Origin of the sequence: Hallerella succinigenes (assembly GCF_002797675.1) — a bacterium.
GTDB lineage: Bacteria > Fibrobacterota > Fibrobacteria > Fibrobacterales > Fibrobacteraceae > Hallerella > Hallerella succinigenes.
Genome location: NZ_PGEX01000001.1, coordinates 1,266,904 through 1,324,574 on the forward strand (window position 1 = coordinate 1,266,904; position 57,671 = coordinate 1,324,574).

A 57,671-nucleotide genomic window follows, 5' to 3' on the forward strand; every position below is an offset into this window, starting at 1 on the left:
AAGAACCATGTTCACCCCGAGCTTTTTCAATTCTTCTGCGCGATCCGAAAGCGGAATCAGAGGTTCATCTTTTTCGCCGACGAGAGAGCGCATGCGCGCATCGCGAATGAGGAAGTTTACCGCCGATGCGTCTTCGTCGACGTAAAGAGTTTTCGATCCAAACTCAAGCGCTTCCATCACATTCGCCGCTTCACTTGTAGAACCGGAAGCGGAACGCGTTTCGAACTTTTCCGTAGAAACGCCAAAAGGGAGTTGTCGCACAAACGGCGCAATACGCGTTCCTTTCACAATGCGGCCCGGTTCCGCAGCAATGCGCATCGCCGACGGATCCGTTACAATCCATTCTCGGCCATCACCAAGAACATGCGGAACGGCAGAACTTTCCAGCGCCGAAAGAAGCGTCGATTTTCCGTGGTAAGCTCCGCCCGCGATAATCGTAATGCCTTTGGGAATCGCCATGCCCGAAATCTTTTTTCCACAGACTTCAAAGGTTTGGAGCAGTTCCTTCGGAGCTTCAAACGGGACCGCATCTTTTTTCGGAAGGTCGCTCGTTCCGGATTCACGCGGTAAAATCGCCCCGTTCGGAACGAAGGCGACAAAGCCTTTTTCTTGCACAGCGGCAAGGAGCGCTTCACGAACTTCCAAAGATTCAATATACTTCAGAGCTTCGGCGCGTTCCGCTTCGGAATTCAAATAGAGCGTCATCAAAAGGTCGGGAATCGTCGCCGTCAAAAGATCCACCGCCGCAGGCACATCGATAATGCGCTTGTCGCCCGGAAGCCCCACCGAGAGCATCACTTCGACGACCGCCTTGCCACCGTTTTCCGAAGGGCCGCCCACCCAAAGCGCGTTCCGCACAAGCACTTCTTCGCCCGGAACCAGAGCGTGAATCGGGAGCTTTTCTTCTTCCGAGCGGATTTCCACTTCCGCACTGAGCCTACGCAGCAAGTAGTCGGCAAGGGCCAAGCGTTTTACAGGAGAATTTCCCCATTCCGCCGGAATGCCGAGGATTTCAATCGGAGCGTTGAATTTAAGGCGCGAAGCCGGAGCATACGGATCTCCCTGCACATGGATAAATTCCATGTCGAAGTCGCCAAAGTTCCATGTTTTTCCGGTCAAGCTTTTGTACAGGCCATAGCTTTTGCCGGTAAAAGTGCGCAATTTTTGATAAAGTTCTTTCATTTACAAGCAAAAGTACAATTTATAAGGGCATTTTTACATTCCGAGCTCCGCCAAGGGCCATTTTTCTTTATATCTTAGAAGACGATTTAGAAGGAGTTACAAATGAAATTTCTCTCGAAACTTTTTGCATTCAGCGCTGTAACGCTCTCGTTCTGCGCAGTCGTCGCCATGGCCGAAGAACCTCCTCCTCGTGGAGAGCCGGCTAAGGTCACCATCCTCACCGAACCGTCCAACAGCGAAGTCTATCTCGGCGGCGAACTTCTCGGCAAGAGCCCGATTGAAAATCGCGACGTCAAGTCTGGTCGTTACACCTTGATCGTTGTGGACCAGGGTTACGAACTCGTCAACAAGCGCGTGAACATTTGGCCGAACAAGAAGAACGAATTCAACTTCGGCACCGTGATTCCGAAGGGCAACGTCGAAGTGACGACGAAGCCGGGCAAATGCTACATCTACGTCGACGGCGATAACGCCGACCGTACCGATGGCGCAGCTCTCACCGTGAACAACCTTGACGCAGGCGACCACATGATCCGTGCAGAATGCAACAACGGTCGTGCCGCGGAACAGCTTGTAAAGATCGAAGGCGAAAAGACGGTGAAGGTCTTCCTCGACGCCACCAAGGGCAAGAGATATTAATCGAAGCCTTTCTCAAGCGAAATGAGATTAAAAATCCCGTTGCAATGCAGCGGGATTTCTTGTTCATCTTCAACAACTGTACTTTACGCAGAACTCCTCAATCGGTACCGGACGCGAGTAGTAAAAGCCCTGGAAACTCGTCACGTTAAATTTGCGGAGCATGTCTCGCATTTCTGCGGTTTCCACGCCTTCCACACAAAGCTCCGCATTAAAAGCTTCCGCCAGCTGAGAAATGAACTTCACCGTGTTCCGATCTTCTTTATTCGACTGAATGTTCAGCACGTAATCGCGGTCAATTTTCACACAGTCGATCGGGAGCTTGCGCAAAACGCCGAGCGAAGAAAATCCTGTGCCGAAATCGTCCAAAGCGATTCTCACTCCTTCCTCACGAAGGCGCACAAAAATATTTTGCAGCAGTTTCACATCGAGCAAGCGACAACGTTCTGTGAGTTCAAGACAAAGATTCTTTGCTGGGAAATGCGTCGCTTTCAAAAGATCCAAAACCACATCGACAAAGTCCGTCCTTTCAAGTTGCGCATAAGAAAGGTTTACGTTCATCACAAAATTCGGATACTTGGCTCGAATCCGATTTCCGCAAATCATCGCTTCGCGCAAAATCCATTTTCCGAGTTCCGGGAAAAGACTATCCTGCTCCAGAATCGGCACAAACAGGAACGGCGGAACAAGACCGTAATCGTTGTTTCTCCAGCGGATCAATGCTTCCGCTCCACACATCTCTTCGGTTTTTGCGTCCACGACAGGCTGGTAATAAAGCTCGAAGCCCACACATTCGTCCACAATGCTGTTGCGGATCTCGTTCAAACGCGTGAGGCTGTTACGGCTTTCATCGATCACCACTTCCTGGAATTCAAATAGTTCCCCATGATGGTTCCCCTTGGATTCGTGAAGTGCAAACCTGAGGCACGAATACACCGTATCCGGGCTCACCGAAAAACGCTCCAAGTGCAACGCTCCCGCGCAAAGCGAAAGCGTCAAACGGTCCGAGCCCACATAGAATTCCTTGGCACAGGTTTCCTGCAAATCCGCATAGATTTCACTCAAGCGCTGAATCGAAGACTTTTGCGCAATCACAGCGAACTTGGTTCCATCCATGCGGTACACCTGGCCTTCGCAACGGAATTCCGAAAGCAACAGCGAGCCTAGCTTTCGCAAAGCGCGGTTTCCAAAGGTATAACCAAAAATATCGTTCGTGCGAGAAAATTCCTCGACGCCGATCATTAAAATATCGAGTTCCTGTTTTTTCCAGAACGCCGACTTCAAATCATCCAAAAAACCGTAAAGACTGCGCAAGTTCGTTACATCATCAATGTAATTGACGCTGTCATGATTCTTAATAGAACCGCAAAAATATTCAGGCTTTCCATCATCGTCATGGATGACAACACCCTGACAAACGCAGACCACATATTCGCCGTCTAAACGACGGGCGCGATATTCCAAGGTATGATTATTGTCAGAGCCAGCAAAAATCGCATTGATACTTTCGTTAAAATATTCGCGATCCGTCGGATGCAAATGTTCATTCCAAATGCTCTGCGCATTTTCCATATATTCCGACGGAAGGCCAAAATAATCCACAGCAGACTTGGACCATCGCGAAAGATCTTGCTTCATGTCGCACACATAGACATAATTTCCACCACTTACAATGGAGAAAGCGTTAAACATGGAATCCAATTTTTCTTTTCTAACCATAAACACGCCCCTCCGCTATCTCATCACCACAATCTGGTTTCGACCTTGTTTCTTCGCTTTGTAAAGCGCATTATCCACACGCATCAAAATCTTATCCGATGAATCATTTTCACAGACTTCAGTCACGCCGAGACTAATCGTCTTATGATGTGCAACCGTAAAGTCCACTGCGGCAAAAGAGGTGCGAATGACTTCTGCCAAAAGCTTTGCGCGTTCCGCCTGAATTCCCGGCAAAAGAATCATAAATTCTTCTCCGCCCCAACGGCCGATACTTGCCTCCGGAGCGTGATCCTTGATCGCACGCCTAGATACATCCGCGAGTTTCAGAATGACAGCATCCCCTTCCTTATGGCCACAGGCATCGTTCACCTGCTTAAAAAAGTCGATATCGTACATCAGCAAAGAGAACTTTTCGCCTGTTTCCTCGAAAACTTTTACGCTTTCCTTGATACGGCGCTGGATTTCTCCACGGTTCAAAAGCTTTGTCATGCTGTCCGTGATCGCCATTTCGGTGAGCTTCCTGTTCGCTTTTTCGAGTTCTACCGTCGCAGCGTCAATAAAGGTCGCGAGGCGGTTGATCATCGAGACCTTTCCGGCGAACTGTTCGTTCTGCATTTCAAAATGCACGTTCAAATCCTTAGGACCTTCACGCAAAGCGGCGACGACAAGAGTCACGTTGTGCTGATTCAAGTACCCGTCGGTTTTCAAGAATTCGCTCGAGGTATAAAAGCCCGAAGTCGAAGCAATACTCTGAAACGGGAACGTTTCCTTACTGATTTCGTCGTCACCCCAGTACGTGCGACGTGCGGCGCAAGAGAAAATCTTGATCTGTTCCGGCTGGAATTCCGCAATCTTTTTTCCGTCCTTCTGAATACTTTCAAGAATCGTCCACGGATCACCGTAAGCAATTCGCGCGCTCACATCCTTTTCAATATCCGAAGTCATCGTCAAAGAACCGTCTTCGTTGCTCGCGATCGGCGCTCGCAAAATATCGATTCCATGATGTCTATAGAAGAACGGAAATTCAAGAGTATTGCTAAAGAAGTGTTCGTTGTTCGGTATATTCAAATATTTGTAGTAAGCGTCATAAGCGGGGCGATCGTCGAGTTCTTGCAGAATGCAGCCATCCGCCTTGGTCACCTTGAATTCACGGCCAAGAGGTTTCCAACCCGTGATGAATGTCGACATCACATTCAGATCTTCACCGCCGAGCAATAAGAAGACGACACCCTTTTCCGTATAGCCGCGCACTTTACTGAACACGCAAGCTTCATCGTTATTCAAGTCCGGGTTAAAGGCTCCGCCACCAAAAATCTCGATGTCCGGATCCACATCGGTAAACGCATCACAGAACGGCGTCATCGACATACCGCGAATCGTGACAAGCATCGAAACCGCTTTCACCCACGGATACTTGACGAGCTGTTTCTTAAAGTCCGCCACGACATCGAGAGCGCAATCTTCTGTCAGCACATAGTGCATCAGTTTTACACGCGTCGACGGGAATTCGAAAATGGTACACACCACACCGATTGGCGACGAAGAAAGTCCGCCTTCAATGATGTTACCGTTCGTGGAGCAGCCCATGTACAGTGCGTCCGGCACTTCTTGATCGATAATCTCACAAGCAAGTTCAATTTGCGAACGTTCAATGTCTTCTGCATAAAATTCGAACAGGACACAAGAAGTCACCTTCGATCGACGCCATTGGTTGATCTTATCCAATTCTCTTTTCAGCTTCCCGATGCTGGTATATTCAAATTGAAATTGCTTCATAGTCTCAATGTATATCCATTTTTAGAAAAGAGATTCCTCGCATTCCTGAGCGACCCTCAAATTCAACAACCCTATACATTCAATATATGCACAAACGAAAAAAGACGGATAAAAAACATCCGTCTTTTTTCAGAGGCAACGCCCGGACTCGAACCGGGGAATAAGAGTTTTGCAGACTCGCCCCTTACCAACTTGGGTACGTCGCCATGTGACTGCAATTATAGGAAATATTTTGTTATTTTCCAAGGTGATGATGCGCAGACTCCCTCTAAAAAAACGCCTTTTTTGCACATTTATCGAGCTTTGGCTCCGCTCGTTGAGGATTAATTGGGGAAATTCTGTGGATATGTCAAATCCAGGAATTCTAGCGCTGTGGCACCAGGACCTGTTTGCGGCGACAGCCGCCTTTCGAAAATCCGGACTCGTCGCCTTCATTTCACCGAGTTCCGATGGAGAAATTCTTGCAAAAATCGCATTTGACCTCGGGTACAAGGTCGTTCGCGGCTCCAGTTCCGAGAAAACGCTCGAAATTCGCGAGGTTCTGCGGCAGCTGAAAGAGGGAAATTCCTGCGCAATGGCGCTCGACGGTCCCAAAGGCCCCGCTCTTCAGGAAAAGCCCGGTACGCGTTGGCTTGCGGAGCGGGCAAACGCTCCGGTTTACAAACTGGAAGTCCGCTATGGGGCGCATTTTTCGCTCCGCAGCTGGGACAAGGCAAAGATTCCCCTCCCATTGTCAAAATTGACAATTTCATTAAGCTATCTTTGAAATGTGTTTGATTCTGATTGGGAGTATTGAATGATTTATTCTACCTTCGTCGCTTTCGACTTGGAAACAACGGGTCTTTTCTCTAACAAAGATGAAATCGTGGAAATCGGTGCCGTCAAATTCACCGTTTACGACGACAACGGCATCATCCGTCCCAAAAAAATTTCGGAATTCCAGACCTTGGTAAAACCACCCATGATGATTCCGGACGAAGCGACACGAGTGAACCACATTACAAACGAAATGGTGGAAAACGCTCCAGACATCAATACAGCCCTGAAAAAGTTCACCGTTTTCTGCGGCCAGTCCGCGATTCTCGTAGCCCATAACGCAGACTTCGATGCGGGATTTTTGCACGTCGCCTACACCAAGCATCCACAGCTTTTGCCGGGCAATCCGATTGTCGATAGCCTGCGCGTCGCCCGTTCGATTTTGCCGGAACTCAAGAGCCATAAGCTTGGCGATCTCGCCCACATGTTCCAACGCATCAAGGGCCAGATCAAGCTCGCGATCAACAACGACGAAATGCACCGCGCCGTTTACGACTGCGAAATGCTCATGGAAGTTTTCGTCGCCCTTCTCCGTCGCCGCATTCGCAAAGAGGATTGGGATATATCCCGCATTCTGAATTGCATCATCAAGCACGGTTCGACGCCCGCGTACCTGACAAAGATGAATTAAAATTTTCCGCATTGAAAATTCCTACGGAAACCTGTGCATGCGTACGTGCCATTTTTGACTTTTTTCAGTTTTTTCGTACATTTAAAGCATGCTACTTCTTTTTGCGTTGCTCATTATCGCGTCGCTTTTTGCGACTCGTATTTCCGATAAAATAGGGTTCCCCGTTCTTGTGGTATTCCTCGCGGTCGGCTTGATTGTCGGCAGCGACATTTTAGGACTTATCGAATTCAGCGATGCGAAATTCACCAAACAGGTTGCCGACATCCTACTCATTTTCATTCTGTTCGATGGCGGATTCCGCACCATGCGCTCCGATTTGAAGGTTGCCGCCAAGCCGGCAATCACGCTCGCCACCTTTGGCGTCGCCGTCACCGCAATGGTTCTCGGAATTTGCATTCATTGGATTATGGATTACGATTGGATGCTTTCGATGCTCATCGGCTCGATTATTTCATCGACCGATGCCGCCGCCGTCTTCTTGATTACGCGGCAAAACCCGTTGAAGAAAAAGCTCGCCGCCACCCTGAATGTAGAAAGCGCGGCAAACGACCCGATGGCCATTCTTTTAACGCTCGCCTTTCTCGGAAGCATCGCTGGGGAAGACACAAGCCTCTGGGAATTCTTCAGCCGACTCGCTTGGCAATTTTCCGGCGGAATCCTTATCGGATTTTTAGCAAGCAAAATAGCCCACTTTCTTTTTAACCATCTCCACTCCGAAAACCGCGGATACTATTATGTGTTGCTCATCGGCGTGATTCTTTTCGGTTACGGTTTTGCCGATCAAATTCAGGCAAACGGCATCATTGCCGTATTCTTTATGGGCTATTGGCTCGGCAACTCGGAATTTGTGGCCAAGCGCGGTGTTAGCCTTTTTCTGGAAGGGATTTCCACCTTCTGCAACATGGCGCTGTTCCTGATGCTCGGACTGCTCGCGTTTCCGAGGAACTTTGCACTCGTCTGGAAAGAAGGCCTTTTAATTGCCGCATTGATGATCTTTGTCGCAAGGCCTGTCGCTGTTTGGCTTTCGACTCTCCCCTTCCGCTATTCCACAAAAGAAAAACTTTTTGTGAGCTGGGGCGGCATCAAGGGCGCGGTTCCCATCGTGCTTGCGACGTACCCCGCCGCCTATGGTTTAAAGGATGCGGAATCCGTCTTCAACATCATCTTCTTTGCCGTCCTGGTTTCTTGCCTTTTGCAGGGGAGCACTCTCGGAAGAATCGCGAAACGCGCCAAGCTGACCATCCCCAAGTCCCCGGTCTCCCCCTTTTCCGTGGAACTGCATGCAATCAAGCAATCCGACATCGACATGTTCGAATTTTTGATCCACGACGATTATCACTGCGCCAAAAAACGCATCCAGGATCTCAAGTTCAGCACGGATGTCGTTATCACGTCCATCACTCGCAACGGGAAGATTCTACCGCCACGTGGAGCCATCGAACTGCAACCTGGAGACATCCTGTTCATCCTCGCCCCGCTTTCGCGTCAACACGCACTGAAGACATTCTTAAGGGAAGGCTCCGATCCTATCGAAGAACCATAAACAGAATCTTCCCGAGCAAAGACTCTTCCTTTAACAGAAAAGCCCGCTGCATCGCGGGCTTTTTCCATTCGGAATTTTTGAAATTTGCATTTAAAACACGAAATGTCGCTTTAACGAGAAAGCGACTTTTCGTGTTACAAAATCCGGAAAAGGATTAGAGACCGAGTTCTTTCACGACGGCATAAATGCCGCGCTTTTCGATCGTACGAAGGCCAGCGGCACTCACGCGAAGAGAAACCCAGCGATCTTCTTCCGGAACGTAGAAACGCTTCGTCTGAAGGTTCGGAAGCTGACGAATCAACTTCTTACGGTTCGAGTGAGAAACCATGTGGCCAACGAGGGCGCCTTTTCCAGAAACTTCGCAAATACGGCTCATTGTATAACTCCGTGTTTTAGTGGGCACAACATTAGTTAATTTAACGGATTTCGTCAAGATGCTAATTCTGCAGGTAAAGGGAACTTTAACTTTTCCTGCATAGTCACCCAGTTTTCGACCTCAATTCCGGGATATTTTTCACGCATCCAGGCCACAACGTCTTGAACGAGGTCCTCCGGGGCGCTTGCGCCACTCGAAAGGCCCACCGTATCGATTCCGTCGAACCAGGATGGATCCACATCCTTCACACTGTCGATCAAATGTGAAGGAATCCCATGTTCTTTGCCCAATTCCGCCAAACGGCTCGAGTTGGACGAATTTTTAGACCCGACTACCAGCAGGGACTGCACCTGATCGCACAGGGAAGCGACTGCTACCTGACGATTTCCCGTCGCATAGCAGAGATCGCCGCGGACTGGGCCCTGGATATTCGGGAATTGTTCCCGAAGGGTATCGATAATGTCCTTGGATTCAGAAACAGAAAGCGTCGTCTGCGTAATGTAGGCGAGTTCCGTCCCTTCGGGGAAGGACAATTTCTTAACGTCATCCGCCTTGCGGACCAAAGTCATGCAGCCTTCGGACACCTGGCCCAAATGGCCTTCCACTTCCGCGTGGCCCGCATGGCCTATCAAAATCACGTGACGTCCAGCCGCATGGTGACGTTTGGCGCTCATGTGAACGCGCTGCACCAGAGGACACGTCGCATCCAGCACGTGCAGATGGCGCTTCTTCGCTTCTTCGTAAACCGAATCCGGTACGCCGTGCGCCGAGAAAACGACAGTCGCCCCTTCCGGGACTTCCTGCAGGTCTTCGACAAAGATCGCACCCTGAGCCTTAAAGCGGCTCACGACAAAAGCATTATGCACAATTTCATGGCGCACATAAATCGGGGCACCGAATTTTTCGAGTGCCTTGGCGACAATATGCAAAGCGCGATCGACTCCCGCGCAAAATCCACGAGGGCTAGCTAGAACAAGTTTTTTCATACAGAGGCATCCATATTGTTCTTGGATTCCGAGTCGTTCTTGGATTCCGAATTATCCGTCTCAAGCGTCGTCTGAATAAAATTGACGAACGCGTTATAAGAAGACACCACCTTTTCCCGTTCATGGGCAAGGAAGCAGTAAACCCGTTTCACGTCGGGAACCGAGCGAGAAGAATATTCCGCAGCGGTCTTGATCTGCGCAATCGCACCTTCCCGAAGAAGCGCTTCCACCGAAGCCTGTTGCCCGCGGGAAAACGGACCGATGCAAGTAGCGACACCCAGCTTCAAAGATTCCCAAAAATCATGCACGCCCAGAGAGCGCGAAAAAGATCCGCCGATGACCGACGATTTCGAAGTCTGCAAAACTTCTGTCAGCTTGCCGTAAACGGTCACAAGCGAAACAGCTCCCGGTTTGACTTCCGGCCATTCCACAGTCGAAATGCCCGCCTGTTCCAAGCCTTCGCGGAACTTCGGCAACTCTTCTTCAAAGCGCGGCGCAAGCACGATCGATTCATTCGCCTTTACCGCAAGTTCAAGCATTTCCAGAAGAGGTTTCCATTCTTCTTTGTGAAAAGAAAGGAAAGCCGTATCGACGCAGAAATCCTTGGGAGATTCCACTTCGGAACCGGACTTTGCCCACGAGAGAAGTTTCCAGTCACCACCGATAATCGTTTTCGCCGCAACGGAATAATCCCCTGCCGCCACAAAACGCGTCAGGTCCGCACCCGTCTGCATGCTCACAAAACCGATCGAACGGAATTCATGCGTATCGATGCAACGGTAAAAACGTCCCGAAACCAAAGCGACCGACGGACGGATCGAACGCTCCCGCATCGCCGCGAGATATCCCGGCCAAAGTTCATTTTCGGCAAGGACAAGCATCACCGGCTTTACCGCATCCATAAAATTCTGAATCGCGCTCTGCGTATCGAGCGGCGCTATAGAAACGAGAACGCCTTCTTTAGAGGCAAGAGGCTCCAAATAAGCGCAGACTTCTGCCTTTTGCGTTGTAATCAGAATGGGCGGGAGATCCGGAAGCTCTGCCCTTAAGATTTTGGCGAGCGAAAGGAGCATTTTGCATTCGCCAAGGCTTGCCCCGTGCATCCAAAAGCAAGGGCCTTTCGGGAACGGACCGCGAATACGATCTTGGATTTTGAATTTTTCATTGAATGACGGAACCTTGCCCGCAGCAAGAGCTACAATACCCAAAGTTCTACGAATCGCATTCAAGCCGAACATTTCAAATCCTTCTTACAGCAACACCGGCAATTCCACAAATCGCCGAACAAACAGCAACAATGTATAAAAGATCAGCCACACCCACGTCCAACGATCCGCTAAAACCGAAGCCAAAACGGAGCGTTTTACGCCGGACGACGTACATTCGCCTTGCGCAGCCGAAAAAGATGTCGGAAAGAACATCGGAGTGCGATTAGCCCAATTCACAAACCGTTCTCCGAACTTTTTTTTAAGAAAGACATCTTCCGTTTTCGCAAGCGGGAATACAAATAAAGTAACTCCCATCGCAAACGCAAACGAAAGGGTTTGCCAGCCTAAATGAAAGAGCACAAACGCATAGCAAAAGCACAAATTAGAAAGGTACAGCGGATGGCGAAGTTTTGCGTAAATTCCCCACATCACAAGTTCCGGCGCAGCCTTTTCGTTTCCACGCGTATGTTCACCTATCACCCGGCGCGCCTCCACACGGAGCACAATACCGAGCAAGGCAAGAATCCCCGCCGAAGCTGGAATCCATTCCGAAGAATGTGGAAAAGCCCAAAGGGCTACGGCAAAGATTCCAAGGATGACGCCTCGGAAACGGTACAGAACATTCATGCTCGCCCTTCCAGTCTTGTAAAGTCTAAGATTTCAAAGCGCTCCGTCAAATCGTTCGACATCGGTTCGTGCGTCGCAAGCAGCACCCATTTTCCGCGGGCCTTTGCCGCAGCGAGAAGCGCAACCAAAATCGGAGCGCGTTCTTCTTGAACCACAAAAGCAAAAGGTTCGTCGAGCAGTAAAATTTTGGCAGGCGAAGCGATCGCCCACAAGAGAGCGACTTTGGCGCGTTCTCCGCCCGAAAGCCCTTTTTTTTGCAAAAGCTTTTCTCCGCGGACGAGTTTCCATAGTTCCGCAAAGGCCGCGTTCCCTTGCAACGCCTGAATCTTTTGCAACACAAATTCCCGTGGCGGTAAAATCAAATCCTGGGAAACCGAAAAGACGCCGTTTCCGGCAAAATTTTCTGGCAGCAAAATGCTTCCCTTCTTCGATTCTTCAAGGCCCGCAACGAGCTTAAAGAACGTTGATTTTCCGCAGCCATTCGCTCCTTGCAAAAGGACAGGCTTTTCCGTTTGCAGTAAAATGTCCAAGCCTTGGAACACAGGCGTCTTTTCCATGTCATCGGTATAAGAGAAGTCGATCTGCGAAAGTTCGAGCGTCCTTTTTGCATGCGACTGCAAACGTTTTTTGCGCGGAGCCTTTTCCAGTTCAAAGAGAACGTTCTCTGCGCTTTTGGCAAGGCGCATCTGCGGCAAAAGGCGCGAACATTCCTTCACCGGTTTATAGCAAAGAAAGAGCGCGGAGCAGTAAAGGACCAGGCCTTCCGCATCGAGCTTGCCGTTCAAAATCATCCAACCGCAAAACCCGAGAATCAGTATCACAGAAATCACCGAAAGCGATTCCATTCCCTGCGCAAGCACCACCTTGCGACGTCCCACCGAAACGCTGGAATTCAACACGGAACGCACCTTGGCAAAAAGGCTCTGCACAATCCGCGAAAGATCTTCTGCCGAACTCCACAGCCGAAAGAAACGCTTCGCCGATTCCACTTCGGAACGGAGCTCTCCGCGCTTCACCATTTCTTCATCGACCGAAGGTTTCATCGCGTGCAATTTTTTTTGGATGTAAGAAATCACCGGCAGCACCACGAGCAGTACCACTAAGGTGAGCCACGGAGACATCACAAACAGCACCGGCAAAAAAATCACCAGCTGTAAAATCGCCTGCAAGGTAAACATCAACGTTTCTGCACTTGCGCTTACCGTGTGTATGGAATCGTAAGCGACCATCAAACGTTCTTCGCTCTGTACCTTATGGTAATATTGGGGAGAAAGGGTTCGCAGGCGCCGCGCAAACCACAGCAAAAGCCCCGCTTCCACATGACGGATCGTCTTCTCGACTGAAATTCCGCGCATGTAAGAAAACACCCAGCGCAGCGCAACCAGTCCAAGTGTGACTCCGAGCCATTCCGCAATCGTCGTCCCGGCCGTTTTTTCTAGAATCTGAATGAAGTGTCGAATCGCGACCAAAAGCGCTGCATCCGCAAGACTCGCCAATAAAACGAGCGGAAATAAACGCAAAAGCGCAGCCATTGCACTGTTTTTTAGCCATTTCGACAGATTCATACGATAAAAAATAGAATTTTCACAAAACCCCCTTGACAAGCGAGGAAGAATATCTATATTTGGCACATCTAAACAATGCCCCTATCGTCTAGTGGCCTAGGACTCGGGATTTTCATTCCCGCAACAGCGGTTCAAACCCGCTTGGGGGTACGAAAAAGAACTCGTCAAATTGACGAGTTCTTTTTTTATGCCCTGAAATCGTCAAAGCCCAAAACCCTTTTAGCCAATCCCTTCCATAATGTTTAGCTTTTCAGCGCATTCCAAAAGGATGGCATTATGCTGTTAACAAAATTCTCTCAATTTCTTTCCAAATACACCACGCCAGTTGTTTTGATTTTCGCGGTCGTGGCTTTCATTTACGCTCCTTCCTTCGCCTGGGTCAAAGGCGACACCCAGACTATCATTTTAGGCATTATTATGTTCGCCATGGGGCTTACCCTTTCCCCGCAAGACTTCGCCATTTTGGCCAAGCGTCCGGGCGATATTCTCATCGGCACTTTGGCGCAGTTTACGATTATGCCGCTCATCGCGTTTACGCTTGTGCATTTAGGGCTTCCCAAAGGCATCGCAATTGGCCTTCTGCTCGTCGGCACATGCCCGGGCGGCGTTTCTTCAAACATAATGTCGTTCCTCTGCAAGGGCGACGTCGCGTTTTCCGTGGGCATGACGGCGGTGAACACGCTCCTCGCTCCGGTTCTTACACCGGTCCTTATGAAGATTCTCGCCGGTGAAATTGTGGAAGTCAACGCATGGGGACTTTTCAAGACAATTCTCTGCGTCACGATTTTCCCGGTCGTCGGCGGCTTTGTTCTGAATTACCTATTGAATAAAAAACAGGGCTTTCTGATGGTGCGCTCCTGGATGCCGGGCATTGCCGTGCTCGGCCTTGGCGCCATCGTCGGCGGCGTGATTTCGCTTCTCGGCAGCAAGTTCTTCAGCTCGGGCATCATGATTTTCCTCTGCGTTTTCCTGCACAATTCCTTAGGCTATGCCACTGGATATATAATCGGAAAAATCGCCCACATGAGCAAGGCAAAGAATCGCACGATTTCGATCGAAGTCGGCATGCAGAATGCGGGCCTTGCCACAGGCCTTGCAACGCAACACTTCCCCGCTTACCCGGAAGCCGCCGTTGCCGCTGCGATTTCCTGCGTGTGGCATTCGATTTCGGGAACGATCCTCGCCGGCATCTTCATTTTGATGGATCAGCACGCCGAAAGGAAAATGCAAAAAGACAAAGACCGCGTCTTGAATGCGGCCCAGTCGTAACTCTTCCATCATTTTGAATAGATCTAGCCCTGTTCGAATTCCAAAATCGCGCAGGGCAATTCTTTTTTCAAAAGCTTCACGTAAATGAAGTTTCCCTCCGTCAAAACCTGCGGCACGATTTCTTCGCCGAGCTTCACCGGAACCTTGTATTCCACGCGAACACCTTTCACGTTAAAATCTTCCGGCAAATATTCCGAGGCGATCCGAACGTAATGCGCATTGTTCAAATGCTGATTGTAATCGATGTCGTTTCTTGAAACGACAACCGGCTCAAAGGTTTTCACTTCTGCGTTCGGGACGACAATGCGACGGTCCTTGTAATGCATTTCAAGTTTCGGCTCATAAGTGTAGGCATCTATGACTTCTTGCGGAAGCTTCTTCATGCGACCGGTCTTCAAATCGCAAAAGACGCCTAGACTCCACGTTTTGTAGCAAGGATTTCCCGCTTCGTCGTAGATGAACGTGTTGCGGAATCCGAAGAGCGGTTCGCAACCGTAAACGCCTGTTTGAATCGTGAGCTTTTCCTTATAATTCGGAACGCGGACGACTTCGACCTGGCGCGAAGCGATCAACTGCGCAAGTCCATGTGCCCGCAAAAAGTCCCTGTATTCCGTAGCGGTATCGAGCCAGAGTTCGGAACAGTCCTGCATCATCTGGAATGCAGAAAAGAGTTTCAGTTTTCCATTGCAGTCCGTGCAACTGGTGGTTACCTGATCTTGAATCTTAAGCACAAAAGCCTCCTGTCAGCCATGTAAAAACTAGACCGAGCAAAGCGCACACCCCAATCATCTTCATGGGCCCTACCTTGAAAAATTTTATGCAGACAAAAGTCAGCACACAAAGCCCTGCAGAAAAGATAAATCCAACGGAATCTTCCGAGTAAGAGCCAAAGTTCTCTTTGGTCATCAAAAGGAGCGTCGCCGCCGCCAAAAGTCCCACCACTGCGGGCCGCAAACTGTCAAGCACCAGGCGCACCGAGGCATTATCCTTGTACTTCATAAAATAGCGGCTAATCAAGAGCATTAAAATCGTCGTCGGAAATACGAGCGCAAAAGTCGCCGTCATACTGCCGAGAATGCAAAGGAACTGATTTGCGCCCTCATTCTGTAACGCGGTATAGCCCGCATAAGTCGCCGTGTTGATTCCCACAGGTCCTGGCGTCATCTGGCTAATCGCCACAATATCCGTAAAGTCACCCGCCGTCATCCAATGATGATTCATCACGACTTCATGCTGGATCAGCGAAAGCATGCCGTAGCCTCCGCCAAAGCCAAAAAGCCCTATCTGGAAGAACGTAATGAAGAGCGAAAGGAAAATCATGCTTCACCCTCCTCTTCTTCACGGTCCGCTTTTTTGCGCTTCGCCTTCCCCACAAAGAATCCGGCAAAACCTGCCGCCAAAATAATGAGAATCGGAGAAACCCCGCAAAGCCAAATCAAAAGGGCGCTCACCACCGGAATCCAAATCGTGAACTTGTTCAACTTCGCCTTTTTCGCCATGTTAAAGGTCGGCACCGCAATCAGCGCCACAACCGCCGGGCGAACGCCGCGGAAGAGAGCAGCCACGTAAGGATTTTCCTTGAACTGATGGAAGAAAAGAGCAATCAAAAGAATAATCAAAAACGAAGGCAAAGCCGTACCGACTGCGCACGAAATTCCGCCCTTCACACCGCGCAAGCGGTAACCGATAAAGATGCTGATGTTGATTGCAAAAACGCCCGGGCAGCTCTGTGCAATCGCAAGCAAATCCATCAATTCATCTTTTGAAATCCAGTGCTTTTTATCGACAATTTCCGTTTCGATCATCGGGATCATCGCATAGCCGCCACCAAAAGTGAACAATCCTATCTTAAAAAATGTTCGAAAACTTTCTAAGTAAAGATTGTTCATTTTGCGCCTTCTTTTAGATTAATTGAACCTCAACATCAAAGCGATTTCAAACGAAAGGATCTGTTCCGTGTGGGCGGTTTCATCATCGAGTTTTTCATGGATCTGGCGGTATTCGACGTAAGCGCTCACGCTCGCCATTTTGTTGAACTGATAGCCGGCGCTAGGACGGACGAACCATTCATGCACTCGCGACGGAACCGTACGATCGGTCTTTTCGAGTTTCGGGAAGTACACGGTATAATCGTTTCCTTCTATCGTCCACTTCTTGTAAACGCCATCCGTTCCGCTTTCTTTATCCCACGGATCGTAACCGGGTTCCGGTTCATAGGTATCACGAATCGTCTTTTTGTATTCGTAACCAGCGGTCAACCGCAAATCGATGTCATTCTTAAGCTTAAAGTACCACTTCCAGAACTGGAATCCGCGCTTTGTCTTGAGCGGGTAAGAAATCGTCAAATCATTACCCACGTTGTAGCCGTAATCCTTGTACAGCGCCGTGTGAATCCAAGGCGTGTAGAAGTACTTCGTCGTATCCGTCTCGTCGACAACCGTATTCGGCCAGTTCGTTTGCGAAATCACTTCCATTTTCGGACGGCGGTCGGTAAATTCGAGTCTTAAGAATGTATTGTCTTCAATGCGAATGTTCTGCTGTGTCAGGAAGCTAATGCGGATAAGCGGATTAAAGTTCCACGTCGTCGTCCAGGAATCTTCAGCGCTCTGGAAAGGCTTTACAGAGCGCGTGTACGTGTAGTCCACACGGTGCATCGTACTCACGCTGCGAAATCCGTTCAAGAAGCCAACGCGCTGCGAGAAGTTCGGAACCGTTATGCCCACGCCCCACTTCGGCCAGACAATCACCGAGTCCGTGTACAGCGGATATTCACGGGACTGGCTAAAGTTCTGCTTCCACTGCATATCTGCGACAACGCCTATGCTCCAGATCGGAAGCGTAAAGCCCGTCGAAAGATTCAGCGTACGGTCGACGCTGTGCGTAAAGTTACCCTGGTAAACGAGAGTGTCCACATGCGAATTGCGGTATTCCGCAAAGCCCGTATAATCGTTACGATGATCAAGGCCCATATCACCCGAAACAATGTTCCAAATTCCACGATTTCGGTAGCCGTTTCCAATACCCAAGCCGTACAAGTAATACTGCAACGGCGTCACACCCTGCTCTTCGTACAACTGCGAAAGGGTAAAGTTTTCACCCACCGTCGAAAGGTCCACCGTCCAAGTCGCCTTCACATCGCGCCAGCGGAGCTTTTCAAAGAAGCTCTGTGCCGCATTCTTGTCGCCAAAGAGCTTCAAGAATTCCACCAAGCGGAACGACGGGGCAAATTCAAAACGGTTCGTCTGGGAAATCGTCCAGTAATTCTTATCGACCGTCGTCGCATCGTAAAGATTGTATTCATCCGGGATCGTCTTCTGCTGCTTAAAGGAAGACGTAAACGCAAACGTCATCGGAAGGAACGGAATAATCGCCGGGGAGAACGTCGTCTTGAACTGCTGCGTACGGGAACGTTCGTTCTTCAATATACCGTAAGAACGTCCGTATTCCCTGCGGCCCACACTATCGACCTTGTAATAGACCGTGCTGTCGTACAGAATCTTGTACGTGCTCGGATCGTCCATGTCGATAAGAGAGGTATCGCCTTCGGCGCTTACGACCGCCACCGTATCGTACGGAATTACGACGACGCTATCCGGGGAAACGTAGATCTTGCGGTCGGTATGATCAAAATCAAAGATGTCGTCTACGGCAAACAAGCCACCGTTTTTCGTCGTCCAGAAATTTTCCTTCGCAAAATCTTTCTGGTCGCCACCGCCGAACATGTCACGGGTAATGTTCAAACTGTAACTTGTCGTGAGGAACGGGAAGATGTTCCAACGGATGTTTGCCTTATGTGTCAAGTCGATCGTATAAGTCGTCGACTTTTCCACCTGAGGTTCCGCAAAATCCGGATCGCGTTCCTGGTTCACATAGCGGATATAGTTCAAATCGAAAAGGGTCAAGTCCACCGTCTGCGGCCACGGTTCAAACGAAGCGTCGGCAAAGCTCTTTGCCCAGGCGGATTTTTTCAAGAAGTCGAACGGCTTGTAATTAAAGCGGCTGAACGTACCGAGGCTATACTCGATAATCGTGTGGTAAGAATAGGTCGAGTCAGCCGCTGTCGTCGAACGGGATTCCGTTTCCGTGTAGCTGTAACTCCAAGCCAGACGTTCGAGGAAGATTTGGGAGAGCACTTCCTTGATCGGGCTTGACTGCATCTTGTAATCTTTACTGTAGCTGAAGCTGAAGCGTCTTGTGCGGTTAAAGGACTGGTAGCCTTGAGATTCCGCATTCGAACGGAGCTTTTCTTCGTCATCCGCATTTTCCACGACGAGCTTTCCATCCCAAACGTCCTTGGCAAAGTCGCCCAAATTATCGTGCGAAAGTTCCAGATCATCGGTCGGCTTCAAGTACGGACGTTTCGTGGTACTGCTGTAGCCCACGCTCATCGGCATGTGGAAGCCTTCGTCATCCGGAAGGAACTTGTTCCAATTCACACTTGCGTCGGCCGCAAGGTCCAGTGTCGATGCCGCATCCGAAAGCGCTGGTTTCGGAGAAGTTCCCGTCGTCGAAAGCGTCGCAAAGTTTCCGTCCTGATAACGGGCAGAAGCCGACACAGAAAGGAAGTCCGCAAAGTTCGCCTGCCCCGCCGTTCTAAAGGCGTAGCCCCAATCGGTATCCATCTCCGAAAGGCGCAAGTCGTCAATCCAGAATTCACCTTCCAAGTCCGCCGGCGAAGCATCTTCGTCCGCAATAATCACAAAGCGAATCCAGTCCACGGAAGTCGTCGAAGGATTACCGACAAGCTTCAAGACTTCTTCACGGTCACCGCCGATCGAATCCACCACCGCATCCAAATACGGCGGACGACGTCCCTTCTTCAAATTCGAGAACGCAGAAAGCTTTTGGGCAAAGGCGTTCGCAAGCCAGTTTCTTTCATGGCAGTCCGCTTCCCGTTCCGCCGCCGTACAGTTGATTTTGACCGGCCTAAAGCTCCATTCGTAATAGTCCGTCGAACCGTCCAAAGAACCTTCACCGAACTGCAACGCAAATCGCACCGGCGTCTTCGAAGCTTCCGTTTCGTAATGGATTTCCATCTTCAACATCTTGTACTTCGTCAGGTCCTTTTCGTCCGAATCGAAGACGCGCGTCGCTCCCACGGACTGTCCCGGAGAAAGGTTCTGGTACTTGAGCACAAGAGCCGTTTCCTTGAGAGCCGCATTCGTTTCCGCATCGCGTTCCGTCGCCGTGTTCGGACTCTTGTAATAGGTTCCCGAATTTTCACGATTGTTCAAGGTCGAAACGTTCAGGTAAGTCGTATCGGAGCTCGACGTTTCCGCCTTGATTTCCACTTCGCTACCGTCCACGATAGCGGTTTGCGAATTGCCCGAAGACGTCGTTTTGAACTTGCTCGCAACATCGGAAGTTTGCCAAGAGTTGCCCATCACGCCTAGGTTCACAATCTGTACCTTGGCTTCTGCGACTCCGTTGTTGATTTTACCCATCCAAAGTCTCGAGAACTGAGCCTGGGCGAGAATCGTTAAATAGCTTTCACCCGTTGCCGAAACAATCGTATCGAACTGGTCGAGAGGAATCTTCCACTTGCGCCAGCCATTCTTGAGAGTTTCAAAGTTTGCATCATCTTCATCGGTCAAATCGATGCGGTAACGCACAAAGCTAATGTCCGTATCGAGAGAACCGTTCTTGTTGATATCTTCCGTATCGTAAGCGCGTGTGCCCGCGTTGCCTTCCGTACCGTTAATCGAAACCGGCGGATCGCTTTCGTCATCGAGATCGTCATCAAAATTATCACGGGCAATGTCCGTATTCGTCGCATCGGAGTTTGCGCTTGTCTTGGTCGTGCTCACGCAGCCGTTCATGCGGCAGTCCCAAATGGTGAGCGTTTCTTCCGAACCGGAAACTCCGTCCAAGCCCTTATCGTGCAAAGCGGTCGTCGTACCCAAATCGTTTTCACCGTCGTATTCGCCGTTCGGAGCTTCTCCGTTTATCGAAAGGTCTTCGCTCACAAGGCCCAAATCCAGATAAAGGCTTCCGACGTTACCACGGGCCACGACTTCCACATAGCGCATATCGCTCAAGTCTTGGTAGTAACTCGAGTTCGGACGCATGACACCGCCCCAGCTGTTGCCCGCCAAATTGTCATTCGGGCGAAGCGTCATCTTGAGCACGGTCAAACGCTGATTGTCCACATCGCTGTTGCCAACGGTCGGATAAATGTTCTTGTACAGCACCGAGTTGTTGCTGTGCCAAATAAATTCACCCTTGTGCTTGTAATCCTGATTTTCAATGTATGTGCTCGGCCCCGTATCCACACCGCCCGGAGGAGAAGCCGGATACCAGGAAAGGCGCGTCAGCGGATACACAAGTCCCGATTCACTCGATTCAAAGTCTTCAAGGAGAGCCGTCTGATCGCCGCTTGTGTTCGCATTGTGATAGCTGCTTGCAAATTCCGTTTCAAAGCGCCAGTTCGAAGTCGCCTTCGTGTCGATGCCCGGAATCATGTTCACAAGGTCCGTCATCCACTGCGTCGTATCCTGCAAGCGCAGGTTCATGCCCCAGAGGAAGCTCGAATACGGTTCGCTGCCGAGCGTCGGCGTGCTCGCCGTCGTGCTCTGGCTCTTGTAAAGTGCCGTAATCCCGAAGAGAGAACCTTCGCCGAATCCGTAACGGGTCAGCGGAAGCTCCGCTCGGGCACCGAGCAAAACCTTGTTGTCGATTTCAAACAAAGGCTCGCATTCAAATTCGACCGTGATTTCCTTGTTCGGGTCGAGAGCCGTTTCGCTCAAAAGTTCAATTGTACCCAGCTCATAGTTCACATCGTAGTCCACGCCACGCGTCAAAACCGTCGAACCGGACTTCAGCTTTTCAGAGCCCTCCGAAATGTCCATACAGCTTCCGGAGTTCACCGAATAACTCGAACTCGGATCGCGGACGCTGATCACCGAATTTCTTCTCTTACCGACGCTTTCAAAGTAGAAGCGGTTCGTGAACTTCGTACCAAGGTTGGAAACCGGAAGCGTATAAAGCTTTGCCATGGCCGCCGAAGAGTCCACGTTGCGGAACGGTTCCAAGCAGTTTTCACGTGCACGTGCCGAAGAGTTCGCCCCCGAATACCATGACAGCGGACGGCAAGGCAGCCACATTTCACCCGTGTAAGAACCGGAAGCGTCCTTCTTAAAAATCGTAGCATCGCCCGTGAGAATCGTGTTCGTCGTCGTGTCCAAAAGACCGAGAGTCTTCAAATACGTTCCCGAAACTCCCGCCTTATTCTTAGCACGCAAGACAAAGCTTGAAGCGCTTTCATCGGAAATGCCAATCGAATAAACATTGCGAAGCATCAACTTGTCAATGTCCGTCAGTTCCGAAAGGGTCGCGTCCCACTGGATCAAAACCACACGAGATCCATGCGAAATCGTTGTTCCCATGCGACCCGTTCCGTCATCAGACCAGCTGGCCGCAATCAGCGTATTCTTGGAAGCGCCGAGAACCTTCACAATACCCGTCTTGCTGTCGTAAGAATAATCGTTCGAAGACATCGGCACCAAGCGGTCGATGACCTTTTCGATCCGCGCACCGCTCGTGGTCGTATAGACGGCTGTCACCTTTTCCACCACGTCCGTCGTCGTATTGGTCGGTGCGCGTTTGTAAAGCTTCAGATTCGTCGCGGTATAGTTCGAAGTGCTACGTCCCGCAAGTCCATTGCTGATGTAGTTATCGCGGGCTTCATGATTTAAGAAGTAGTAACGGTAAGCGATGAACTGCTTGTCCTGGATCTGAAATTCCGTCGTACTCGAACTTGCATTGATTGTGTACTTTTCCTGACTTCCACCGTCCTGCGAAGCAATCGTCGTAAGCCACCAGTCGCCGAGCTTCCATTCCGCCTTGATACCGAAAAGGCCCTTGTGGTTTTCCGAATAACCGGTGAGTTCCGTACCCGGCAAAGCGAGGGAAGTCGTACCAGCTTCAATGCGCTGCAGAATGTAGTCTTCGAATTCATCCTTGTAAGATTCTTCGTAAACGACGCGGATCTGGTTCTTCGCCCCGAGACCGCTTTCCACGTTATTCACTTCCACCGTGATGTACGGACCGATCTTACCCTTCACCATGAAACTCGGGTCATAGGAAAGCGTCGGGCTCGGGAACAGATTGTCCTTCGTGCTACCCGGAGCATCATCCTTTTCACCGCGGCCCGAAAGACGGATGTCCATCGTACCCTGCAGCATAAGCTTCGGCTTGTCAAAACCAAAATCCTTCATCCAGGAAGGCATGTTGATTGGAATATCGATATCGTAAAGCGTGCCGGACTCCGGTTCGGAGTACCCACCGCTGCTCTGGCCCGCAAAAGAGTTGGTCCACAGGCGGTTAAAGCCCGCCGCATACATATCCGTCACATAGGTCGCGATTTCCGGATAGTTCGAAGACCAGAGTTCCATCGTGTCACGGCTCAGCGGATTCACGTAACTCTTCTTCACTTCCATTTCACGATTTTCAAAATCAATGTTGTGCTCGTACTTTTCGTTACGAGGCGGCTTCATTAACGAAGAACTCTGGCCGATACCGCTCTTCGGGGCAATATCCGAAAGAGGCGTCACATTGGGGGGAAGCGGAATGTATTGGACCGCGCTATTCGCGGAACTCGAAGAATTTTTGGATACAGTGGAATCCGCCGTCTCCTGTGCAGAAGACAGTGCAGCTAAAAGCGTAAAGACGGCTAAAAGCCTTTTCATCCTAAACCATATCCGGCATCATTTTCACTCTGGTGGCAAAGTGCATTTAAAATACAGAAACGCCCTTTTACAACCCACACAATGTCGGTAGAAAGTAATAAAATTTTCACGTCAAAATGGGCGACTTATCCAAGAATGCGACAAAATGAAAGGCCCGAATCACTTCGGACCTTTTCTTGAATCTATGATTTCCGGTTACTTGAGGAACATATCGATGTCGCCCAAGCACTTTTCCCAAGACTTATCCTTCGCAACAAGCATCTGCATGATCTTGTCGTAAGTCGCGGTCGTGCCGAATCCCTTCCAAAGACGACGTTCGACATTTTCACCCGAATCCTTGTCGATCGTGGTGATTGTATCGTAGTAATCCTTGTTATCCTTGAATTCGCTGACGAGAATCGACTTGAGATAGTCGCTGTAGATGCGGGAAGCATATTTGAGAAGCGAATCGTTGAAGTCGAGTTCGTTTGCCACGAGATATTCGAAATCCTGAATCGGATTGCCGTAAACGAGCCAGTGGCGAAGGGCGATAGCCACGACCACGTCACGCACAGCACTGCGGAACAGGAACTTGTCTTCCAAGCGACCGTTCCACGTAATCTTCGTGAGCGGGTTGCCGTCATTCGCTTCAATCGATACGCCCTTGCCCGGAACCACGTTGCGGATCTTGATCGGCAGACGGGTCAAAAGCTGCCAAGCCTTCGTAAAGGCGATCGTCTTGCGAACGAAATCACGTTCCTTGTCCGGCGCCACACGGAGGAAGGCACCGAAGCAGTGCTGATAAAGGCTTTCCTTATCGAAAATGCAGTCGCTCGAACGGCTTTCCGAAATTCTACCGTCCATCATAAAGAGCGTCTTTGCAAGTTCCGGGCGCATACGCACTTCAAGCTTACGGGTACGGGCTTTCAGGCGCACACCGTCCTTGTAAACGTAAGTGAAGCCTTCTTCCTGGTAACGCTGCCAAATGAAGAACTGCAAATCGTCTGCAGCACGGAGATGGTAGCTGAACACCGGGTTCTGACGGTTGTTCGCCATCGTCACCTGACGGAGGAAGGACTCGGCTTCCGGATACGGAACCACGACCTTCACGAGCACGAACGGGTTCACCGGATTCTTGCTCTTCTTGAAGTACTGCTCGTAAGTAAAGAGAGACTGGGCTCCGTTGATAATCTTCGGGCGTTCAATCTGCAAAACCTTCTTGCCATCGCGATCCTTCAAACGCAGGTCATCGCCCGTGAGGGTCATACCGTTGTGGAGGAACGGGAAGTCGCTTGCGTCGTTCGCCTTTTCCATTTCCTGAAAAGCGTCGATCAAAGCGGCGTTCGTATGGGTCAAGTTACCGAGGTAAGTACGGATGTTGCTCGAAACGATCGCCATGTTGTGCTTCGTCTTGAGGCGCTTACCGAGGGTCTGGTGATAATCGAAAATCGTACGGATCGGGCAGAAACCGACAAAAAGTTCACCGCTCTGGCTTGTCATGTGAAGCGGTTCGTCCTGCATCACAATATCGAGCTTGTCGTCATTATTGCGGAAATCCTTGGCGAGGTCATCGTGTTCTGCGCGGATTTCGAGCTTAGCGTGGATATCGGACTTCCAGATGTTGAGCTTGCGACGCATATCCTTCAAGGTGCGTTCCATTTCAGCGTCGGTCACATAGCGGCTGGAAAGCGTGCGGAGAACCGTAATTTCGAGGGTTTCCATGTACGGACGGCTGGCCGGCTGTTCGTCTTCTTCTTCCGGGGCATCCATCTTGACGACATCCCACGGGTCCGCTTCTTCGCGAAGCGACATGAAGAACGGATTATCCGGGTCGCTCGTGCGGAAAACAGCAATCTGGAGCTGCTTCAAATCGTGGTTCAGGTTGTGCATGACCTTTTCGAGCGGGGTCGTTTCGTCGATGAAAATGAAAACTTCAAGGAAGCCCTGGGAATACTGGAAGCCGTGGAAACAACCTTCTTCATCTAAATTGAGATGTCTCAACGCCTTAATGCGATCCGTCGGATCGTTCGGGTTCAAGCTGAGCAAACTGGCTACGAATGAAAGTCTACGTTCTTGCGCTTTCGTTAATTCCATTTTATTCCTCTAATTAGCTCCTGATATGGAGTTTCTGATATCCATATACATAGATAATTAAAATATTACTTCTTTTCGAGCTTTTACACCAAAAAATATTGTTTCAAAATTTTTACATTCACTTTTAGGTCTTTTCACCGTAAGCGCCCTCTCTTTTCTGAAACAATGTGCAGGTGCAAATCCATTCGAAAATCCGCTTCACCTAGAGTACACTCCAAGCATTTCGATTAAAAGATAGAAAATCCAGCCCTCTAAATAGACAAATTTCGTCAAATTTTTCCGACATTTTTCCCGGATTCGACAAATTAGGCATTTTTGTGACTGAAAGGGCATTTGGGGCGGCTGAACGGGGCTGATTTTTTTGCAATTCGTCGGGGTTCTTTATAGTTTAGGAATATGCGGTCTTTGAGATTGATTCCTGAACTCCTGACGGCACTCGGTATCGTTACGAGTGCCGTTTCTTGTACTGGACAATCCGCAAGCGTCGACCTCCGGGCTCCTTTACCCCCGCACCACCTTCCCGACGGCCATTTTCGAAATATCGACACCTCCGTCGCCCCGATCCGCGACACCATGGAAGTGGATTCCCTCGTTCCCACCCACCGCACCGAAGTGTACCGCCTCCCGGTTGTACGCGGTAATGAAGAACTCTGGGAAGACTCTACCGCAAGCAGTGCTACTTGGATCGGGCACGCCACCTATTATATCAAACTTCAGAACTTTGGAATCCTCGCCGACCCGATCTTTAGCGACCGAGCATCCCCCGTCCAGTTCCTTTTTGGCCCCAAGCGCGAAACGCCGCCTGGACGTGACCTCGATTCCCTGCCCAGAGTGGACCTCGTCCTGATTTCGCACGACCATTATGACCATTTGGACCGTGGAAGCATCAAGGATATCCACAAAAAATGGCCAAAATGCATCTTTGCGGTTCCGCTCAAAGTCGCCGAAATCATCGAAGACTGGGGAGTTTCCCGGTCGCAAATCGTGGAACTCGACTGGTGGGAAGAGGCGACCGTCCAAAAGGTGCACCTGACCTTTGTCCCGGCACATCACACGAGCCGTCGGGGAGCCTTTTCTTCGAGCCGAAATTCCACGCTTTGGGGCGGATGGATACTCGAATTTGATGAAAAAAAGCTCTGGTTTGCAGGCGATATCGCCATGGGAGACGGATCCTATTACAAGGCGATCGCCCAAAAATTTGCCCCGATTGACGTCGCCTTTTTACCGATTGGCAGTTACAAGCCTTCCCGCTATACCCGCGTGCATGTGAGTCCGCGGCAGGCCGCCCAGCTGCACCTGCTCGTCGGTTCCAAGAAGAGCCTTGCCATGCACTGGGGAACCTTCAGCATGGTGTACGAACGTTTAGAAGACCCGCCCAAGGACCTCGCACGAGCAAGAAAAGAATTGAACATTCCGGATTCGAGCTTCCTTGTGCCGCAGTTCGGGGAAATTGTTCCTCTGTTTCGCTGATTTTCGCCAAAAAATCTCAAGTCATTCCAAATTGGACTAATAATTGAAACCTCTTATCCAAAGATTTGAGCAAAAACGCCTTGGATTTTTTGCAAAAATGCTATCATTTTCTAAAAATGGAGTTGGCTTTATGAACATTCTCGAAGTAATTGCAAAAGCGAAAGCCGAAAAGGCGAAGAAGTTGGACTTGTCAGACATGCACCTGCGTCTCCTCCCGCAGCAATTGTTCGAGCTCGAAGACTTGGAAGAACTCGTCCTCGACCAGAACTTGCTCGTAGAACTTCCCGATGAAATCGGACGTCTCCAGAACTTGAAGAGTCTCTCGGTCAGCGAAAACGACCTGATGGAACTCCCGGAAACCGTCGCCGAGCTGTCGAAACTCGAAAACCTCTATCTCGGCTACAACAGCCTTTCCGAAATTCCGAAGGCGCTCGGCAAGCTCACCCTCCTGAAGAAGGTGAACATAGCCCGTAACCAGCTCCTTGACATCCCGGAATCGATCGGCAACTGGACCAAAGTGGAAAAGCTTTCCCTGCACGACAACATGCTCGCGAAGATTCCGGAATCGATCGGCAACATGAAGGGCCTTGAAAAACTCTACCTCGACAACAACGAACTTGCGACTCTCCCGGCAAGCCTCGGCAACCTGGAAAACCTCGAAGTGCTGATGGTCTCCGGCAACAGCCTCGTTTCTCTTCCGACCGCCCTTGGCAACTTGAAAAAGCTGCACGAACTTGTGCTTGACGAAAACGAACTCGACTCCATTCCGGAAGAACTCGCCGAATGCGATTCCCTGAGATCGCTTTCCATTGCCAACAACCCGCTTTCCGGTTCCCTGCCGAAAGCCCTCGTTACAAAACAAGGTCTTCAGATCGATTCGTAATATGAACGTTTCAAAAAAACTTCTCCCTGTTGTTTTTAGCGCCGCTATCGCGGCGTCTTTTTTAGGATGTTCTTCCGACACCATTTCCCCTGTCGAAGACACTTCCGGAGCAAGCTCCGAGCTTAAAACAACTTACAGCATGCTCTATTACTATTACTACCTCGCAGACACAGAACTCGGCGAGCTTAGCACTTACGTCGACAATCCGTTGAACGTCTACATCAACCCCGCCTATGCCGACGTCGCAGATGTCATCACCATGTTCTATGCAATGAGCGACAAGCTGACCCGCTACTTCCCAAGCGCATATTACGAAAGCCTCGTCCAGCTGCTGACCGAATCCGACGTAGAAAGCAAATCCTTCGGTATGGAAGTGGATTCGAGCCTTGGCGTGAAATACGTTTACAAGGAAGGCCCGGCGGTTTCTGCCGGCATCCAAAAGCGAGACCACATTCTTGCCGTGGACGGAAACCAGTTTGAAACTTTGAGCGAACTAGACAGCTATCTCGAATCCATTGAAAACAGGGATTCATTCCTGTTCTCTCTCGAACGCGACAATCTCACTTACGAAGTTTCCATGACGCGCACCCAGCTGAACGTGCCGACCGTTTACGTCGATACCCTCAGCGATGTTCCTATTATCCGCGTGACGGAATTTACGAATACGACAAACGGCTATGAAGACGAAGGAACTCTCCGCGAATTCAAAGACGCCCTGGAAGCAACGGCAGGAGCAAACTCCACCATTCTCGACCTGCGCGGAAATGGCGGCGGCTACGTTTCGATTTGCACCCAGATGGCGGGCGAACTTTTAAGCAACAACGACACCATCATTTACGAAAGGTCCTGGGAGCCTGAGCACAATCGACGAAGTGATAACACGACCGGCTACTTGGCAAGCGGCGACGGCATCGGTAAAGGGCGTTATTACGTTTTGATGCTCGATTCGAACAGCGCCAGCTGTTCGGAAATTTTCGCAGCCGCATTGACTTCGAACCTCAAGACGCCTATCGTAGGAACGAACAGTTTTGGCAAGGGCATCGGCCAGCTTTACCTGACCACCGAAACGAAGGGCATTTGCGGTATTACCTCGGTCCTTTTCTACGACAAGGACGGTTACAGCTACCACACCTATGGTTTTGTTCCAGACATTTACGAACCCGATAGCCTTGAAGCGTTGCACAAAGCGGTGGAACTTGCGAAAACAGGTTCTTATTCAAGAACCGAAGGATACAGTTCCGAAATGCAACCGTACTGGGCTTCGCCGAAAACGCTCGGCAAAAAGTCCACCTCGATTGACCCGGAAGAATACATGCAAGACGCTTTGCGCGGCCTTGCGATTGTGGACTTCAAATAATTATTTCGAAACGACCTGCTGTTTAACTTTGACGGTCGAGCCTTCAATTGTCTGAGGCTCGGTCGATTCGAGTTTTTCCAAATTCTTGCGAATGCCTGCGATCTGTTGGGTGAGACGCGCCATACGTTCGCCCTGGAGCTTCGGCGTCGCGATCATCGTTTTGGACTTCGGATTGATCCACTGTCCCTTCGCATTCTTAAAGCCTAAGTGCAAATGCGGACCCGTGCTGCGACCTGTACTGCCCACACGCCCGATTACCTGACCGCCCGTCACCTGGGCGCCGACGCCCACTCCGCGGGAGCTCAAGTGCATGTAATAGCTGACGGAATTATCCACATGGCGAATCGCAATTTTATTTCCGCTGTACTGGTCATAACCGGAGACGACGACCTTTCCCTTTGCCACTGCATAAACGGGCGAACCCTTAGGGCTGCCGTAGTCGATACCGTAATGCATTTTACGAACGCCTGACACCGGATGCGTGCGCGTACCAAACGGGCTTGTGATGTGCAAGCGGTCAAGCGGATAACGCAGGCCGTCAAAAATCAGAGCTTCACCATTTTCTGTATAGTGGGCGTTGTAGGTACTCTTCGGGTCCGGGTCGTTGTATAGGAACGCTTCGTGATGGCCGACGACGCGACCGTCGAATTCTGCATAAAGAACCTTTCCCGAAATCCAGATGCTGTCCTTGTAAAAGGATTCTTCGAGCATGATGCGGAAACGGTCACCCGGTTGCACGCTGGAGAATGGAATTTTGCACTGGAGAACGCCCGCGACAACGCCCGACATGCGAGCGGGAATGCCGACGGAAATGAGCGTACCGTGCAAAGTACCCCCTTGAACGATATGGCCCGAAAAAATGGACTGCTTGACAGTCAAAGGCTTTTCGACGAGCTTGTATTCAAACTGCTTTGTCGTCGGATTTTTAAAAAGCAAATGAACGACCGAAGGGTTCGGCGAAAAGCGGAAAACCTGAGTTGCGCCATTTGCGTCTTTGGCGACATGAAATTTTTGCCCTACACGTAAGTTGGAAAGTTCAACGCTGTCCTGGAGGGCGAGCACGATTGCGCCACGGTCATTGCGTTCAACGCCTAAACGTTCGAGCACCTGGTAATAGCCTTCGTTTTTGCGAACGGTATCCATCAAAACGGTCAGTGACTGCGGACGGTTCTTTTCGTATTCCGCAACGGCTTCGTTCGCCATGGAAAGATCTTGTTTCAACGATACGATTTTTTTATCGAGATCTTCTAGTTTCCCAGACTCAAAACAGGCCGTGCAAAAAAAAAGCACGACTCCCAACAGTAGCAAGCAAATTTTATTCATGTCGTTCTAAAATTAAAAAGCCCGCCGTGAAGCGGGACTTTTGAAATAGGGGAGAATTAATGCGCCGAAGCAGCCGGAGCCTTCACGCCGAGCAATTCCACTTCGAATACGAGGAGGCTGTTACCCGGAATCATCGGCTGACGACCGTTCGGACCGTAACCGAGATTGCTCGGAATCCAAGCTTCGACCTTGGTGCCGACCTTCATCGTCTTGAGAAGTTCGGTCCAGCCCGGAATCACAGCCTTCACCGGGAATTCAGCCGGCTGTCCACGCTTGATGGAGCTGTCGAATTCTTTACCGTCCAGGAGCTTGCCTGCATAATGGACTGTCACAATGGAAGAATCGGTCGGGATTTCGCCATTCCCTTCGGTAATCACCTTGTACTGAAGACCGCTTTCGGTAGTGATCACGCCTTCAGCCGTCTTGTTCTTAGCGAGGAAAGCTTCTTGGTCAGCCAAGTTCTGGGCAGCCACAGCGCTGTCCTTCGCAATCTTCTTATGCTGAAGCTTCTGGGAGAATTCGTTCAAAACTGCGATCACCGCGGAGTCGTTTAAAAGATACTTGGAACTATCCTGGTAATAACGATCCTTGAAGCCCCGGAAGAACGCGTTAAGATCGAGTTCAATCGAGTCACGTGCAACGAGCTGGCCATGAGCCTGCATGCCGAAGTTGGCACCGAGAGCATAGCTGTAGTTATCCTTTTCCGTCACCAAAGCGGACTTGTCACCGATTTCATTGCAACCGGCGAGAAAAGCGGCGCAAAGGCCGAGAGCGATCCATTTTTTCATTTTAGTATCCTTTTGCGAATCAATTTCGTGTGCCAATAAGATAAAATTTTTGAGAAAGAGAGACCTCTAGGAAATGTCCATTTCTGTCAAAAATCAGCCTCCAAAATCTTGTCACTTATCGGTTGCAGGATTTTTTGGCCATTTTGATACCATTGGAAGTGATGACTGAACGCCCGCTCGCCAATCGCATCTTAAGAGATGTCCTGATTTATCTTCGTAAGGAACAGAATATTAGTCAAGAGACCTTGGCCAAGTTGAGCGATGTATCCAGAACCCATATTTCCCGACTAGAGACCTGTGCGGAATCCGCTACTCTCGAAACCCTTTCTAAAATTCTCCAGGGAACAGGCACATCGTGGGAAACATTTGGTGCGCTGATGGAGCAAATGCAACAAAAACAGCTCGGAAACAGCCCTTTATCCATGGTTGCGGAGCCCAAGGGGCCTCACTGGAGCGAAAAATTGTAATTTGAGAGGGTCATAAAGGAGATTTGACCTATGATGTTCGACCCTATTTATATGGGCATTTTGCTCTTTACTCTCGCGATTTCCGGAATCGTTTCGGCGATGGTGAAATCCCGATTCAATGCGGGCCAGAAAGTACGCATTCAAAGTGGACTGACCGGGGCTGAAGTCGCTTCGGCGATTCTTGCAGACGCAGGCATCTTTGACGTACGCATCCAGGAAACACGCGGTTTCCTTTCGGACTATTACAATCCGATGGACAAGACGTTAAACCTTTCGAGCGAGGTTTTTCACGGTCGCAGTGCAAGTTCTGCAGGCGTTGCCGCGCATGAAGTCGGCCACGCGATTCAGCACGCACAGAATTATTTTCCGATGTGGCTCCGTTCCGCGATTGTACCGGCGGCGAACATCGGTTCGAATCTTGGACCGTGGCTCGTGATTCTCGGTATCATTATATCGGCAGGAAAGCCCATCATTGGAACAAACATAGCGACAATCGGCGTTTTGCTGTTCGGTATTGCGACGCTCTTTTCGCTCGTGACCGTGCCTGTGGAATTCGATGCATCTTCCCGTGCCAAGAAGTGCCTTGCCCGTTTGAACATTCTCGCTCCGGGTCGTGAACGCGATGTGGTTGCAGGCGTTTTGTTTGCGGCCGGGCTCACCTATGTAGCGGCTGCCGTTTCCTCGATTCTGCAGCTTCTTTACTGGGCGCTGCGAGCAGGGCTTTTAGGCGGAAGGAGTGATGACTAGTGGCAAGCTCTAGACTGGAAATCGAATGCCCCATGTGCCACGGCATGATCATTATCGACCGTGATACGGGAAAAATCCTGGAGCATCAGGCAGTCCAAAAGAAAAAGCAATCCTTGGAAGAATTCCTTGTCAAGGAAAAAACGCGCACCGAAGATTTGGATAAAAAGTTCGCCGAAGCAAGGGAACGCGAAAAGAACCGTCTTTCGGAAATCGAAAAGAAGTTCCAGGCTGCGAAAAACAATCCGAATCTGAAAGATCCGCCACCCAGCATCCAATGGGACTGATTGTCGTTAAAGATTTTCTTCTGCGGAATCGGCGTCGTCCGGTTCCGTTTCCTGTAGGAGCTCTTCCGGAATAGGAGGCTCTGTGTTTTCTGCGAGGCTTGCTGCGATTTCCGCTTCTTCGACTTGAGCGGTAGCTTCATCCAAGGCTTCGTCTTCCGCACGGATTTCGATTTTTTCCTCTTCGACAGAGGCATTCGCCGTTTCAGACGCTTCTCCCGCCTGAGAAGAAGTTTCCAAAGTTTCGGAAGGTTCGGAAGGCTCGGACGATTCGGAATCCGACTGCCCAGCGTTCAATTCCGCTTCGACAGCGGCCACATCCAATTCACCGTTCAACATCGCCATGATGTCGTCATCCTTAATCGCCTTGCCGTGAGAAGCGAGGAGCGAAGCGGTACGCATCACCTGATCGAGAGTGGCCTGCTGATTATCGTTACGGACAAGTTCACGTTCACGGAGTTTTTCAAGAATGCCCGGTTTGTATTCGTGTTCCGGTTCGTAAATGCGCGTTTCGTTCGCCATTTCTTCGGCGAATTCCGCGTTGTCTTTTTTGCGGTAAAGCCAGATCGCGCCAAAGAGTTCGCTCTGACGGAACACGACTTCATCGGTCTTGATCATTTCCATCAAAGCCATGAAGGTCACGACCGTGACGATCGGCAACGGATCACGGCCCAGAAGATCTTCAAAGAGGACGCGGCCTTCACGGTGAAGCGTATTCGAAATAAACTGCTGGCGATCTTCAATCGTCACGTCATCGAGTTCAATGTGATGAACGTTTTCGCTGTTACGCGTCTTGAGCATTTTCTGGTAAGCGCGGAAAAGCTGCCAAATGTTCGCATCGGCGAGCGTGTCTTCTTCGCTTTCCGTCTTTTCCATGCGGCCACGGTAACAAGATCCGAAGTTCTCATTTTCCATGCCCTGCAATTCCTTTGCCACCTGTTTGTAGCGTTGGTATTCGAGCATCTGCTGAATGAGTTCGTCGCGGGAAAGATCGATTTCCGCTTCGTCTTGTTCAGTCCGCTGGTCCTTCGGCAAAAGTTCGCGAACCTTCATCGCCATAAGGCGGCTCGCCATCAGCAAGAAGTCCCCAGCCTGCGAAAGATCCGCCTGGGAAATATCTTTCATCCATTCGAGATACTGATCGGTGATTTCCGCAATCGAAATATCGGCGGGCTTCACTTCGCTTTGCTGCACCAAGTACAGCAAAAGATCCATCGGGCCTTCAAATGCACCGATGTGTACCTCGTAAGATTCTGGGGCTTCGTAATTCAAATTATTCCACCGTTACGCTCTTTGCCAAGTTGCGCGGCTGATCAACATCATTTCCGCGGAGCACAGCAATGTGGTAAGCCAAAAGTTGAAGTGGCACACAGGTGATGAGCGGCATCAGCATCGAATTTACCTTCGGCACATAGATGACATCATCTGCATAGTCCGAAAGTTCCGTGCAGTCTTCTGTTGTCACCGCAATGATGCGGCCTCCGCGAGCCTTGATTTCACGCACATTCGAAAGCACCTTGTCAAAAAGGCTGTCCTTCGGAGCGATCACGACGACCGGCATGTTTTCATCGATCAAAGCGATCGGGCCATGTTTCATTTCGGCAGCCGGATAACCTTCCGCATGGATGTAGCTGATTTCCTTGAGCTTCAAGGCGCCTTCCATCGCAACCGGGTAGTTGTAATGACGACCGAGGTAAAGGAAGTTGTGTGCATTCACATACTTCTTCGCGATTTCACGGATCTTGTCTGAAAGCTTTAATATTTCTTCGATCTGTTCCGGAATTTTCGCAATCGCATGGGCAAATTCAATTCCCTGTTCCGCCGACACACGACGTTCGCGTCCGAGTAAAAGAGCAACCATCGCAAGGACTGTCACCTGCGAAGAGAAAGCCTTGGTACTGGCCACGCCGATTTCCGGACCTGCGTGCAAGTAAACCCCACCGTTGCTTTCACGCGCGATCGTCGAACCGACCGCATTGCAAATGCCGAGCACCGTAGCGCCCTTTGTCTGCGCTTCGCGAAGTGCAGCAAGCGTATCCGCCGTTTCACCGGACTGGGAAATCACAAAGACGAGGGTTCCCGGCTTAATAATCGGATTCCGGTAACGGAATTCCGAAGCATATTCCACTTCGACCGGAACGCCGGCGAGATCTTCGATCAGATATTCACCGACCATGCCTGCATAGTAACTTGTACCGCACGCCGTAATGATGATTCGGTTCAGGTTGCGCAGTTCCAGACGGTTTGCGTCAAGACCGGCGAGCTTTGCCGAACCATCGGCAAAGAGCAGGCGCCCACGCATCGTGTTACGCAGAGCTTCCGGCTGCTCAAAGATTTCCTTGAGCATGTAATGCTCAAAGCCGCCTTTGCTCGCCGCATCCGCGTCAAATTCGATTTCTTCCACGTTGCGGTTTACCGTGTGGCTCGAAACCGTCATGATTTCGTAACCGGTGCGTTTTGCAACCACCACATCGTCGTCGTTCAAATAAACGACCTTCTGCGTGTAATCGACAATCGCCGCCACATCGCTCGCAAGGAAATATTCGCTCTCGCTACCGAGACCTAAAACGAGCGGACTTCCACGGCGTGCACCGATCATCGTTTCCGGTTCATCGGCACAGAGGACTGCAAGGCCAAACGTTCCTTCGAGCTTATTCAGCGTCGCAAGAACTGCCGACTTGAAATCGCCCTTGTAAAGCTTAGCGATCAAATGGGCGATGACTTCCGTATCCGTTTCGGACTTGAATTCGACGCCTTCGGATTTGAGCTTGTTCTTGATCTGGACGTAGTTTTCGATGATGCCGTTGTGTACCACCATGAACTTGCCGTCAAAGCTGACCTGCGGGTGAGCGTTCGCTTCGGAAGGGACGCCGTGCGTTGCCCAACGGGTGTGCGCAATGCCGATGTTTGCGAAGAGAGGATGTTCTTTTAGTTTCTTTTCAAGTTCGACGATTTTACCCGTCGCCTTTTCGAGTTCAAGCGTTTTGTTCGGATGCGCGACGGCGACTCCCGAGGAGTCGTATCCACGGTATTCCAAACGCTTCAGTCCGCTGACGAGAACGCCGATCGCGTCCCGGCTTCCGATGTAGCCAACGATTCCGCACATATTCCAAACCCCTACTTGATCTTCGCTTCAACTCGAGCACAAAGTTCTTCGGCTTCGGCTTCCGTCGGAGCTTCCGAAATCACACGAATTACCGGTTCCGTATTGGAAGCTCGGACATGGACAAAGCTCTTGTCCTTTCCAAGCCAGAGACCGTCACGCGTATCTGCCGTCCAGTCCGAAAAATCCTTCGCCACGGCGCTGAAGATTTCCTTCACCGGCTTATCGCCGAGCGGGAACTTCTTCTTCGGCATCGCATAGCTCGGATGTTCCGCTTTGAACTTTTCCGGGCCACCGTTATTTTCAGCCATCCATGCGAGGACGAGAGCTGCAGAAACGAGAGAGTCGCGACCGTAGTGGAGCGCCGGCAAAATCACGCCGCCGTTGCCTTCACCGCCAACGACACAGCCTTCCTTCATCATCTGGAGGCTCACATTTACTTCACCGACCTTGGCACGGGAGAATCCGACACCGAACTTTTCAGCGACGTCCGCCGTCATGCGGGACGTAGAAAGATTCACGCAGACCGGGCCTTTCTTCTTTGAAAGAACACTTTCCGTTGCAATGGCAAGCGTATATTCTTCACCGATTGCCACACCGTTACCGTCGACGAGAGCACAGCGATCCGCATCTGGGTCCACTGCAAAACCGACTGCGCAATGATGATCGCACACAGCTTTGCCCAAATCCACAAGATTCGAGGGAATAGGCTCCGGTCCTCGCGGGAACATACCATCCGGAGTGCAGTTCACACGCACGACTTCGCAGCCGAGCTTTTCAAGCAAGCGCGGAACAATGTAAGAGCCAGCACCGTTCACGGCGTCGACAGCTACCTTGAAACGCTTTGCACGGATCGCTTCGACATCTATAAACGGAATGGCGAGCGTATCGTCAATATGGAAAGCATCTGCATCCTTCAAAATTTCGACGGTACCCATCTGACGGTAATCCGGGTAAATAAACTTTCCCGAGTCCGCAATGGCAAAGAGTTCCTTGACTTCATCCGGTCCAAGGAAAATGCCCTTCTGATCGAGGAACTTGAGAGCATTCCATTCGAGCGGATTGTGGCTCGCCGTGATGATGATACCTGCGTCTGCATGAAGACGGGTGACGTAGAGTTCCACGCTCGGAGTGGTCGCGAGGCCGACGTCGATCACGTCGGCACCGGCGAGGCGGCAGAGGCCCGAAACATACGAGACGATCGCATCGCCGGTCGGGCGGCTATCGCGACCGATCACGACTTTACGTGCACCGGTCACTTCCAAAAATGCTTTCACATGATTTGTCAAAACAGTCGGAGTCAGCGTATCACCAACGATACCGCGGATTCCTGAAACAGAGCGCATTAAAACGGACATAGTATTCCTTCCAAATAACTTCCTCGTAAAGTTACAAAATTCCTATCCAACGTAAGTTTCTATTTTTGGCGCATGGCTTTACTTTCCGTAAAAAATCTGACTCTCCGTTTTAGCGACCCGGCGCTTCTCGATTCCGTGTCGTTCGACATCAACGAAGGCGAACGCGTTTGTCTCATGGGCCGTAACGGAGAAGGAAAAAGCTCCCTTCTCAAAATCATCTCGGGCGAAATGGAAGCGAATTCGGGCGAAATCATCCGCAAGAACGGCTTGCGAGTCGCCCGATTGATTCAGGAAATCCCCGCCCACATCGAAGGCACTGTCCGCAATATTGTGATCGGGAATACTGCGGAAAGGCACACCACCGGCGAAGACATTCTCGGAAAAACGGGCATTGATCCGGAAGCCCTTTACGACTCCCTTTCGGGCGGTCAAAAACGCCGCGTTCTTTTTGCAAAGGCAATCGCCCAAGAACCGGACCTGCTCTTGCTCGATGAACCGACCAACCACTTGGACATTCCAAGTATCCAATGGCTCGAAGGCGTGCTTGCACGCACCCAGCGCACCGTGCTTTTCATTAGTCACGACCGTGCCTTTGTCCGTAGACTCGCCACCCGCATTTTGGAACTCGACCGAGGCCGTGTCCGCTCCTGGGATTTTCCCTACGATGAATTTATCCGTCACCGGGACGCCGCTCTCGAAGAAGAAGAAAAAGCGAACCAATTATTCGACAAACGTCTCGCCGAAGAAGAAGTCTGGATTCGCAAAGGCATTCAGGCCCGCAGAACGCGCAACGAAGGCCGCGTCCGCGCCCTTATCCGCATGCGAAAGGAACGCGCCGACCGCAGAAACCGAATCGGCAATGTAAAAATGCAGATCACCGAAGCGGAACGCTCCGGAAGGCTCGTTGTGCGCGCCGAAAATATTTCGTACTCCTACGAAGGCAAGCCTTTGATTCAAAACTTCTCCACCGAAATTTCCCGTGGAGACCGCGTCGGTATCGTCGGTTCAAACGGTTGCGGCAAAACGACCCTGCTCAAAATTCTTCTCGGAGAACTCGAACCGGCAACCGGTTCCGTTCGCCTCGGCACGAATCTGCAAATCGCCTACTTTGACCAAATGCGCACCCGCCTGCGCGAAGACAAATCCCTTATCGAAAATATTGGCGATGGCCAAGAATACGTTGTTTTGAACGGTCAAAAACGCCACGTCTTGAGCTACTTGCAAGACTTCCTTTTTACAGCCCAACGTGCCCGCGGCCCGATCAGCGCCCTCTCCGGCGGAGAAAGAAACCGTCTGCTTCTCGCGTGCCTCTTTTCGCATCCGTCTAACGTTCTCGTTCTCGATGAACCGACAAATGATCTCGACATGGAAACCCTTGACCTCCTAGCGAACCTTCTCGCCGAATACAACGGCACGGTCATCACCGTAAGCCATGACCGAGATTTTCTCGATAACGTCGCCACGGAAATCATCGGCTTTGAAGGCGTCGGCAACATCCACGAAAATGTCGGCGGATACACCGATTACGCCGACGCGAAAAAGCTCCGCGAAAAAGAAGCGGAAGCGATCATCACCGCAGCCAAACAAGAAAAAACCGCCCCCCGCGCCAAAGAAAAGAAAAAGCGCAGCTACAAGGAAGAGCGCGAATACCAGGCGCTACCCGAAACCATCGAAAATCTCGAAAACGAAATCACGGAACTGCAAACTCTCCTCGGAACCGAAGAGGTTTACACGAACGCGACAAAGCTCATCGAAGTTCAGGGTAAGCTCGCCGAAAAAGAAAAGCTCCTCGAAAACGCATACGAACGCTTTGAAATTCTCGATAACATCGGCTAAAAGGAAAGTTTTTTTATTTTAAGCCCTGAGGTAGAAACATGAAAATTGCAGTCATCGGCGGTGCCGGCTATATTGGATCTCATACTGTACGTGAACTTTTGGATGCAGGTCATAAAGTCCACGTTTTCGACAATCTTTCTTCCGGACTTGAACAGAACCTTTTCCCAGAAGCTGGATTTACAAAGGGTGACATCTTAAGCCCGGCAGAACTCGACGCCTTCTTCAGCAGCTTTCAGCCAGAAGGCCTAGTGCACCTCGCCGCTTTCAAGGCAGCAGGCGAATCCATGACGAATCCGGAAAAGTACAGCGTGAACAACATCTCCGGTTCCGTGAACATTCTGAACGCCGCGTCCGCGCATCATGTGAAGTACATCGTTTTCTCGAGCTCCGCTGCCACCTACGGTTCTCCAAAGTACATGCCGGTCGACGAAAAACACCCGACCGATCCGGAAAACTATTACGGCTTTACGAAGCTCGCCATCGAAAAGTTCCTCAAGTGGTACGACGATTTGCGCGGCATCAAATTCGCCGCCCTCCGCTACTTTAACGCCGCAGGCTATGATGTCAAAGGTCGCATCAACGGTCTCGAAAAGAATCCGGCGAACCTCATCCCGGTCGTCATGGAAGCTTTGACCGGTAAGCGCAGTGAAGTACTCGTATTCGGTAACGACTACGACACCGCAGACGGAACAGGCGTCCGTGATTACATCCACGTGAACGATCTAGCCCGCGGCCACAAGATGGCATTCGACTACTTGCAAAAGAACAACCAGAGCCTCGTCGTGAATCTCGGTACGCAGACTGGCGCAAGCGTTCTCGACATCATCCATGGCGCCGAAAAGGCTTCTGGCAAAAAGGTTCCTTACCGCATCGTGGAACGCCGCCCAGGCGACCCGGCAAGCCTGATTGCAAACCCGGCAAAGGCAAAGGAAATCCTCGGTTGGGAAGCCAAATATTCCGATCTCGACACGATCCTTTCCACAACCTGGAAAGCTTACCTCGCCAATGGACTCGGCAAGTAAATCCATTTTGAAATTCAAACAGAAAAGGCTCCCGAAACGGGAGCCTTTCTTGTAAGCTTTCGAAATCTCGAAATTAGTCGCGGAAGAGAACCTTCTTGGAACCTTCGACAACTTCACCGACATGGTAGAACGGTTCGTTCTTCGCCTTGAGGTGAGCTTCTACATCAGCCATGTTAGCGTCGTCCACGAAGAGGAGCATACCGATGCCCATGTTGAACGTGCTGTACATTTCGTCCTTTTCGACAGAGCCCGCTTCCTGGATGAGCTGGAAAATCTTCGGAACCTTCCAAGAGGTTCGATCGATCACGACGTCCACGTTGTCCGGGAGGATACGCGGAATGTTGCCCTGGAAGCCCGAACCCGTCACGTGTACGAGGCCGTCGAGCTTCTTCGCATTCGTGAGATCGATGAGACTCTTGTAATAGCTGCGGTGCGGAACCGTGAGAGCTTCGCCGATCGTCTTGTCGAGGCCTTCCACGCGGGAATCCACCTTGTAGCCGGCGACATCGAAGAGAGCCTTACGGGCGAGGGAGTAACCGTTCGTGTGAAGACCGGTAGACGGAAGACCGAGAATCTTTGTACCCGGATGAATGCGAGAGCCATCGATGATGTTTTCGCGTTCGACAACACCGACGATCGTGCCAGAAATATCGTAATCGCCGACCGTGTACATGCCCGGCATTTCAGCGGTTTCACCACCAATCAAGACCATGTCGTTTTCACGGCAAGCCTTGGACATGCCTTCCACGATGCCCGTCATCACCTGCGGGTCAAGAGCGCCCATGGCAACGTAGTCGAGGAAGAAGAGCGGACGTGCACCCTGAACGAGAATATCGTTGCAGCAGTGGTTCACAATGTCCTGGCCCGGGAGCGTCGGGGTGTTCATTTCGATGTCGACCTTGAGCTTCGTACCGACACCATCCACAGAGCTCACAAGGACCGGATCCTTGAGACCAAGATGCTTCAGAGTGAAGAGGCCACCGAAGTTGCCAACGTCACCCAGCACGCACTGGTTGAACGTGGAACGGACGGACTTCTTCACGCCGACCATTGCCTCGTCTGCACGAGAAAGGGAAACACCTGCGTCTGCATAATTCATACGATTTTTCCTTTGGTTGAATTAATTCTTTTGCTGGGACTGCTTCTCGTCGATATTTCTCAAAGCGTCCAAAATTAAACTGGTCGTATCGGACTGCTGACTGATGTTGATCGTATCCGGCATCAGGTGCGTGTCCAACTTAAAAAGGGTATTATCGCTCCAAGAGAGCATGAGTTCCAAAGCGTCCGGACCGGCAAGGCGTCCGCTCTTTGCACAGCAAATACGGCCTTCCTTGAACGCGATAAAGCCTGTTTCACCGTTGCATTCAAACAGAACGGTACCCGTCACACGGCTCTTTTCGAGAGTTTGCGCAAAATCGATGAACGGAAGGACCTTGGCACTTGCGAGAAGGGAAAGGCTTTCGAATTCGTCGAGAGCCTGATTCTTGGCGCGGAGACGGTCTGCGGCAATCTTGTACAGGCAGACCATGATGCTCGGATTCTTTTCAAGGAACTTGATGAACGAATCGCGGGAAAGGTGCAACACGGTGCAGTCTTCCAAAGCGACGACGGTATTGCTCGTCTTCTCGTTGCAAAGAATCGACATTTCACCGAAGCATGCGCCCGCTTCGAGCCAGCCCAACGAATTACAACGTCCATTTGCCATCATTTGACCGCAAATTTGCGCACGGCCGCTCTGCAACACGCAGAACGATTCGCCTTCGCGATCGCCCGTAATAATCACATCACCCGCTTCATATTCACGAATCTGGGAATTCAGCAAAAAGAAGTCAGCGGATTCACGCGGAATCTGTTGCAGAAAGGGAACTTCTCTTTCATAAGAAGCTGAAATCCAATCACCGATACTAGAATGAGCTGTCATAGCATCTAAATATTAGAAAGTTTACGATACCATTTGGACGGGATACTTTTAAAATATGCCGGATGAAGCATTTTCGCCACGTCTAACAATAGAGAATCCGGTTTTACGACGGCACTTTCGTAAAAATCAATCCCGCCTTCCGGTCCTTTTCGCAAATCGTACTCGTAAATTTCCCTCGATTTCCATACCGGCAAACGTTCCACACGAGAATCCCGCGCATAAATCTCTTGCATGTTCTTTGCCGCTCCCGGATTCAACCACATCTCCGCTTTCTGCGCATCAGCAAAAGCCTTTTCAAACGGAAGCGAAAAAGATGCGACCGAGGAATCCTCGTGCCACAGATATTCGCCACCCGCATCGTGGATCAAGTTCGCCATAAAGCTTTTACCCGGAGAAGCGTACCAAGTTCCCGAGGAAGGCGTTCCCGTCATCACCACCGGACGTTTTTCATTTTGCAAAAGCGAATCCAGCTTTGCCCGCAAGTCTTCGTAACGCTTGACCTTGTCGTTAAAGAGAGACTCCGCAAGCGTCTCCTTCCCCACAATCAGGCCAAAAAACTTGAGCCATTCCGCCTTGGAAAGCGGACTGTTTTCCGTCCATTCCGAAGTCAGCACCACGGACATTTTCAGCCGAGCGAGCTTCGGGAACGCATCGTGAATCGACTCCCCCATCGAAAAGGCAAAGATTACATCGGAACGGGATTCATAAATCGCTTCCGCCGACATCGCCATGCCTTCGCCGGCTTCGACAATTTTCAGAGAATCCACGCGGGCATAGAATTCCGGGTTCGCGATGTACTTCTTCACATCGATCACGCCCACGCGATTTTCCACGCCCAGTGCCGTCAAATATCCGAGATACGTCGAAGAGAGAATAGCAATGCGCTTCGCCGGGATTTCGACCACCGGAAGCTCTGCCAAATTCTGCGGTACGTTCTTCGGAGAAAGGGAATCCCTGAGCAGCCAACGGAGCGAATCCGCAGTCCCGTTCTTGACCCACAAAATGCGGAATTCTCCGCAACGGTTCACGCCAAAATTTTTAGCGTGGGAAAGCGTCATTTCCGGAACTTCGGCACAATCCTCCGCAAGTGTAGGAACGACCGCCTCGGGAAGCTTTAACTGGGCAAAGAATAAATAGAGGATTCCTGCGAGGACTAGGGCGAAAAACAGGCGGAGCAAATTTTTCTTCATAGCCCAAACATAAAAAATTGGCGGGAAAAAGCATTAAAAGTCCGAATCAGCCATCTAAACGCCTCTCTTTCTTGGACTTTTCAAGTGGAATTTTATAGAGCCCTGTCCGTAAAAGGATTTTTAAGCTATTTTAATGTTATGAAAAACAGAACACTTTCCATTCTTCTTTTCGTCGCAAGTCTTTGCGCTATAACGACTTCCGCATTTGCAGAGCCTGAAGAAGGTTTCTATGAAAAGCATGATATTCGCGGATTCATTTCTTTTGGCGCAGACTACCGCGGCATGCGTAGCGCTTACGCAGACTACCTGAACAAGGTGCTTTTCAACAAGAACCAGGGCTACATGGTTCAAGAAGTCAATGCCGACGGCGACACCATAACAACGATCAAACCGGATGGTTCTATCGGAAGCTACGAACACTTCAACGACTACTACCTCGGTATGCACGTGGAAGTCGGTGCGCAGTACCACCAGTTCCTCACCTGGTTCGACATCAACTTTATGCCGACTCAGATCTCCGATAAGCCTTCTGCCAAGAGCAGCGCAAGCAAGGACCTTTACGATGTGAAGTGGTTCGCTTACGGCATCGATTGGATGTTCGGCTGGAAGCTCTTCGGCGAAAATACAGTCATCAACCTGATTCCCTCCTTCGGTATCGGTTTCAACCTCCTGAACATTCACCTCGCTTCCAATTATGATTTTGAATCGAGCGATGGCACTTATGTCAACGCTCGCAACCGCTACTACAGCGTCTTCTCCCCGACCTTCAACAGCGAACTCGAATTGCGTCTCGCCTTCGACCCGTTCTCGATTGGCGTCTACGGCGGTTACCGCGTCATCCGTTTCAACGAGTTTGACGTGGAAGGCGCAAAGCTCGGCGATCCGGACAACAACGGAGACACCTACTTTATTGGCGCAAAGGTAACCTGGACGTTCCTCTCGGAAAACCAGAAGAAACTTCGCGATAAGCTTTAATCTTCAATCTCGGAGATAGAAAGAGTTCTTGAGCCAGCACATCGGTGCTGGCTTTTTTCATAATCTGTTCCATCGGTACAAAGTAAGTGGCGGCACGTCTCAAGTCCTGATCTGTGTGCCAGTGGACTTCGCGGTCGCGGTTGTGATAGACAAAGTTCCAGCCGAGCAGAAGCGTCTGGATTCCCATGGATGCAAGCGTCTGCGGAACGGTGGCGAACTGTCCTTGCGTACTTACAAGCACAAGAGCGTGTAGCTGATGGTACTGCGCATACAGCATTACATCTTCTTTGAGTTCTAAGTTTGGGCAAAGGTCGTTCGCATAATTGACACCTGCGAAATGCACGTCGTAGCCAGCCTTCTTGAGCTCGTCCGAAAAGTACATCATGCCGCGGTGGCGGTAATCGTTATCCTCTTCGGGATTGCGGTAGGGATGGTAATAATGCGCCATCATTTCGATTGCATGTCCGGGCCAAAAGTAGCGGCTCGCTTGAACGGCGACCCAATGCTTTAATCCTAAAAAGTTGATGCCCGAACATTCCGGATTTGCACTCCGGTAATATTCGTTGACCTTGCGCATGGTAAAGCCATCGACGAAAAGCCCCACTTTGAGCGGGGCTGTGTTACCTTGGAATTTGGATTCTAACATAAAAGGGTTCCCTCCTTGTAAAGTGGAACCCTCTTAGGAATAAGACGTTTTTCGCTGTGATTTGTCCACCGCGAAATAAAATTTTACAAAACGCCCGGAGTCGGCTCCTTCGCTTCCCAGTTCGAAGGTTCATAACCCGAGATCGTGTAATCGATACGATTCAAGCTGTAACCTTTACCGTCCGCTTCTTCCGGCCAAAGGCCGCCGTCGGAGTAGAGGAGCGCATCGGAGACGTGGTAGTAGACAATCGTCGAATCCTTCAGGTCCTTTGCCACTTCGGAAGGTTCTTCGACCGAGACCTTTTCGCCGCGGTTCGAAAGCTTACCCGTATACTGGAAAACCTGAACGGAATCGGCAAGCACGCCTTCCCACTTTTTGCGGAATTCGTCTACAGTAATGCTCACCGACGTGTAACCGTCCGTATCCGTATAAGAAGACGGGATAAGGACTGCGACTTCACCTGGTTCGAGCGTATGGTTCTCTCCAAATTCAAAGCCGACACCGCCGATTTTCCAGCCTTTGTAGCTCAAGTTGAGCATAGGGCGGAGCGTTACCGTCGAATCACCCTTGTTCACGATTTCAAGGAATTCCACGTCGCCGTCGAGCGGATTGTAGAAGACTTCGCTGATGTAAATCGGTCCGAGATCGATTTCGGAATTCCTAGCGCCTTCAGTCGGTTTCTGCAAAGTTCCCTGCTGGGTCGACCCGTCGGAAAGTTCGATTACGCCGGCAGAAAGCCCCGTCGGGACGGCGGAATATTCCATGCCCGATTCCACACCGGTCACTTCACCATCCTGCACTTCACGCAGGTAAACCGCTTCACCGCGGGCGACAAAAGAAACGCTTGACTCGTTACCGTCTTCCGTAAGGAGCGTGTGCAAAGAAAGGTAAGCGCCACCCGCAATCGTCGTTCCGCTCGGAATGTAACGGACGCTGTCTTTTGCGTCAGCACGGACAACCTTCCATCCGCTGATGTCCGTTTTCGAAGTTCCCGCATTGTAAAATTCAATCCAGGAGCCGGTTTCGTCGCTGTGGTACGGCATGATTTCGTTGATGCGCACCGAGGAAGTTGCATAATAAGGATCTTCGGTCGAACCCGGATTTCCGTTCACGATCTTGCTCGCCGCCCAGGATTCCGCATAGGCAGGATTTTCTCCCATGTAAACGAGAGAGCTCCCATTGCCATCGGCAAGACTTGGCCAAGGAGGATTGTTGTCGTAACGGGCGTCAAAGTCGCCTTTACCGTCGAGCTTCACTTCCAACACGTCGCCCGAGTTCGAAAGCTTAAAGCCGGCGTCCCACTGGAACAGGCGCCCCTTGTAATCCGGATACTTTTCACGGAAAAGCGCCGAGTCTTCCGTCACCACGATGATTTCACCCTTGTCGAGTGCTTCATCGGGGAACGTAAATTCCACAGCGCCGTCCAAACGCAAATTCACGTTGGACATGCTGGAAAGGGATGTTCCCGAAAGGGTGAGTTCCACAAATTCCGGATAGCCGTCCGCCGGATGATACATGAGTTCCGTCACGGCCATCGCCGGGATCGAAACGGTACGCGTTTTTCCACTGCTGCTTTCGGAGCAGGCTGTCATGGAAAACGTAGAGAGCATGGCGGCGGAAACCGCCAAGGGTAATATTTTTTTCATGCAAAGATCTCCTTCGAATCTTCAAAGTTACCTGCCAAATATGGGAAGCGCGCATCGCGGAAGTCCTTCGGCTTTTCGTAAACGCGTTTCCATTCGGCAGCTGCATTTCCGAACTTAGAAAATGCGCCATGCTTTAAATTAAAACGACGAATCAAATCGAGCATCCAATAAGGTACCTGCAAAGCCGGACATTTGAGTTCAAGCACAGCATTGCAGTCCTTTTGGAAGAATCTCGGAATACCCGTAGACCACATTTCCTGCGGATTCACGGTATAATCGAAGCCGTTTTCTTCGCGGAAGCGCATTCCCATATCGATCGTCACACGGGAATATTCTTCGCGAGTGCCGAACCAGGCGCGACGCTTGTACTGCGTGAGCAGTCTCGGATGTGCATTGTGCAGCCACGTCTTGTTCAAGAATTCGCGGATGTATTTGCGGTCCTGGTCCGTTTTGCACGGCCATTCCTCTTCCGGGTGTTCCCAGACAAAGGAAGGATTTACGCCTTTGATGGTTCCACGGCTCTTGTAGCAGACACGTCCGATTTTGCGTTTGCATTCAAAGTGAAAAAAGCCGTCATCGGCCGGATGTTCCCCATACGTGCGGACGCGCATGTTGAAACGGTCCAATAGCCCCGCCTTTTTCCAGCCGAGGAAAGTCCAGCGCGGCGAATCCAGGTACAAATTCGTAATCCAATAGAATTTACCCGGTGTGATTTTGGAATAGTAGTCCTCTTCACAGTACGGCTTCAAGAACTCGCCTATCTCGTCGGCGAGTGATACTGGAATATGATACTTGAGCTCGAATCTTTCGAGCAGGCTGAATCCGCGCGCTTCACTCATTTTGCAGGTCCCGCTTTCAAATGATTCGTCACATCGGTACGCGCAAGCGCACCCATTCTGTCGAGCATATCCAAGTAGATGGTAAAGATGTCCATATCGAGCTGAACAATCTTCAGCTGGCTCTGCAAGGAGCTTTCCTTGGCGCGCAAAAGAAGAAGAGGATCGTTGCCCGCCTTCGTCGCAAAGTCTTCGAAGAGCGCGCCCTGGTCCACCTGTTCCACGAACTTCTGCTGCACATCGCGTTCCGCGATTAAGCCGAGGATTTCTTCACGCAAGCGTTCCACCTTCTGGCTCAAATCGCGCTTCGCTTCCTGGTAGTCGCGTTCGCTTTCGAGAACGTCAATCTGGCGCTTGAGGTTTGAATTGTCGTTTCCCGAGAAGAACGGCAAACGAATAGCGACAGAGGCATAGAACTTGTCTTGAGTTCTGCGGTCGTCGTCGGTACGCTGCAACTGCCATTCTTCTGTGCAAGAAGAACCAGAGCAGGACTGCGTCACCCATTTGTACTTGTACTTTGCATGCACGTACTTGTAGCCGACGCCGATCTTCGAAATGAAATTGCGTTCACCGGCCGCGTCCTGGCCCGCCTTCTTTTCGTTCACCAGCCACTTGGCTTTCGCGGCGGCGACGTCGGCGTACTTTTCCGCATCCATCGGCATGTCCTTCAGAATACTCTTCAGCTCATCTATCGTCGGAAGAAAATTCGAATCGATCGAAACGGAATCGTATCCCTTCACAAACGAAAGGAGCTTGAGTTTCGAATCGTTCATCGAGTTCGAATCCGCCACGAGCTTTGCACTGATCGCAGCCTGTTCTTCCATCGCCGTCACCAGGTCCTGCAAACGAAAGGTTTCAGAACCCGCCAGCGCCTGCAAGACTTCAATGCGGTCCGCGGCGATCTGAGCGAGCTGTTCATGGATCAAACGGATCTGCTGGCGCAGCACGTAACGCAGAGCGTGTTCATAACGTTCAAACATCACTGCGGAACGGTCGTAGTTCATCAGCGCACGCTGATACTCCACCTGGCTCTTCCAGTAAGCTTCATCCGCGGATCCTTCGCCAAACGCCTTCGGCTTGATCTTCAACTCGAAATCATGTTCAAGGAATCCAAAACCGTCGAGCGTATATTCAAACTCGAGATCATCCCAAAGTCTGGTGCAAGAACGGCCCCCGATAGCAGTCTGCTTCTTTTGCGAAGCCTGAATAACGGGATCTTCATCCGCAGACGCAACGAGCTTGTCCCACGTGAGAGGCTCCGCGACAGCGCATGCCACGAGAATCCCGCACCAAGCTAAAGTTTTCATTCCTGACCTCCCTGGATCGCAGAGTTTTCCAAGATCTTCGGCATTTTGCTTTTTTCCGCAATCGTCACTTTTTCGCCGAGAAGGAGACCGTTCTTGTCCGGAACGCGAATCATCACTTCACGACCGTAGAGCGGCATATCGACCATCTTAAGCAAACGGATCGGATACGGAACGATGCGGCTCGACATTCCAAGCACTTCACCATCCATGCGTTCACCGGAACCGCTGATCACTTCGATCGCGTCACCGACCTGGATGCGGGTGTACACCTTTTCGTTGATGTAGCCGCGCACGAGAGTCACCGCCTTGTGCGTCAAAGTGATGATCGGGTTGTAGCTCGAAATTTTTTCGCCGTCACGCGCTTCCACAGTCGCCACGACCCAGCCTTCCTTGGCGATGATCGTCAGTTCCTGCTGTTGCTGCTTCAGGATGTCCATTTCGCGGCGGAGCGCTTCGGCTTCCGTCTTGTTGCTGGACTTTGCAAGGCCCTTGCTACCGCGCAGAAGACGGATCTGGGAAGCGGCATTCGATTCCGCAATTTTCAATTCCTGCTTCAGATTGCGAATGGAAAGCAGAATACCATTCGAGCTGTCTGTCTTGATCGAAGTCGAAATGCTCTTGAGCTTCGAAGAAATCGCCTTGTTCTGTTCGTACTGCTGACTGAGCTTGTCAATTTCAAGAAGAATCGTATTGCGCTTGATGTTCAAATCCGATTGAATGCTCGCCACTTTCTGATCGATGTCCGCCGAATTCAAATTGGTACGGCCTTCGAGAGCGTCGAGTTCACGGGTAAGCTCGTTCATACGCACAGCAAGATCCGGACGGCTGAGTTCCACAAGCGTATCGCCCGCCTGAACTTCCTGACCAGGAATCACGTGAATTTTCACGACTTCTACCGCTTCCGGCATACTGACAGTCGTTTCCGCAGCTTCCGCAATACCCGAGAACACAATCTTCTGACCGTGGAAAAAATAACCGAGGGCAATAATCGACGCGACCGCAAAAATCCAAGCGATAAGCATCTTGTGCGATTCGATTGCATGAAAACGCGAAGAGTTCAGATCTGCCAATTCGTCTAATTTTTTAGAGAAACCCATGATAGCCTCCTACACTTCCGTCGTCGCGTCTTGCATCATGAAGTGAATGTCCGAAATGCCCGGGACCAGAGTCAGCTCCTTCAGCACTTCATTTGCCGGGCGCTTGCGGCGCAGTCGAACCTGGTAGGCTACATCAATGCGTTCTCCTCCGTCCACCTCTCGCATCGTAATCAGCACAAATGTCTTGATATTCGCCCGCATAATCTTTTCTAACTGAGCGCGGGATTCCGAATTATTCGGCATTGCAAAACGGAGCATACCGTCGAAGAAATTCTTGGTACCGAGTCCCGAACGGGAAAGCACAAAAGCGATTACACAAAAGGTCAAGGTTCCACCCGCAGCGATACCCCAGGCAAACACACCGCAGCCGATGCCCGCGCCGAGTGCCGCAAACAGGAACATGATATCGCGCGGATCCTTGAAGCTCGTTCTGAATCGAACGATGGAAAGCGCACCGAGCATACCGAGACCACGACCCACATTATCACCGATCGCCTGCATCACCGTAGCTGCTACCACGGAGCTCAACACGAGCGCCTGCACAAAATTCCTCGAATACGAAAGACCGAGGAAGGTATGTTCATAGGTAAAACCAATCGCTGTAGAACAGACGAAAGCGAGAAGCAGCGTGTACGCCATCGTAATAACGGTCGGATAAGCTGCGCTAGATTGGACTGTGAGAAGATCTAACATAATGCACTCCAAAAGGTTATACCCTGAAATTAGATTCAGGCAAAACGGAACGCATCCAAATAAAAGTTTAAAAAGCGCATTTTCACCCCATTCCGTAGGTCAAAAAGCGCCCTTCGGGATTTTTCATCCCTTTTACATTCAACTTTCTGAAATTTCGCAAGAAAAGGAGCGACAAATCCGCCCCTTTTCCCACAAAACCATCCCGATTTGGAACTTTTACGCCCAGTCGTTAAACGGGTTCCACGGCGTCACTGCTGGATTCCTCAGGCGTGTTCGTCGGCTTCGAAACAATCTTCATAAAGAGGATGCCGAAAATCGCCGAAGCAAAGCTGCCTGTCAAGATACCGACCTTCGCACCGGCAAGATACGTCGCATGCGCCGGATCGCCAAAGGCAAGGCCTGCCACAAAGAGAGACATCGTAAAGCCGATACCCGCAAGCATACCGCCACCCAAAAGGATTTTCCAGTTCACACCGGTCGGAAGCATACAGATCTTCGCCTTGATCGCAGCAAAAGACACAAGGAAAATGCCGAGCGGCTTACCGATCACAAGGCCTAGCGCCACGGAAAGCGTAACGAGGCTCACCGCGCTCGGTTCAATAACCACGCCCGCATTCGCCAAAGCGAAGAGCGGCATAATCACAAAGTTCACCCACGGCTGCAAATGCGTATTCAAACGGCCCTGCAACGAACCGCTTTCACGGGAAGTCTTTTCGAGCATCGCAAGCACTTCCTTACGCTGGTCGTTTGTCATCGGGCGGTTTTCCTTCACCGCGTCGCCAACCGTCACAATCAACTGATCCATGTAAGCGCGCTTCACCATCGGAGCCACCGGAGTCAAAAGACCAATGATCACACCGCAAATGGTCGGATGCACACCGCTCTGCACAAAGCAGAACCAAGAGATAACCGCCAGTACGCCGTGCACAAACAGGTTGCGAATGCCCAAGCGGAACGAAAGCCAGGTCAAAGTGAGGAAGATAACGGCAATGCCCAAGGCGCTCCACTGCACACCGCTCGAATAACCCACAGCCACCACGATAATCGAACCGATATCGTCCGCAATCGCAAGCGTCAAAATCATCACTCGCAAACCATGCGGAATACGCGTACCGAGAAGCGCCATACAGCCGACCGTAAACGCAATATCCGTCGCCATCGGAATGCCCCAACCGTGGTGAGCTTCACCCGGGCAAATCACCAAGTAGATAACCGCCGGGAATATCATACCGCCGATTGCCGCGAGCACAGGCAAAAGAGCCTTGCGCATATCGTGCAATTCACCGTGAACGATTTCGCCTTTCACTTCAAGGCCGACCGAGAAGAAGAAAATCGTCATCAAGGCATCGTTCACAAGCCAGCCGAGGGTCGGCGCATGGTGAAGAGCCTTATCGATGCTCCACGGTCCAATCGTAAAATTGAACGGAAGTGACCAAAAAGCGAGATACGTTTCATTTGAAAGGTTCGCCCACAAAAGCGCGATAATCGTCACGGCAATGAGACCGATACCAGCCGTCGATTCAATTTTCAAGAATCGCTGCACCGGCGCCACGAACTTGTCGATTGCCTGCAACGGAACCTTTGTACCAAGGACTTCTTTTTCTTCCATTCTGTTAAACTTCCTTATATGAAAAGAACAACGGGGCGTTAAAATTACAAAAAAAACAAGAGCATAAAAAAAGGCCTCATGAAACATGAAGCCTTTAGAACAAATTAATACATGTGCGGAGGCGGCCAACGCGGATTCTTAGAACTCATATCGACCTTATAGAAGTTCTTGTCGAAACGACCGTCATCTTCACCATAGAGGCGCATCACGTAACGAGACATCCACTTCGCGATTTTCAGAACGGTGAGCTTGTGACGCAGACGGCCCTGGCAGTCACGGTTCATAATATCCGGGATAGTGTTCGTCGTAAGGATTTCATCGATAGCCGGACTGTTGAGCTTTTCACGGGCTTCCGGGCTAGAATTGAAGTGAGACACGCAAAAGCAAACGCGGTTCGGCTTGCCGGTCTTCAGGTAGTCGCAGCATCGCACGATTGTAGAACCGGTACGGACCATATCGTCGAACACAATCACGTCCTTGCCCTTGAGGTAGTCGAGCTGGACTTCACTTTCCGGAGAAAGGGACATGCTGACTTCACGTTCGCCAGTACGAACCTTGCTCATGATCACGCGTTTGCACTTCGGCAGCTGGAGAGCGTCGAACATTGCGTTCACAAACGGAGTTGCACCTTTATCCGGTGCGACGATGACGAGGTTATCGCCGTCCTTCCCGGTCTGCACAAAGTTAGAAGTCTTGATGTAGTGGGCATACATTTCCGTCGGAATCATGTTGTGGAAATGACCACCGAAAATTTCGCTGTAAAGGTTCTGGACCTTGACCGAGTGGTTATGCACTGTCACGACTTCGTCCACGCCCGCTTCCTTGAGGAGCTGAGCAAAGAGAAGAGCGGTAAACGGCTGACCGTCAAACTTCTTCAGGTCTGCAACCGGACGATCCTTTTCGAGATCGCCGACGCGGTGGGCTCCGCGGTCCTGGGCACTGTAGAACAGGTCCGGTTCCACGAGAACAACGCCTTCGGCGCCATTTTCCTTAGCGGCACGGGCCAAAATGCAGACGCGCATGGCAAGGTCGTTACGGCTCCACTCGTGAGAAGTCGACGAGCAGATGAGGACGATCTTGCCCTTGAGGCGCTTACCGATGTTTTCGTCATCGTAAACGTCGAGCATGTAACGTGGACAGAATTCGGTGTTCGCATAGGTTTTGAGCGAAACCGTATCGGAAATGTCTTCACGAAGGCCGATGTATTGAGCAATGTCAATCGCAAACGGGTCGTCAGTGAAGGTTCCAGTAACAATGAATCGATCTTGCATCCAAGAATCCTTTTTTGGGGGTATCCTAAAGATAGAAAATGATTTCTTTTGTGTTAAGGCAAAAGCTTCGCACGAAAGACTTTCACAAAAATGTCGATTTTTATACAAAAAAGGGAAGATGCAACGAACAATCCAAAACCCATAAAAACGAACCCGCCGGCATAGCCGGCGAGTTTGAATACATATAAAAAGGCCCAGGCAAATGCCTGAGCCTTTCGTTGCAACTTTTCGAATTACTTCAAATTGATGCGAGCCGTGTACTTCTGGCTGCCCTGCTTGACAATCAAGAATGCCGGGCCGCGGAATCCGGTAGAGAGCTGAACGCTATTCGTGCCAGCCTTACCTGCGAAGTTCTGCTGAGAAACAACCTGGCCCAGACCGTTCAAGAGAAGAGCCTGGCCCTTCGCTGCACTCGAAGCGGTGAACATCGCCGTGACCGTGCCACGCTGAATATTCACATGCATCTTGGCAGGGACTGACGCTGCCTGCTTCTGAATGCCTTGTGTTCCCAAAGAACCGACCGTCAGAATCTTAGCCGGAAGTTCCGGAACCACCAATTCCGCATTCTTAATAATGCCTTCCGTTTCGCCCGTCACCGACTTGTTAAAGGTGGCGAGAGTATCTGCAGAACCGTCTTTCTTCAGAAGCACGATGTTATCGATCGTAACCGTTCCCGTCACCTGCGTGCCGTAAACGTTGATACCAAAAGCCTGAACGTTTGTCGGCGTTGCAAGATCCATTCCGTTCGAGCTCAGCGGGAACACATAATTCGCCCACTGCCCATCCAGGATATCGTCTGTCGAAAAGTTGAAATCGCTCCACGCCCAATTCGTGCCGGACATGGCAAACGGGCTAAGAGCGATCCAGCCATAAGATTCTCCCTTCAGAGGGGCATAGTCCAAATCCACCTTAGCGAGGAAGGAAACGCCTACATAGTTGCTCCAATCCTTACCGCCGACATTCAAACGGAATGTACCCGTTTCGTTCGTATCCGAACTAGCTTTCGTATAAGTCAATTGAACCGCACGGTTAGAAACGTCGAGGCTTGCCGTCACGAGGGAGTCAATGATGTCGCCTTCCAAAGTGTCAAGACCGTAAGCAGAACGCATCGCATTCAAAACGTTGTAATCGTAAATGCCGCTGTGGCCATTCTGACGCAAAATAATCGTGTGATCGGCATCTCCTTCAGCACCGATATCCCATGCGAACGGAACAAAGCCATACTGGTTCGAAAGTTCGTTCACTCGCTTGTACCAAGTGACTCGGGAATTCAAATGTTTGCGAAGGTTTTCGCCCGAAAGTTGCGGGCGTTTGATCACCGCATATTCACCGATGACCACCGGGTAACCCTTATCGACAAAGGCAGCCTTGATAGCCGCGAAGACAGAGTCCGTATAAGCCGGACCTGCATACTGATTTTCGTTCAGCACATAAGTCGTATCGTTTCCAGAGATCACCTTTTGACGGTTTGCATTGTGAGCGATATCCGTCGTGGAATAGTTTTCTTCGCCCCAGTAATAGAAGCAGTTGCCCCAGTATTCATCTTGTTTCATCAAAGAGAACTGATACGGATAGAAGTGGAATTCCGCCATCAAATAACCAACGCCCGCCGGATCGCGCGGCATGTTATTGGCAAAAAGGGAAAGCATCAAAGCTTCATCGGTACGCGGAGCCTGCACGACGATCGTACGGGTTGCGTTGTTTCCGCCCGTAGAGCGGACTGCGTTAATCATCGTTTCATGATAGCGATTCAACAAAGCCACACGTTCTGCAGTAAACTGGACCTGGCCAGACGAAAGCCAAACGTCATTCACGCCCGGTTCGTTTGCACTGCCGAAAAGCACATGTTCGTCGAAATCCTTGAACTTGTTTGCAATCTGCGTCCAGAACTGGCCCTGGAGCTTGTTCACCAAGGCAGAGTCCGTCGTTGCGGTAGACGATTCACCCGTAGGATGGGAACCCGCAAAAACATTGTCTTCAAGCCAACCGGTATCCCAGTGGCTGTTGAGGAAGGCATACATGCCGTTGTCGACAACCATCTTCACGACGGTGTAAACAGAGTCGAGCCAACCTTCGTTAATGGTACCCGTCGTCGGATCGGCATGGGTATACCAAGCCGTCGGAATACGCACCGACGAAAAACCCGCCTTTGCAATATCCTGAATGTACTGTTCAGTCGGGAACGAGTTGCCCCAGCAATTCATATTGGTGCAAGAGCTTGTAATAGGCACTTCCATCGTGTTACCGATGTTAATACCAAAGCCCATACTCTGCTGGATGGTAGCCGCATTCGGAAGAGCCCACGCCTGAGCGGCAAGAGCCGTTGCAGCCATCAACGGAATCAAGTTTCTCATAGACCAACCTCTATATATAGTGACAGCCTAAATCTAAATTTCTATGCGTCCAAACACCCGAATGTAAACTTTTGTTAATTGCAAAATCTTTTGCAATTTAGTTAGATCACTCCATTCGCTTCCATTTTAGCGATTTTCCCGCAAAAAGGGGAACAGCACCATCTACAATCTCCGGAACCGTCCACGGGTCTTCGACATAGACGACCTTTTTTGTCTGTCGCGGAATCCGGTAAAAATCCGCACCAAAAGCGCCGATAAAGTTCGAAAGTTTGTCGAGTTCACCGGCTTCTTCAAAAATCTGGATCAAAGCTGGGACGGCGACCGGAGCCGTATAGACGCCTGCCGCACCACAGCAACATTCCTTTTTGCTCTGAGCGTGAGGTGCCGAATCCGAGCCGAAGAAGAACTTCGGATTTCCGCTGAACGCCGCTTTTCGAAGCGCTTCGCGGTCTTCCGGGCGTTTAGGCGTCGGCTTGCAAAAGTGATGCGGCTGAAGGGAACCGCCGATGATATCGTCCAAGGTGTGCAACAGATGGTGCACCGTGATCGTCGCCGCCACGTTCTGCGGCAAGCGAAGGACCTCTTCCACGGAAGCCTTGGTCGAAAGATGTTCAAAAACGATGCGCAGTTTCGGAAAATGTTCTGCCAGGTATTCCACGCGGCGGATAAATTCCTTTTCGCGGTCGAGGCAGAAAGCGGTCGGTTCTTCACCGTGAATGCACAGCACCAGTCCGAGTTTTTCCATTTCGGCGACGACAGGGAGAATGGAATCGAAGTCCGAGACGCCGTCTTCGCTGTTCGTGGTGACGCCCGCCGGATAATACTTTCCGGCAACGGCACCCGCTTCTTTCATCTGCTTTAGATCTTCCGGGGTGAATTTCGCATTCAGTTTGAACGTCAAAAGCAAATCGAGGCCCGGAGCGGCCTGCTGAATCTGGGATCGGTAATCCTGAATTTGTGCAGCACTTGTAATCGGCGGAACCGTATTCGGCATCACGAGAATGCGGCCAAATTCCTTCGCAATAGACTTTGCATAGTTTTCTAGCAACACGCCTTGGCGAAGGTGTACATGGAAATCATCGGGTAACGGAAGTTCTAACATTTTCATCACAAAAGAAAATAGCATTTTTAATATATATTAAGGTCATGATTCCCCTCCGCAAACTTCTCGTTCCCCTGTCTTCCATCGCCGTCCTCTGTTCTTGCAGCGTAGAATTTGATACCCGCGGAGCCGAACGCCTGCAGTTCAGCTACACAAATCCGCCCAACATCAAAACGGACTATGAAGTTCTCCTGGGAAATCTCGAAGCGAAAAAGTATCAAGACATTCACGGGCCAGTTAAACACATTTCCCAAAAGAACTACGTCATCGCCAAAGACGCCGACGGCAATCTACTCGAGCCCCATTTTTCGGGAACCGTCGAAATCCACCACCTGCCGACAGGCGAAATGGCAGATTTCGCAAGCTATGACAGCACAGGCAGCTTAACGAGCCTTGCCCAAGTGATTCACAAGGCAAACCGTCGCGAAATCTACGTCCACGTTTTTGATTCAAACCGAGACTACGTTTACTTCCTCGGAAACGACAACCGCATTGTCGAAGAAACGGGAACGCCTTTCTACCGTCAAAGCCCGGTCGACCATTCCTGGAATTCCGCAGACGGGCATCTCTCCTGGGAAGAAAACAGCAAGCATCAGATTATAGCCGCCTCGGGCAACACGCCGAGCGTCCAGTTCCGCCATCTGTACGAATATGGCGAAAACGACTCCCTTGTCCGCATTGTCGCTATGGATGCAAACGGCAAAAAAATCGGTTCGATCAAACGGGAATTTCAAGATTCCCTTTTAAAGAAAGTGGAATTCCGATTTGATGAGCGTCTGTTCTACCCCGATCTTTTGAATTATACCGAAACGTACCAGTACGACTCCAAAGGCCGTTTAACGCATCTCATCACCCAGCATTCCAAAGCCTGGTCCCCCAAGAACGACACCGTCCTTTATGTTTACCGCGACAGTGCCGACATTTCGGAACGTACCGTTTACCGCCACGGCGAAAAGGAATCCCGCACCGTTTACGACTCCCACGGAAACGCCGTCCTGATCGAAACACACGGATCCTTTGTGTATGAAGGCGCTGACGGTACCGCAGAATCCTACGATGTTGAACGCCTTGTCCGCAAAATCGAATATTACGAGTCGCCCGCAAAAAAGGATTCCACGGCAACGGACTCCGTGGCACAAGTGCCCCAGGAAAAGCAGGACTTCATTTCTCTTTCCGCAGACGAATTCTTCCGCGAAACCAAAGACTCTTCCGTTTATTACTGCATTCCTTCCAAGGGTCGCATTTTCTGCCGTACCTTGAACAAAGTTCCGGGAACGCTCTTTTTAAACTTTATC

Annotated in this window: 46 protein-coding genes and 2 tRNA genes (2 of these 48 only partly in view); 16 read left to right on the forward strand and 32 right to left on the reverse strand. The window is 50.7% G+C overall.

Going from position 1 to position 57,671, the window contains the following annotated elements:
* On the reverse strand, window positions 1-1,182 hold the 5' portion of the coding sequence (locus BGX16_RS05705; RefSeq protein WP_100425182.1) for an ABC-ATPase domain-containing protein. Its footprint begins 528 nt before the window's first position; 1,182 of the gene's 1,710 nt are visible here — the first part of the coding sequence; it begins with the start codon at window positions 1,180-1,182; its stop codon lies beyond the left edge, outside the window.
* Between the two features lie 102 nt (window positions 1,183-1,284).
* On the opposite strand from BGX16_RS05705, the gene BGX16_RS05710 reads away from it, so the two are divergent.
* Complete coding sequence (locus BGX16_RS05710) at window positions 1,285-1,821, forward strand: PEGA domain-containing protein (protein WP_100425183.1); 537 nt, start codon at window positions 1,285-1,287, stop codon at window positions 1,819-1,821.
* Between the two features lie 69 nt (window positions 1,822-1,890).
* Here BGX16_RS05710 and BGX16_RS05715 read toward each other — a convergent pair whose 3' ends face one another.
* The 3 genes from BGX16_RS05715 to BGX16_RS05725 form a co-directional block, all read right to left on the reverse strand.
* Window positions 1,891-3,537, reverse strand: coding sequence for an EAL domain-containing protein (locus BGX16_RS05715; protein WP_146139514.1), 1,647 nt, complete (start codon window positions 3,535-3,537; stop codon window positions 1,891-1,893).
* Window positions 3,538-3,552: 15 nt separating this feature from the next.
* Window positions 3,553-5,313 (reverse strand): sensor domain-containing diguanylate cyclase, encoded by a 1,761-nt coding sequence (locus BGX16_RS05720; protein ID WP_100425185.1) that lies wholly within the window; start codon window positions 5,311-5,313, stop codon window positions 3,553-3,555.
* Window positions 5,314-5,446: 133 nt separating this feature from the next.
* Window positions 5,447-5,519: transfer RNA gene (locus BGX16_RS05725), tRNA-Cys, on the reverse strand.
* 140 nt (window positions 5,520-5,659) lie between these two features.
* Here BGX16_RS05725 and BGX16_RS05730 point away from each other — a divergent pair.
* The 3 genes from BGX16_RS05730 to BGX16_RS05740 all read left to right on the forward strand — a co-directional run bounded on the left by BGX16_RS05730 (window position 5,660) and on the right by BGX16_RS05740 (window position 8,303).
* Entirely contained in the window at window positions 5,660-6,079 is a 420-nt protein-coding gene (locus BGX16_RS05730) for a lysophospholipid acyltransferase family protein (RefSeq protein WP_157797895.1), read from the forward strand.
* 30 nt (window positions 6,080-6,109) lie between these two features.
* Window positions 6,110-6,760, forward strand: a complete 651-nt coding sequence (locus BGX16_RS05735; RefSeq protein WP_100425187.1) for a 3'-5' exonuclease — start codon at window positions 6,110-6,112, stop codon at window positions 6,758-6,760.
* Window positions 6,761-6,848: 88 nt separating this feature from the next.
* Window positions 6,849-8,303 (forward strand): potassium/proton antiporter, encoded by a 1,455-nt coding sequence (locus BGX16_RS05740; RefSeq protein ID WP_100425188.1) that lies wholly within the window; start codon window positions 6,849-6,851, stop codon window positions 8,301-8,303.
* A 154-nt stretch (window positions 8,304-8,457) separates the two neighbouring features.
* Here BGX16_RS05740 and rpmB read toward each other — a convergent pair whose 3' ends face one another.
* From rpmB to BGX16_RS05765, 5 genes are read right to left on the reverse strand one after another with little or no spacing between them, the layout of a single operon-like run.
* Complete coding sequence (gene rpmB, locus BGX16_RS05745; RefSeq protein WP_100425189.1) at window positions 8,458-8,679, reverse strand: 50S ribosomal protein L28; 222 nt, start codon at window positions 8,677-8,679, stop codon at window positions 8,458-8,460.
* Between the two features lie 53 nt (window positions 8,680-8,732).
* The gene (gene ispH, locus BGX16_RS05750) at window positions 8,733-9,665 is read right to left on the reverse strand and encodes a 4-hydroxy-3-methylbut-2-enyl diphosphate reductase (protein ID WP_100425190.1); all 933 of its coding nucleotides are present in this window, start codon (window positions 9,663-9,665) and stop codon (window positions 8,733-8,735) included.
* Window positions 9,662-10,903, reverse strand: coding sequence for a 3-deoxy-D-manno-octulosonic acid transferase (locus tag BGX16_RS05755; RefSeq protein ID WP_100425191.1), 1,242 nt, complete (start codon window positions 10,901-10,903; stop codon window positions 9,662-9,664). The genes ispH and BGX16_RS05755 overlap by 4 nt, the downstream gene beginning before the upstream one ends.
* Before the next feature lie 12 nt (window positions 10,904-10,915).
* Entirely contained in the window at window positions 10,916-11,500 is a 585-nt protein-coding gene (locus tag BGX16_RS05760; RefSeq protein ID WP_100425192.1) for a methyltransferase family protein, read from the reverse strand.
* Entirely contained in the window at window positions 11,497-13,032 is a 1,536-nt protein-coding gene (locus BGX16_RS05765) for an ATP-binding cassette domain-containing protein (protein WP_157797896.1), read from the reverse strand. The genes BGX16_RS05760 and BGX16_RS05765 overlap by 4 nt, the downstream gene beginning before the upstream one ends.
* A 110-nt stretch (window positions 13,033-13,142) precedes the next feature.
* Here BGX16_RS05765 and BGX16_RS05770 point away from each other — a divergent pair.
* Window positions 13,143-13,215: transfer RNA gene (locus BGX16_RS05770), tRNA-Glu, on the forward strand.
* A gap of 123 nt (window positions 13,216-13,338) precedes the next feature.
* Complete coding sequence (locus BGX16_RS05775) at window positions 13,339-14,334, forward strand: bile acid:sodium symporter family protein (RefSeq protein WP_100425194.1); 996 nt, start codon at window positions 13,339-13,341, stop codon at window positions 14,332-14,334.
* A 23-nt stretch (window positions 14,335-14,357) separates the two neighbouring features.
* Here the strand turns inward: BGX16_RS05775 and BGX16_RS05780 are convergent, their stop codons facing one another.
* The 5 genes from BGX16_RS05780 to BGX16_RS05800 form a co-directional block, all read right to left on the reverse strand.
* Window positions 14,358-15,065: an acyl-[acyl-carrier-protein] thioesterase gene (locus BGX16_RS05780; RefSeq protein ID WP_100425195.1), complete on the reverse strand. Its 708-nt coding sequence runs from the start codon at window positions 15,063-15,065 to the stop codon at window positions 14,358-14,360.
* A complete protein-coding gene (locus tag BGX16_RS05785; RefSeq protein WP_100425196.1) occupies window positions 15,058-15,654 on the reverse strand; it encodes a chromate transporter in 597 nt (198 codons plus the stop codon). The genes BGX16_RS05780 and BGX16_RS05785 overlap by 8 nt, the downstream gene beginning before the upstream one ends.
* The gene (locus BGX16_RS05790; RefSeq protein WP_100425197.1) at window positions 15,651-16,223 is read right to left on the reverse strand and encodes a chromate transporter; all 573 of its coding nucleotides are present in this window, start codon (window positions 16,221-16,223) and stop codon (window positions 15,651-15,653) included. Before BGX16_RS05790 ends, BGX16_RS05785 begins: the two co-directional genes overlap by 4 nt.
* 18 nt (window positions 16,224-16,241) lie before the next feature.
* On the reverse strand, window positions 16,242-23,021 hold the full coding sequence (gene sov, locus BGX16_RS05795) for a T9SS outer membrane translocon Sov/SprA (RefSeq protein ID WP_100425198.1): 6,780 nt from the start codon (window positions 23,019-23,021) through the stop codon (window positions 16,242-16,244).
* 195 nt (window positions 23,022-23,216) lie between these two features.
* Window positions 23,217-25,094: an AIPR family protein gene (locus BGX16_RS05800; RefSeq protein ID WP_100425199.1), complete on the reverse strand. Its 1,878-nt coding sequence runs from the start codon at window positions 25,092-25,094 to the stop codon at window positions 23,217-23,219.
* A gap of 396 nt (window positions 25,095-25,490) precedes the next feature.
* Between BGX16_RS05800 and BGX16_RS05805 the strand changes: the two genes are divergently transcribed.
* The 3 genes from BGX16_RS05805 (at window position 25,491) to BGX16_RS05815 (ending at window position 28,804) form a co-directional block, all read left to right on the forward strand.
* Window positions 25,491-26,564 (forward strand): MBL fold metallo-hydrolase, encoded by a 1,074-nt coding sequence (locus BGX16_RS05805; protein WP_100425200.1) that lies wholly within the window; start codon window positions 25,491-25,493, stop codon window positions 26,562-26,564.
* A 130-nt stretch (window positions 26,565-26,694) separates the two neighbouring features.
* On the forward strand, window positions 26,695-27,447 hold the full coding sequence (locus BGX16_RS05810) for a leucine-rich repeat domain-containing protein (RefSeq protein ID WP_100425201.1): 753 nt from the start codon (window positions 26,695-26,697) through the stop codon (window positions 27,445-27,447).
* A gap of 1 nt (window position 27,448) precedes the next feature.
* Window positions 27,449-28,804, forward strand: coding sequence for a S41 family peptidase (locus BGX16_RS05815; protein ID WP_100425202.1), 1,356 nt, complete (start codon window positions 27,449-27,451; stop codon window positions 28,802-28,804).
* On the opposite strand, the gene BGX16_RS05820 is transcribed toward BGX16_RS05815, so the two are convergent.
* Window positions 28,805-30,025 carry a M23 family metallopeptidase gene (locus BGX16_RS05820; RefSeq protein WP_241899472.1) on the reverse strand — a complete coding sequence of 407 codons (1,221 nt, stop codon included), beginning with the start codon at window positions 30,023-30,025 and terminating at the stop codon, window positions 28,805-28,807.
* A 158-nt stretch (window positions 30,026-30,183) separates the two neighbouring features.
* Window positions 30,184-30,915 carry an FKBP-type peptidyl-prolyl cis-trans isomerase gene (locus tag BGX16_RS05825; RefSeq protein WP_100426772.1) on the reverse strand — a complete coding sequence of 244 codons (732 nt, stop codon included), beginning with the start codon at window positions 30,913-30,915 and terminating at the stop codon, window positions 30,184-30,186.
* A gap of 134 nt (window positions 30,916-31,049) precedes the next feature.
* Between BGX16_RS05825 and BGX16_RS05830 the strand changes: the two genes are divergently transcribed.
* From BGX16_RS05830 to BGX16_RS05840, 3 genes are read left to right on the forward strand one after another with little or no spacing between them, the layout of a single operon-like run.
* Window positions 31,050-31,382, forward strand: a complete 333-nt coding sequence (locus BGX16_RS05830) for a helix-turn-helix transcriptional regulator (RefSeq protein WP_157797897.1) — start codon at window positions 31,050-31,052, stop codon at window positions 31,380-31,382.
* A 30-nt stretch (window positions 31,383-31,412) separates the two neighbouring features.
* Window positions 31,413-32,129: a zinc metallopeptidase gene (locus tag BGX16_RS05835; protein ID WP_100425205.1), complete on the forward strand. Its 717-nt coding sequence runs from the start codon at window positions 31,413-31,415 to the stop codon at window positions 32,127-32,129.
* Window positions 32,129-32,413: a hypothetical protein gene (locus BGX16_RS05840; RefSeq protein WP_146139517.1), complete on the forward strand. Its 285-nt coding sequence runs from the start codon at window positions 32,129-32,131 to the stop codon at window positions 32,411-32,413. Before BGX16_RS05835 ends, BGX16_RS05840 begins: the two co-directional genes overlap by 1 nt.
* A 6-nt stretch (window positions 32,414-32,419) precedes the next feature.
* On the opposite strand, the gene BGX16_RS05845 is transcribed toward BGX16_RS05840, so the two are convergent.
* Genes BGX16_RS05845 through glmM form a run of 3 tightly spaced genes read right to left on the reverse strand, consistent with a single transcriptional unit; the run spans window position 32,420 to window position 36,871 of the window.
* A complete protein-coding gene (locus BGX16_RS05845; protein WP_100425207.1) occupies window positions 32,420-33,682 on the reverse strand; it encodes a segregation and condensation protein A in 1,263 nt (420 codons plus the stop codon).
* Window position 33,683: 1 nt separating this feature from the next.
* On the reverse strand, window positions 33,684-35,516 hold the full coding sequence (gene glmS, locus BGX16_RS05850; RefSeq protein WP_100425208.1) for a glutamine--fructose-6-phosphate transaminase (isomerizing): 1,833 nt from the start codon (window positions 35,514-35,516) through the stop codon (window positions 33,684-33,686).
* Between the two features lie 11 nt (window positions 35,517-35,527).
* Window positions 35,528-36,871, reverse strand: coding sequence for a phosphoglucosamine mutase (gene glmM, locus BGX16_RS05855; RefSeq protein WP_100425209.1), 1,344 nt, complete (start codon window positions 36,869-36,871; stop codon window positions 35,528-35,530).
* Window positions 36,872-36,943: 72 nt separating this feature from the next.
* Between glmM and BGX16_RS05860 the strand changes: the two genes are divergently transcribed.
* Window positions 36,944-38,707: an ATP-binding cassette domain-containing protein gene (locus tag BGX16_RS05860; RefSeq protein WP_100425210.1), complete on the forward strand. Its 1,764-nt coding sequence runs from the start codon at window positions 36,944-36,946 to the stop codon at window positions 38,705-38,707.
* Window positions 38,708-38,745: 38 nt separating this feature from the next.
* Window positions 38,746-39,729, forward strand: coding sequence for a UDP-glucose 4-epimerase GalE (galE, locus tag BGX16_RS05865; RefSeq protein WP_100425211.1), 984 nt, complete (start codon window positions 38,746-38,748; stop codon window positions 39,727-39,729).
* A gap of 73 nt (window positions 39,730-39,802) precedes the next feature.
* On the opposite strand, the gene purM is transcribed toward galE, so the two are convergent.
* Genes purM through BGX16_RS05880 form a run of 3 tightly spaced genes read right to left on the reverse strand, consistent with a single transcriptional unit; the run spans window position 39,803 to window position 42,840 of the window.
* The gene (purM, locus tag BGX16_RS05870; protein ID WP_100425212.1) at window positions 39,803-40,828 is read right to left on the reverse strand and encodes a phosphoribosylformylglycinamidine cyclo-ligase; all 1,026 of its coding nucleotides are present in this window, start codon (window positions 40,826-40,828) and stop codon (window positions 39,803-39,805) included.
* A gap of 21 nt (window positions 40,829-40,849) precedes the next feature.
* Window positions 40,850-41,650, reverse strand: a complete 801-nt coding sequence (locus BGX16_RS05875) for a cyclic nucleotide-binding domain-containing protein (protein WP_100425213.1) — start codon at window positions 41,648-41,650, stop codon at window positions 40,850-40,852.
* Between the two features lie 5 nt (window positions 41,651-41,655).
* Window positions 41,656-42,840 (reverse strand): ABC transporter substrate-binding protein, encoded by a 1,185-nt coding sequence (locus tag BGX16_RS05880; RefSeq protein WP_100425214.1) that lies wholly within the window; start codon window positions 42,838-42,840, stop codon window positions 41,656-41,658.
* Window positions 42,841-42,978: 138 nt separating this feature from the next.
* Here BGX16_RS05880 and BGX16_RS05885 point away from each other — a divergent pair, with 138 nt between their 5' ends.
* Window positions 42,979-43,815 carry a hypothetical protein gene (locus BGX16_RS05885; RefSeq protein ID WP_100425215.1) on the forward strand — a complete coding sequence of 279 codons (837 nt, stop codon included), beginning with the start codon at window positions 42,979-42,981 and terminating at the stop codon, window positions 43,813-43,815.
* On the opposite strand, the gene BGX16_RS05890 is transcribed toward BGX16_RS05885, so the two are convergent.
* The 10 genes from BGX16_RS05890 to pyrC form a co-directional block, all read right to left on the reverse strand.
* On the reverse strand, window positions 43,748-44,461 hold the full coding sequence (locus BGX16_RS05890) for an NYN domain-containing protein (RefSeq protein WP_100425216.1): 714 nt from the start codon (window positions 44,459-44,461) through the stop codon (window positions 43,748-43,750). The genes BGX16_RS05885 and BGX16_RS05890 overlap by 68 nt on opposite strands.
* 83 nt (window positions 44,462-44,544) lie before the next feature.
* On the reverse strand, window positions 44,545-46,107 hold the full coding sequence (locus BGX16_RS05895) for a lamin tail domain-containing protein (protein ID WP_100425217.1): 1,563 nt from the start codon (window positions 46,105-46,107) through the stop codon (window positions 44,545-44,547).
* A complete protein-coding gene (locus tag BGX16_RS05900) occupies window positions 46,104-46,946 on the reverse strand; it encodes a polyphosphate polymerase domain-containing protein (protein WP_100425218.1) in 843 nt (280 codons plus the stop codon). The genes BGX16_RS05895 and BGX16_RS05900 overlap by 4 nt, the downstream gene beginning before the upstream one ends.
* Complete coding sequence (locus BGX16_RS05905) at window positions 46,943-48,250, reverse strand: TolC family protein (protein ID WP_100425219.1); 1,308 nt, start codon at window positions 48,248-48,250, stop codon at window positions 46,943-46,945. Before BGX16_RS05905 ends, BGX16_RS05900 begins: the two co-directional genes overlap by 4 nt.
* A complete protein-coding gene (locus BGX16_RS05910) occupies window positions 48,247-49,347 on the reverse strand; it encodes an HlyD family secretion protein (RefSeq protein WP_100425220.1) in 1,101 nt (366 codons plus the stop codon). Before BGX16_RS05910 ends, BGX16_RS05905 begins: the two co-directional genes overlap by 4 nt.
* Window positions 49,348-49,356: 9 nt before the next feature.
* Window positions 49,357-50,040 carry a DUF4956 domain-containing protein gene (locus BGX16_RS05915; protein WP_100425221.1) on the reverse strand — a complete coding sequence of 228 codons (684 nt, stop codon included), beginning with the start codon at window positions 50,038-50,040 and terminating at the stop codon, window positions 49,357-49,359.
* A gap of 229 nt (window positions 50,041-50,269) precedes the next feature.
* Window positions 50,270-51,649 carry a Na+/H+ antiporter NhaA gene (nhaA, locus tag BGX16_RS05920; protein ID WP_100425222.1) on the reverse strand — a complete coding sequence of 460 codons (1,380 nt, stop codon included), beginning with the start codon at window positions 51,647-51,649 and terminating at the stop codon, window positions 50,270-50,272.
* A gap of 104 nt (window positions 51,650-51,753) precedes the next feature.
* Complete coding sequence (locus tag BGX16_RS05925; protein WP_100425223.1) at window positions 51,754-52,920, reverse strand: ribose-phosphate diphosphokinase; 1,167 nt, start codon at window positions 52,918-52,920, stop codon at window positions 51,754-51,756.
* Window positions 52,921-53,153: 233 nt separating this feature from the next.
* Window positions 53,154-55,274 (reverse strand): glycoside hydrolase family 5 protein, encoded by a 2,121-nt coding sequence (locus BGX16_RS05930; protein ID WP_100425224.1) that lies wholly within the window; start codon window positions 55,272-55,274, stop codon window positions 53,154-53,156.
* A 106-nt stretch (window positions 55,275-55,380) separates the two neighbouring features.
* Entirely contained in the window at window positions 55,381-56,376 is a 996-nt protein-coding gene (gene pyrC / locus BGX16_RS05935; protein ID WP_198514870.1) for a dihydroorotase, read from the reverse strand.
* Window positions 56,377-56,420: 44 nt separating this feature from the next.
* Here pyrC and BGX16_RS05940 point away from each other — a divergent pair, with 44 nt between their 5' ends.
* Window positions 56,421-57,671: the 5' portion of a hypothetical protein gene (locus BGX16_RS05940; protein WP_100425225.1), read on the forward strand. It continues 237 nt past the right edge of the window; 1,251 of the gene's 1,488 nt are visible here — the first part of the coding sequence; its start codon is at window positions 56,421-56,423; its stop codon lies beyond the right edge, outside the window.

What these genes read in the sequence shown, in the direction of transcription:
- BGX16_RS05710 (WP_100425183.1), top strand. Translation starts at nt 1,285, where the DNA reads ATGAAATTTCTCTCGAAACTTTTTGCATTCAGCGCTGTAACGCTCTCG.
- BGX16_RS05715 (WP_146139514.1), bottom strand. Translation starts at nt 3,537, where the DNA reads ATGGTTAGAAAAGAAAAATTGGATTCCATGTTTAACGCTTTCTCCATT.
- BGX16_RS05720 (WP_100425185.1), bottom strand. Translation starts at nt 5,313, where the DNA reads ATGAAGCAATTTCAATTTGAATATACCAGCATCGGGAAGCTGAAAAGA.
- BGX16_RS05730 (WP_157797895.1), top strand. Translation starts at nt 5,660, where the DNA reads ATGTCAAATCCAGGAATTCTAGCGCTGTGGCACCAGGACCTGTTTGCG.
- BGX16_RS05735 (WP_100425187.1), top strand. Translation starts at nt 6,110, where the DNA reads ATGATTTATTCTACCTTCGTCGCTTTCGACTTGGAAACAACGGGTCTT.
- BGX16_RS05740 (WP_100425188.1), top strand. Translation starts at nt 6,849, where the DNA reads ATGCTACTTCTTTTTGCGTTGCTCATTATCGCGTCGCTTTTTGCGACT.
- rpmB (WP_100425189.1), bottom strand. Translation starts at nt 8,679, where the DNA reads ATGAGCCGTATTTGCGAAGTTTCTGGAAAAGGCGCCCTCGTTGGCCAC.
- ispH (WP_100425190.1), bottom strand. Translation starts at nt 9,665, where the DNA reads ATGAAAAAACTTGTTCTAGCTAGCCCTCGTGGATTTTGCGCGGGAGTC.
- BGX16_RS05755 (WP_100425191.1), bottom strand. Translation starts at nt 10,903, where the DNA reads ATGTTCGGCTTGAATGCGATTCGTAGAACTTTGGGTATTGTAGCTCTT.
- BGX16_RS05760 (WP_100425192.1), bottom strand. Translation starts at nt 11,500, where the DNA reads ATGAATGTTCTGTACCGTTTCCGAGGCGTCATCCTTGGAATCTTTGCC.
- BGX16_RS05765 (WP_157797896.1), bottom strand. Translation starts at nt 13,032, where the DNA reads ATGGCTGCGCTTTTGCGTTTATTTCCGCTCGTTTTATTGGCGAGTCTT.
- BGX16_RS05785 (WP_100425196.1), bottom strand. Translation starts at nt 15,654, where the DNA reads ATGATTTTCCTTTCGCTCTTCATTACGTTCTTCCAGATAGGGCTTTTT.
- BGX16_RS05790 (WP_100425197.1), bottom strand. Translation starts at nt 16,223, where the DNA reads ATGAACAATCTTTACTTAGAAAGTTTTCGAACATTTTTTAAGATAGGA.
- sov (WP_100425198.1), bottom strand. Translation starts at nt 23,021, where the DNA reads ATGAAAAGGCTTTTAGCCGTCTTTACGCTTTTAGCTGCACTGTCTTCT.
- BGX16_RS05800 (WP_100425199.1), bottom strand. Translation starts at nt 25,094, where the DNA reads ATGGAATTAACGAAAGCGCAAGAACGTAGACTTTCATTCGTAGCCAGT.
- BGX16_RS05805 (WP_100425200.1), top strand. Translation starts at nt 25,491, where the DNA reads ATGCGGTCTTTGAGATTGATTCCTGAACTCCTGACGGCACTCGGTATC.
- BGX16_RS05810 (WP_100425201.1), top strand. Translation starts at nt 26,695, where the DNA reads ATGAACATTCTCGAAGTAATTGCAAAAGCGAAAGCCGAAAAGGCGAAG.
- BGX16_RS05815 (WP_100425202.1), top strand. Translation starts at nt 27,449, where the DNA reads ATGAACGTTTCAAAAAAACTTCTCCCTGTTGTTTTTAGCGCCGCTATC.
- BGX16_RS05825 (WP_100426772.1), bottom strand. Translation starts at nt 30,915, where the DNA reads ATGAAAAAATGGATCGCTCTCGGCCTTTGCGCCGCTTTTCTCGCCGGT.
- BGX16_RS05835 (WP_100425205.1), top strand. Translation starts at nt 31,413, where the DNA reads ATGATGTTCGACCCTATTTATATGGGCATTTTGCTCTTTACTCTCGCG.
- glmS (WP_100425208.1), bottom strand. Translation starts at nt 35,516, where the DNA reads ATGTGCGGAATCGTTGGCTACATCGGAAGCCGGGACGCGATCGGCGTT.
- glmM (WP_100425209.1), bottom strand. Translation starts at nt 36,871, where the DNA reads ATGTCCGTTTTAATGCGCTCTGTTTCAGGAATCCGCGGTATCGTTGGT.
- BGX16_RS05860 (WP_100425210.1), top strand. Translation starts at nt 36,944, where the DNA reads ATGGCTTTACTTTCCGTAAAAAATCTGACTCTCCGTTTTAGCGACCCG.
- galE (WP_100425211.1), top strand. Translation starts at nt 38,746, where the DNA reads ATGAAAATTGCAGTCATCGGCGGTGCCGGCTATATTGGATCTCATACT.
- purM (WP_100425212.1), bottom strand. Translation starts at nt 40,828, where the DNA reads ATGAATTATGCAGACGCAGGTGTTTCCCTTTCTCGTGCAGACGAGGCA.
- BGX16_RS05875 (WP_100425213.1), bottom strand. Translation starts at nt 41,650, where the DNA reads ATGACAGCTCATTCTAGTATCGGTGATTGGATTTCAGCTTCTTATGAA.
- BGX16_RS05880 (WP_100425214.1), bottom strand. Translation starts at nt 42,840, where the DNA reads ATGAAGAAAAATTTGCTCCGCCTGTTTTTCGCCCTAGTCCTCGCAGGA.
- BGX16_RS05885 (WP_100425215.1), top strand. Translation starts at nt 42,979, where the DNA reads ATGAAAAACAGAACACTTTCCATTCTTCTTTTCGTCGCAAGTCTTTGC.
- BGX16_RS05890 (WP_100425216.1), bottom strand. Translation starts at nt 44,461, where the DNA reads ATGTTAGAATCCAAATTCCAAGGTAACACAGCCCCGCTCAAAGTGGGG.
- BGX16_RS05895 (WP_100425217.1), bottom strand. Translation starts at nt 46,107, where the DNA reads ATGAAAAAAATATTACCCTTGGCGGTTTCCGCCGCCATGCTCTCTACG.
- BGX16_RS05900 (WP_100425218.1), bottom strand. Translation starts at nt 46,946, where the DNA reads ATGAGTGAAGCGCGCGGATTCAGCCTGCTCGAAAGATTCGAGCTCAAG.
- BGX16_RS05905 (WP_100425219.1), bottom strand. Translation starts at nt 48,250, where the DNA reads ATGAAAACTTTAGCTTGGTGCGGGATTCTCGTGGCATGCGCTGTCGCG.
- BGX16_RS05910 (WP_100425220.1), bottom strand. Translation starts at nt 49,347, where the DNA reads ATGGGTTTCTCTAAAAAATTAGACGAATTGGCAGATCTGAACTCTTCG.
- BGX16_RS05915 (WP_100425221.1), bottom strand. Translation starts at nt 50,040, where the DNA reads ATGTTAGATCTTCTCACAGTCCAATCTAGCGCAGCTTATCCGACCGTT.
- nhaA (WP_100425222.1), bottom strand. Translation starts at nt 51,649, where the DNA reads ATGGAAGAAAAAGAAGTCCTTGGTACAAAGGTTCCGTTGCAGGCAATC.
- BGX16_RS05925 (WP_100425223.1), bottom strand. Translation starts at nt 52,920, where the DNA reads ATGCAAGATCGATTCATTGTTACTGGAACCTTCACTGACGACCCGTTT.
- BGX16_RS05930 (WP_100425224.1), bottom strand. Translation starts at nt 55,274, where the DNA reads ATGAGAAACTTGATTCCGTTGATGGCTGCAACGGCTCTTGCCGCTCAG.
- pyrC (WP_198514870.1), bottom strand. Translation starts at nt 56,376, where the DNA reads ATGTTAGAACTTCCGTTACCCGATGATTTCCATGTACACCTTCGCCAA.